Annotated in this window: 62 protein-coding genes (1 of these 62 running past the window's edge); 8 read left to right on the top strand and 54 right to left on the bottom strand. The window is 70.3% G+C overall.

The annotated features are described in order from the left end of the window. From ACWD3E_RS35940 to ACWD3E_RS35920, 5 genes are all read right to left on the bottom strand, one after another. On the bottom strand, nucleotides 1–773 hold the 5' portion of the coding sequence (locus ACWD3E_RS35940) for an IS110 family transposase (protein WP_451391710.1). Its footprint begins 430 nt before the window's first position; 773 of the gene's 1,203 nt are visible here — the first part of the coding sequence; its start codon is at nucleotides 771–773; the stop codon falls past the left edge of the window. A 345-nt stretch (nucleotides 774–1,118) separates the two neighbouring features. Continuing rightward, nucleotides 1,119–1,796 carry a DUF4253 domain-containing protein gene (locus ACWD3E_RS35935; protein ID WP_451391709.1) on the bottom strand — a complete coding sequence of 226 codons (678 nt, stop codon included), beginning with the start codon at nucleotides 1,794–1,796 and terminating at the stop codon, nucleotides 1,119–1,121. Between the two features lie 98 nt (nucleotides 1,797–1,894). Beyond that, on the bottom strand, nucleotides 1,895–2,299 hold the full coding sequence (locus ACWD3E_RS35930; protein WP_451391708.1) for a hypothetical protein: 405 nt from the start codon (nucleotides 2,297–2,299) through the stop codon (nucleotides 1,895–1,897). Nucleotides 2,300–2,340: 41 nt separating this feature from the next. Then, nucleotides 2,341–2,766, bottom strand: coding sequence for a DUF4259 domain-containing protein (locus tag ACWD3E_RS35925; protein ID WP_451391707.1), 426 nt, complete (start codon nucleotides 2,764–2,766; stop codon nucleotides 2,341–2,343). A 171-nt stretch (nucleotides 2,767–2,937) separates the two neighbouring features. After that, complete coding sequence (locus tag ACWD3E_RS35920) at nucleotides 2,938–3,819, bottom strand: barstar family protein (protein WP_451391706.1); 882 nt, start codon at nucleotides 3,817–3,819, stop codon at nucleotides 2,938–2,940. Nucleotides 3,820–4,004: 185 nt separating this feature from the next. On the opposite strand from ACWD3E_RS35920, the gene ACWD3E_RS35915 reads away from it, so the two are divergent. Continuing rightward, nucleotides 4,005–4,253 carry a hypothetical protein gene (locus tag ACWD3E_RS35915; RefSeq protein WP_451391705.1) on the top strand — a complete coding sequence of 83 codons (249 nt, stop codon included), beginning with the start codon at nucleotides 4,005–4,007 and terminating at the stop codon, nucleotides 4,251–4,253. A gap of 30 nt (nucleotides 4,254–4,283) precedes the next feature. Here the strand turns inward: ACWD3E_RS35915 and ACWD3E_RS35910 are convergent, their stop codons facing one another. The 23 genes from ACWD3E_RS35910 to ACWD3E_RS35800 all read right to left on the bottom strand — a co-directional run bounded on the left by ACWD3E_RS35910 (nucleotide 4,284) and on the right by ACWD3E_RS35800 (nucleotide 29,575). Further along, nucleotides 4,284–7,718, bottom strand: a complete 3,435-nt coding sequence (locus tag ACWD3E_RS35910) for a LysM peptidoglycan-binding domain-containing protein (protein WP_451391704.1) — start codon at nucleotides 7,716–7,718, stop codon at nucleotides 4,284–4,286. Nucleotides 7,719–7,725: 7 nt separating this feature from the next. Further along, nucleotides 7,726–8,115: a pilus assembly protein TadG-related protein gene (locus tag ACWD3E_RS35905; RefSeq protein WP_451391703.1), complete on the bottom strand. Its 390-nt coding sequence runs from the start codon at nucleotides 8,113–8,115 to the stop codon at nucleotides 7,726–7,728. A gap of 68 nt (nucleotides 8,116–8,183) precedes the next feature. Next, a complete protein-coding gene (locus tag ACWD3E_RS35900; protein WP_451391702.1) occupies nucleotides 8,184–8,636 on the bottom strand; it encodes a TadE/TadG family type IV pilus assembly protein in 453 nt (150 codons plus the stop codon). After that, nucleotides 8,633–9,052: a TadE/TadG family type IV pilus assembly protein gene (locus tag ACWD3E_RS35895; protein ID WP_451391701.1), complete on the bottom strand. Its 420-nt coding sequence runs from the start codon at nucleotides 9,050–9,052 to the stop codon at nucleotides 8,633–8,635. Before ACWD3E_RS35895 ends, ACWD3E_RS35900 begins: the two co-directional genes overlap by 4 nt. Before the next feature lie 32 nt (nucleotides 9,053–9,084). Further along, nucleotides 9,085–9,273, bottom strand: coding sequence for a hypothetical protein (locus tag ACWD3E_RS35890; protein WP_451391700.1), 189 nt, complete (start codon nucleotides 9,271–9,273; stop codon nucleotides 9,085–9,087). 18 nt (nucleotides 9,274–9,291) lie between these two features. Beyond that, nucleotides 9,292–10,185, bottom strand: coding sequence for a type II secretion system F family protein (locus ACWD3E_RS35885; protein WP_451391699.1), 894 nt, complete (start codon nucleotides 10,183–10,185; stop codon nucleotides 9,292–9,294). After that, nucleotides 10,182–11,174 carry a type II secretion system F family protein gene (locus ACWD3E_RS35880; RefSeq protein ID WP_451391698.1) on the bottom strand — a complete coding sequence of 331 codons (993 nt, stop codon included), beginning with the start codon at nucleotides 11,172–11,174 and terminating at the stop codon, nucleotides 10,182–10,184. The genes ACWD3E_RS35885 and ACWD3E_RS35880 overlap by 4 nt, the downstream gene beginning before the upstream one ends. 43 nt (nucleotides 11,175–11,217) lie before the next feature. After that, nucleotides 11,218–12,822 (bottom strand): CpaF family protein, encoded by a 1,605-nt coding sequence (locus ACWD3E_RS35875; RefSeq protein ID WP_451391697.1) that lies wholly within the window; start codon nucleotides 12,820–12,822, stop codon nucleotides 11,218–11,220. After that, a complete protein-coding gene (locus tag ACWD3E_RS35870) occupies nucleotides 12,815–13,696 on the bottom strand; it encodes a MinD/ParA family ATP-binding protein (protein WP_451391696.1) in 882 nt (293 codons plus the stop codon). The genes ACWD3E_RS35875 and ACWD3E_RS35870 overlap by 8 nt, the downstream gene beginning before the upstream one ends. A gap of 2 nt (nucleotides 13,697–13,698) precedes the next feature. Continuing rightward, on the bottom strand, nucleotides 13,699–14,253 hold the full coding sequence (locus ACWD3E_RS35865; protein ID WP_451391695.1) for an SAF domain-containing protein: 555 nt from the start codon (nucleotides 14,251–14,253) through the stop codon (nucleotides 13,699–13,701). Between the two features lie 176 nt (nucleotides 14,254–14,429). After that, the gene (locus ACWD3E_RS35860; protein ID WP_451391694.1) at nucleotides 14,430–15,011 is read right to left on the bottom strand and encodes an ATP/GTP-binding protein; all 582 of its coding nucleotides are present in this window, start codon (nucleotides 15,009–15,011) and stop codon (nucleotides 14,430–14,432) included. 311 nt (nucleotides 15,012–15,322) lie between these two features. Beyond that, nucleotides 15,323–15,850, bottom strand: coding sequence for a hypothetical protein (locus ACWD3E_RS35855; RefSeq protein WP_451391763.1), 528 nt, complete (start codon nucleotides 15,848–15,850; stop codon nucleotides 15,323–15,325). A gap of 297 nt (nucleotides 15,851–16,147) precedes the next feature. Further along, nucleotides 16,148–16,504, bottom strand: coding sequence for a hypothetical protein (locus ACWD3E_RS35850; protein ID WP_451391693.1), 357 nt, complete (start codon nucleotides 16,502–16,504; stop codon nucleotides 16,148–16,150). A gap of 151 nt (nucleotides 16,505–16,655) precedes the next feature. Beyond that, on the bottom strand, nucleotides 16,656–17,570 hold the full coding sequence (locus ACWD3E_RS35845; protein ID WP_451391692.1) for a replication-relaxation family protein: 915 nt from the start codon (nucleotides 17,568–17,570) through the stop codon (nucleotides 16,656–16,658). Continuing rightward, nucleotides 17,567–20,191 carry an ATP/GTP-binding protein gene (locus ACWD3E_RS35840; RefSeq protein WP_451391691.1) on the bottom strand — a complete coding sequence of 875 codons (2,625 nt, stop codon included), beginning with the start codon at nucleotides 20,189–20,191 and terminating at the stop codon, nucleotides 17,567–17,569. The genes ACWD3E_RS35845 and ACWD3E_RS35840 overlap by 4 nt, the downstream gene beginning before the upstream one ends. Then, a complete protein-coding gene (locus ACWD3E_RS35835) occupies nucleotides 20,167–20,811 on the bottom strand; it encodes a hypothetical protein (protein ID WP_451391690.1) in 645 nt (214 codons plus the stop codon). The genes ACWD3E_RS35840 and ACWD3E_RS35835 overlap by 25 nt, the downstream gene beginning before the upstream one ends. Continuing rightward, entirely contained in the window at nucleotides 20,808–21,926 is a 1,119-nt protein-coding gene (locus ACWD3E_RS35830) for a C40 family peptidase (RefSeq protein WP_451391689.1), read from the bottom strand. Before ACWD3E_RS35830 ends, ACWD3E_RS35835 begins: the two co-directional genes overlap by 4 nt. Nucleotides 21,927–21,961: 35 nt before the next feature. Further along, the gene (locus tag ACWD3E_RS35825) at nucleotides 21,962–24,697 is read right to left on the bottom strand and encodes a hypothetical protein (RefSeq protein WP_451391688.1); all 2,736 of its coding nucleotides are present in this window, start codon (nucleotides 24,695–24,697) and stop codon (nucleotides 21,962–21,964) included. A 1-nt stretch (nucleotide 24,698) separates the two neighbouring features. Further along, nucleotides 24,699–25,046: a hypothetical protein gene (locus tag ACWD3E_RS35820; protein ID WP_451391687.1), complete on the bottom strand. Its 348-nt coding sequence runs from the start codon at nucleotides 25,044–25,046 to the stop codon at nucleotides 24,699–24,701. Further along, nucleotides 25,046–27,736, bottom strand: a complete 2,691-nt coding sequence (locus tag ACWD3E_RS35815) for an ATP-binding protein (RefSeq protein WP_451391686.1) — start codon at nucleotides 27,734–27,736, stop codon at nucleotides 25,046–25,048. The genes ACWD3E_RS35820 and ACWD3E_RS35815 overlap by 1 nt, the downstream gene beginning before the upstream one ends. Further along, nucleotides 27,733–28,299: a hypothetical protein gene (locus ACWD3E_RS35810; protein WP_451391762.1), complete on the bottom strand. Its 567-nt coding sequence runs from the start codon at nucleotides 28,297–28,299 to the stop codon at nucleotides 27,733–27,735. The genes ACWD3E_RS35815 and ACWD3E_RS35810 overlap by 4 nt, the downstream gene beginning before the upstream one ends. 5 nt (nucleotides 28,300–28,304) lie before the next feature. Beyond that, nucleotides 28,305–28,646, bottom strand: coding sequence for a hypothetical protein (locus tag ACWD3E_RS35805; RefSeq protein WP_451391685.1), 342 nt, complete (start codon nucleotides 28,644–28,646; stop codon nucleotides 28,305–28,307). Further along, complete coding sequence (locus ACWD3E_RS35800) at nucleotides 28,643–29,575, bottom strand: conjugal transfer protein (RefSeq protein ID WP_451391684.1); 933 nt, start codon at nucleotides 29,573–29,575, stop codon at nucleotides 28,643–28,645. The genes ACWD3E_RS35805 and ACWD3E_RS35800 overlap by 4 nt, the downstream gene beginning before the upstream one ends. A 707-nt stretch (nucleotides 29,576–30,282) precedes the next feature. Between ACWD3E_RS35800 and ACWD3E_RS35795 the strand changes: the two genes are divergently transcribed. Next, a complete protein-coding gene (locus ACWD3E_RS35795) occupies nucleotides 30,283–31,725 on the top strand; it encodes a hypothetical protein (protein ID WP_451391683.1) in 1,443 nt (480 codons plus the stop codon). Beyond that, nucleotides 31,722–33,176, top strand: coding sequence for a hypothetical protein (locus ACWD3E_RS35790; protein ID WP_451391682.1), 1,455 nt, complete (start codon nucleotides 31,722–31,724; stop codon nucleotides 33,174–33,176). The genes ACWD3E_RS35795 and ACWD3E_RS35790 overlap by 4 nt, the downstream gene beginning before the upstream one ends. 72 nt (nucleotides 33,177–33,248) lie before the next feature. On the opposite strand, the gene ACWD3E_RS35785 is transcribed toward ACWD3E_RS35790, so the two are convergent. Further along, nucleotides 33,249–34,292, bottom strand: coding sequence for a saccharopine dehydrogenase family protein (locus ACWD3E_RS35785; RefSeq protein WP_451391681.1), 1,044 nt, complete (start codon nucleotides 34,290–34,292; stop codon nucleotides 33,249–33,251). A 128-nt stretch (nucleotides 34,293–34,420) separates the two neighbouring features. On the opposite strand from ACWD3E_RS35785, the gene ACWD3E_RS35780 reads away from it, so the two are divergent. The 4 genes from ACWD3E_RS35780 (at nucleotide 34,421) to ACWD3E_RS35765 (ending at nucleotide 36,517) form a co-directional block, all read left to right on the top strand. After that, nucleotides 34,421–35,356 (top strand): helix-turn-helix domain-containing protein, encoded by a 936-nt coding sequence (locus ACWD3E_RS35780; RefSeq protein ID WP_451391680.1) that lies wholly within the window; start codon nucleotides 34,421–34,423, stop codon nucleotides 35,354–35,356. Between the two features lie 186 nt (nucleotides 35,357–35,542). Further along, the gene (locus tag ACWD3E_RS35775; protein WP_451391679.1) at nucleotides 35,543–36,040 is read left to right on the top strand and encodes a hypothetical protein; all 498 of its coding nucleotides are present in this window, start codon (nucleotides 35,543–35,545) and stop codon (nucleotides 36,038–36,040) included. A gap of 72 nt (nucleotides 36,041–36,112) precedes the next feature. Beyond that, nucleotides 36,113–36,310: a hypothetical protein gene (locus ACWD3E_RS35770; protein ID WP_451391767.1), complete on the top strand. Its 198-nt coding sequence runs from the start codon at nucleotides 36,113–36,115 to the stop codon at nucleotides 36,308–36,310. Beyond that, nucleotides 36,311–36,517: a hypothetical protein gene (locus tag ACWD3E_RS35765; protein WP_451391678.1), complete on the top strand. Its 207-nt coding sequence runs from the start codon at nucleotides 36,311–36,313 to the stop codon at nucleotides 36,515–36,517. 180 nt (nucleotides 36,518–36,697) lie between these two features. Here the strand turns inward: ACWD3E_RS35765 and ACWD3E_RS35760 are convergent, their stop codons facing one another. The 3 genes from ACWD3E_RS35760 to ACWD3E_RS35750 all read right to left on the bottom strand — a co-directional run bounded on the left by ACWD3E_RS35760 (nucleotide 36,698) and on the right by ACWD3E_RS35750 (nucleotide 38,451). After that, entirely contained in the window at nucleotides 36,698–37,603 is a 906-nt protein-coding gene (locus ACWD3E_RS35760) for a helix-turn-helix transcriptional regulator (RefSeq protein ID WP_451391677.1), read from the bottom strand. A 109-nt stretch (nucleotides 37,604–37,712) separates the two neighbouring features. After that, nucleotides 37,713–38,066, bottom strand: coding sequence for a hypothetical protein (locus tag ACWD3E_RS35755; protein ID WP_451391676.1), 354 nt, complete (start codon nucleotides 38,064–38,066; stop codon nucleotides 37,713–37,715). A gap of 73 nt (nucleotides 38,067–38,139) precedes the next feature. Beyond that, nucleotides 38,140–38,451 carry a hypothetical protein gene (locus ACWD3E_RS35750; RefSeq protein ID WP_451391675.1) on the bottom strand — a complete coding sequence of 104 codons (312 nt, stop codon included), beginning with the start codon at nucleotides 38,449–38,451 and terminating at the stop codon, nucleotides 38,140–38,142. Between the two features lie 393 nt (nucleotides 38,452–38,844). Here ACWD3E_RS35750 and ACWD3E_RS35745 point away from each other — a divergent pair, with 393 nt between their 5' ends. Beyond that, on the top strand, nucleotides 38,845–39,402 hold the full coding sequence (locus tag ACWD3E_RS35745; protein WP_451391674.1) for a hypothetical protein: 558 nt from the start codon (nucleotides 38,845–38,847) through the stop codon (nucleotides 39,400–39,402). On the opposite strand, the gene ACWD3E_RS35740 is transcribed toward ACWD3E_RS35745, so the two are convergent. The 22 genes from ACWD3E_RS35740 to ACWD3E_RS35635 form a co-directional block, all read right to left on the bottom strand. Further along, nucleotides 39,399–39,671 carry a hypothetical protein gene (locus tag ACWD3E_RS35740; RefSeq protein ID WP_451391673.1) on the bottom strand — a complete coding sequence of 91 codons (273 nt, stop codon included), beginning with the start codon at nucleotides 39,669–39,671 and terminating at the stop codon, nucleotides 39,399–39,401. The two genes, ACWD3E_RS35745 and ACWD3E_RS35740, sit on opposite strands and share 4 nt — an antisense overlap. Before the next feature lie 69 nt (nucleotides 39,672–39,740). Continuing rightward, nucleotides 39,741–40,586: a DNA-processing protein DprA gene (locus tag ACWD3E_RS35735; protein ID WP_451391672.1), complete on the bottom strand. Its 846-nt coding sequence runs from the start codon at nucleotides 40,584–40,586 to the stop codon at nucleotides 39,741–39,743. A gap of 76 nt (nucleotides 40,587–40,662) precedes the next feature. Then, entirely contained in the window at nucleotides 40,663–41,184 is a 522-nt protein-coding gene (locus tag ACWD3E_RS35730) for a single-stranded DNA-binding protein (protein ID WP_451391671.1), read from the bottom strand. Nucleotides 41,185–41,326: 142 nt separating this feature from the next. Beyond that, nucleotides 41,327–42,292, bottom strand: a complete 966-nt coding sequence (locus ACWD3E_RS35725) for a hypothetical protein (protein WP_451391670.1) — start codon at nucleotides 42,290–42,292, stop codon at nucleotides 41,327–41,329. Between the two features lie 59 nt (nucleotides 42,293–42,351). After that, nucleotides 42,352–42,642 (bottom strand): hypothetical protein, encoded by a 291-nt coding sequence (locus ACWD3E_RS35720; protein ID WP_451391669.1) that lies wholly within the window; start codon nucleotides 42,640–42,642, stop codon nucleotides 42,352–42,354. A gap of 64 nt (nucleotides 42,643–42,706) precedes the next feature. After that, nucleotides 42,707–43,327 (bottom strand): cell envelope biogenesis protein OmpA, encoded by a 621-nt coding sequence (locus ACWD3E_RS35715; RefSeq protein WP_451391668.1) that lies wholly within the window; start codon nucleotides 43,325–43,327, stop codon nucleotides 42,707–42,709. A 101-nt stretch (nucleotides 43,328–43,428) separates the two neighbouring features. Continuing rightward, nucleotides 43,429–43,806, bottom strand: a complete 378-nt coding sequence (locus tag ACWD3E_RS35710; protein WP_451391667.1) for a hypothetical protein — start codon at nucleotides 43,804–43,806, stop codon at nucleotides 43,429–43,431. 95 nt (nucleotides 43,807–43,901) lie between these two features. After that, nucleotides 43,902–44,225: a hypothetical protein gene (locus ACWD3E_RS35705; RefSeq protein WP_451391666.1), complete on the bottom strand. Its 324-nt coding sequence runs from the start codon at nucleotides 44,223–44,225 to the stop codon at nucleotides 43,902–43,904. A 94-nt stretch (nucleotides 44,226–44,319) separates the two neighbouring features. After that, entirely contained in the window at nucleotides 44,320–45,855 is a 1,536-nt protein-coding gene (locus ACWD3E_RS35700; RefSeq protein WP_451391665.1) for a ParB/RepB/Spo0J family partition protein, read from the bottom strand. 395 nt (nucleotides 45,856–46,250) lie between these two features. Further along, nucleotides 46,251–46,895 carry a hypothetical protein gene (locus ACWD3E_RS35695; protein WP_451391664.1) on the bottom strand — a complete coding sequence of 215 codons (645 nt, stop codon included), beginning with the start codon at nucleotides 46,893–46,895 and terminating at the stop codon, nucleotides 46,251–46,253. 42 nt (nucleotides 46,896–46,937) lie between these two features. Further along, nucleotides 46,938–47,108: a hypothetical protein gene (locus ACWD3E_RS35690; protein WP_451391663.1), complete on the bottom strand. Its 171-nt coding sequence runs from the start codon at nucleotides 47,106–47,108 to the stop codon at nucleotides 46,938–46,940. A gap of 41 nt (nucleotides 47,109–47,149) precedes the next feature. Continuing rightward, nucleotides 47,150–48,058, bottom strand: a complete 909-nt coding sequence (locus ACWD3E_RS35685; protein ID WP_451391662.1) for a hypothetical protein — start codon at nucleotides 48,056–48,058, stop codon at nucleotides 47,150–47,152. Nucleotides 48,059–48,366: 308 nt separating this feature from the next. Next, nucleotides 48,367–48,546 (bottom strand): hypothetical protein, encoded by a 180-nt coding sequence (locus ACWD3E_RS35680; RefSeq protein WP_451391661.1) that lies wholly within the window; start codon nucleotides 48,544–48,546, stop codon nucleotides 48,367–48,369. Beyond that, entirely contained in the window at nucleotides 48,543–48,836 is a 294-nt protein-coding gene (locus tag ACWD3E_RS35675) for a hypothetical protein (protein WP_451391660.1), read from the bottom strand. Before ACWD3E_RS35675 ends, ACWD3E_RS35680 begins: the two co-directional genes overlap by 4 nt. Nucleotides 48,837–48,926: 90 nt before the next feature. Beyond that, complete coding sequence (locus ACWD3E_RS35670; protein WP_451391659.1) at nucleotides 48,927–49,649, bottom strand: hypothetical protein; 723 nt, start codon at nucleotides 49,647–49,649, stop codon at nucleotides 48,927–48,929. Between the two features lie 15 nt (nucleotides 49,650–49,664). Next, a complete protein-coding gene (locus ACWD3E_RS35665; RefSeq protein WP_451391658.1) occupies nucleotides 49,665–49,835 on the bottom strand; it encodes a hypothetical protein in 171 nt (56 codons plus the stop codon). Beyond that, nucleotides 49,832–50,377, bottom strand: a complete 546-nt coding sequence (locus tag ACWD3E_RS35660; RefSeq protein WP_451391657.1) for a hypothetical protein — start codon at nucleotides 50,375–50,377, stop codon at nucleotides 49,832–49,834. Before ACWD3E_RS35660 ends, ACWD3E_RS35665 begins: the two co-directional genes overlap by 4 nt. A gap of 85 nt (nucleotides 50,378–50,462) precedes the next feature. Beyond that, a complete protein-coding gene (locus ACWD3E_RS35655) occupies nucleotides 50,463–50,759 on the bottom strand; it encodes a hypothetical protein (RefSeq protein WP_451391656.1) in 297 nt (98 codons plus the stop codon). 160 nt (nucleotides 50,760–50,919) lie between these two features. Then, nucleotides 50,920–51,612: a hypothetical protein gene (locus ACWD3E_RS35650; RefSeq protein WP_451391655.1), complete on the bottom strand. Its 693-nt coding sequence runs from the start codon at nucleotides 51,610–51,612 to the stop codon at nucleotides 50,920–50,922. Between the two features lie 284 nt (nucleotides 51,613–51,896). Then, nucleotides 51,897–52,901, bottom strand: coding sequence for a DUF932 domain-containing protein (locus ACWD3E_RS35645; protein ID WP_451391654.1), 1,005 nt, complete (start codon nucleotides 52,899–52,901; stop codon nucleotides 51,897–51,899). A gap of 864 nt (nucleotides 52,902–53,765) precedes the next feature. After that, on the bottom strand, nucleotides 53,766–54,272 hold the full coding sequence (locus ACWD3E_RS35640) for a hypothetical protein (protein WP_451391653.1): 507 nt from the start codon (nucleotides 54,270–54,272) through the stop codon (nucleotides 53,766–53,768). 179 nt (nucleotides 54,273–54,451) lie between these two features. Then, nucleotides 54,452–55,106 (bottom strand): IS256 family transposase (locus ACWD3E_RS35635; protein WP_451391652.1); only part of this gene is annotated, 655 nt, incomplete at its 5' end.

The raw sequence follows: 55,106 nt of genomic DNA, 5'->3' as shown, positions 1-55,106 counted from the left end.
GCTCGTCGCTGTTCGTGGACGGCGGCGAGCGAGCGGGCCAGGGACGGGATCACGATGTCGAGGGTGCCGGTGCCCGGGACCACGACGGTCTGCTCGTCGAGCGCGTCGAAGACGTCGTCGATAAACCGCTGGGCCATGCGCGGGGCCTTGGGGCGGATCACCTCAACCAGCTTGCGGCGACCGGCTTTCCGCAGTGCGGCCGGAGATCCGTAGCGTTCCAGCAGCCAGGTCACCGCGGGGTGGTCCAGGCGCGGCCCGAGGACGCGCTCCAGGCTGGGGTGGAACTGGGTGAGCAGGCCGCGTATCCGGTTGGAGGTGCGCGTGGCCTCGGCCGCCAGGTCCTGGTCGAAGCCGACCAGCACGGTCAGCTCGGCGGTGATCTCGTCGGTCAGCTCCAGCGAGCGCAGGGTGTGCGGCATCGTCCGGGCAGCGTCGGCGATCACCGCGGCGTCCTTCGCGTCGGTCTTCGCCTCGCCCGGATACAGGTCGGCGATCCGCCGCATCGCGAGTCCGGGGAGGTAGGCGACCTTGCAGCCGGCGTCCCGGGCGACCGTCAGGGGCAGAGCTCCGATCGAGGCGGGCTGGTCCACGATCACCAAGACGGTGCCGAACTTCGCGGCCAGCTTGTCGAAGACAGCCCGCAACTTCGGCTCGCTGTTGGGCAGCTGCTTGTTGAAGACCTTCTTGCCGGCCGGGGTCAGCCCATGGCCGTGGTGGGCACTCTTGCCGACGTCCAGGCCGAGGAAGACGCCCACGTCATCGATGTCGTACAACCCATCCTCCCGAACCGGGGTTCGTGCGGTGCTGGCCAGGGCGTTGGCGTCGTATGCGCGCATCCACGTTATGCAGACCTGCCGCCCGCGAGATGCCGGGCATTGCGCCAGGCCAGGCGGTAGTCAGACCTCTCATCAGCGTCTCCAACGGCGCCTCTCGGACCCGGTGACACCACCCCCCAGGTCATCCGTTCGACAGGGGGGAACAGTCATGCCGGGCCCGGAGGCCAGCGGTCCTCTTGCAGGACCGCGAAAAAGATAACGGGGGGTCACGAATGCCTCTGATCAGGCACGCGTGAAGCCCCTGAAGATCGCTTCCCGCCGCACCGTTCCCGGGCGGGGGCCTCAGTCCCACCAGAAGTCCCAGTTGTAGACACCGGTGAGCTGCTCTGCGTACGAGGCCAGTGTGTACGGCCGTCTGCCTTGCCAGATGTTGTCGGGGCAGAAGGCGAAGTGCTCGGCAGCGACCAGGAGGGCGTCCTCTTCAGTTGTGGGTGGGGCTGCGACGCTAAGGTGCAGGGTGGAGAAGCCGACCGCGACGACACGGGCGCCGAACCGGTTCTCCCAGTCGCCGACGACCGCGGAGAACTTCGCCGTGTCGTTGTCGTAGTTGGCGGGACCGGACCAGCCTGCCGTTGTGAGGGCTTCTGCGCCGGATGCGGCGGTGACCAGCCCGAGACGTGACTGGGGGTGATCGGAAAGGAACACCTCGGCGTAGTCGGCGGCCAGTTGGTCGGCGCTCATCACGGCTTCTCGGCTGGGTGCGCGTCCGGGCCAGCTTTGCTCGAAGGGGGCGGTGACGGCGAGGCGCCGATCGGCCGACAGCATGTCGTCGTCTTCATCGCCGGCGGTATACGTCGCCCACCACTTCGCGAGGAGGGCGGCTGGGTCGTGGCTCGCGGTGGCGGACATCTGCTCTGGAAAGACCTCGCCCGATCCCCAGGGGCGGAATTCGGTATCCCCGGGGTCGAGCGCGTCAAGCAGCAGGGGCCACTGGCCGGAGTCGCCGTGTTCGGCGTGCATCCGAGCCCACAGCCCGGCTGTGGCTGGCTCGTCGCTGAGCCATAGGGGTTGGGAATCCCCATCGCCTTCACTGGACGTGATCATCCGGCCGGTAGGTATCACTGAGCGGATCCGATCACACGGTCACGGAACTGTTGGAAGGCGTGCCAGCCTGATGGTTGCCCCGGATTGATCAGGTCCCCTTCGGCGAGGTCGACCACTTTGCACCGCAGAGCCTCCGCAAGGCGGAAGACGGGCGTGAGCACGTCGTCGCCGGAGCCCCGGATGTGAAGCATGATCGAGTCAACCGGGTCTTCTGAGCCGATGTTGAGTTCGATGGACCAAGTGGGGCCGGACAGGTCGCCCCACGTGGGGTCCGAGAGATCAACTTCGGGAACGGCCTGGGTGACAGCCGCGAGCACGTCGCATTGCCGGCCGAGCGGTTCCGGCGAGTAGTCGTCGGGAAGCTCGTGCATCGAGGTGACGTCGTCGGTCAGGCGGAGGAGGAGCACGTCCCAGCTCATGGTGGCCTTTCAGATAGGACTCGAGGAGCGGTCGCGGTGGGTCAGATCAGGCTGAGCTGCTCTCCGGGAGGCTGTGGCAGGAGCACGTTCTGCAGCTGGCGGATGTTCGCATGCCAGGGGGCGCCATCCGACTCGGCCCACAGCTCCATCAGCTCTGATGGCTCGGTCATGACACGGTCGAGGGCGTGACGGGCGAGATCGCGCAGGCCGGTGAGATCAGGAAGGAGCTCTTCCGGCCCGTAAACGGGATCAGCAGGCTCACCTCCGGGACACTGCGCCGCGACGAGGGCGGCCGCGGCCACGGCTACCTCTGATTCGGGCGCTTCGAGGTAGTCCACGGTGTCGATCACACGTGTGAGAGCGCCGCGAACGATGCCCTCACGTTCGCCTGCGGCTGCCTCGTCAAGGTCGCCGGAGAAGTCCGCTGCGGTGTCGTTGTCGAAGGGGCCGACGTCCCAAGTGCCCATAGTCTCTCCCGATCATGGTGCTGACCGAGGAATCCTGACAGAGGCCACTGACAGCGGCCGCGCGGTCCAGACCAGCGTGAAGTACGCCGGGTTCGGGAACGGCTGCCAGACATCGCAGAGCTTGGATGAGATGTGGATGATGGTGCGGTGACGGGCGCTGGTGCCACTCGCTCAGCCGCGGTTGCTGTCCGCCCATTCGTCGCTGTTCCACATGACGGGCATGGCTCCGATGGGTTCGAACCGGATGTCCGGGTTGTTGCTGTGGACCAGGGCGAAGAAGCGGCGGCGAAGCACCGAGGCCCTGCGGGCCTCGTCGGCGATGATGTCCAGCACGGCCTGAGCTGCTTTGGGACACGCGGCGGCGAAGCGGTCATAGTCCGTGAAGGACAGTACAAGTCCTGCGCCTTCGACCGCGTCGTCGTAGCCTCCGTAGCAGGCCACGTCTCCGAGGCAGTCGTTGAGGGCGTCCAGGTTGTTTCCGTAGTACCCGGGGAAATGCAGCGCGGCGGCGATCGCACGGTGCATGTCCTGTTCCGTGGTCCACTTGCCTGCTGCGAGGTGCACGACGCGGAAACCGAGTCCTTCAAGCCGCGCTATGGCCTGTGTGAGGAGTCGTCGGCGCCAGAAGAGGGTGACGAACGTGTTGTTCATGTACTCGATGCCGGGAAGCCGGTTCGTTGCGGAGGTTGGCGCCGGATGGTGCGCCATGTCGCCTCGGTAGGCGTCGAGGAGACGGAAGAACTCTTCGACGGGAGTCGAGCCGTCGGGGGCGCTGCGCTCGATGTCGGCTGCCCAGCCGAGCGCGCTGTTGCCGCCAAGGCGTGTCCCGAGCCACTGGCTGAAGGCTCCGCCGTGCCAGAAGTCGCAGGGCTCTTCGATGCAGTGCGCGCCGAGGGCTACCTGGTAGCCGATCAGCATCGACTGCAGATGGTGCAGCGACCCGCCGGGCAGCCACGCACCGGGCCGGAGGCGGATCTGGTCCAGGAAGTCGTACACATCCGTACAGTCCTGCCAGTGCTTGGCAGTCATGTCTGGGCTGTCTCCGGTCGGCATGGCCTGACTCTACGGCGCGAACGGGTGTTGTCGTCCCCCGGAGGGGTGTGGGTTCCTTGCGCTCGCATGCAGTCAGTTGGGGGCACCTGCGGTCACCTTCTGCGATCTTGCCGGGGCGGGTCATACGTTTGGCTGGGGTTCCGCGGCGAGGGACGCGTGAACGGGCTCGCGCAGAACATCAGCGCATGGGCCCTGCGAGCGCTTGGCGAGGCATCGTCCTGTACCCGATGCACGGGCCGGTCATCGTCACCGGGCGTGCTCAGGACGGGGGAGTGGCCGTCCTGGACGACGGCCTGGCCCAGCACGCGCACGCGGTTGCGCAGACCGTACGGGAAACACTGGGACAGTGGCGTACACGGCCGCCCGCGTTCGACGAGGCGGCCCTGAGCAAGCTGCTCGCCTATGCGGCTGCGGACGTTGCCCCCAGCCAGTAGTGCGTACCGCGCGGCCCTGTGCACCCACGGCTACAGGGCCTTGCGGGTCGCCGTGCCCGAGCTGTTGAGGAGTTCGTTGATGAGTTGAGTGGTCTCGATCTCCAGCGAGCAGTCCAGTGCCCGGTTGACCTGTTGCACGCGGGTGATCGCGGTATGCAGCCCGGAGCGGTTTCCGCGCGCAGCCTCAAGACGCATCCAGTCCCGGTACAGCAGCTCGGCCGAGTCGTCTACATCGAGGCCGGTTGCGACGGCCTGGCGGGCGGCGTTGAGGTCGTGGTGGGGGCCTGCGGGGGTGCGGTAGGTGGCCACGGTGTGTGCGACATCGATGATCCGCGTGATCATTTCCTGTTGGTAGGGCTGGGCCCAGGGCAGGGGCCGGCCACCGAACGGCTTGCCACGCACGAGGGTCAGTGCCTTGCCCAGGTCGGTGAGGCCGGACGGGCCCAGCGGCAGTGCGCGTTCGACGAGCTGGAGGAAACGGGTCCAGTCGCAGCGCACGCCGGGCGCGAGACGGTACGGGTCCTCGCCCGCCTTGCGGCGCGGCACGTAGAGGATGCCGGCCGAGTCGCTGCCCAGGGAGCTGCGCAGGCCCTGCATGCGCGCGTTGAGGGTGCTCGTCGACCACGGGCTGACGGGATCCATGTCGGCACACAGGACATCCGCGCTCCGTCCGGGCCGGAAGTACAGCAAGGCGGCCAGCTGCGCCATCCTCGGGCCGTGGCCGGTGCTGTCCACGCCCGTCACCTCAACTGGCCCCAGGACCCGGATCTCTGGGGCGTGCAGGTCCTGCGCCTCACACTCTTGCGCCTGCGGCGCTGTGGGCTCCTCGACGGCGGCCTCCACGCCCTGTGCTGCGTCGGCGGAGTCCGCATCAGATGGGGGCGCCGGGGCCGAAGGCACCGCCGCTTCGGTGCCCGGGCCGGCTTCGTCGTCGAGTCCCACCGACGACGAGGCGGGGGAGAGGAGACGGAGCCCAGACGGATCGGTGCTGGCGGCGAGCAGGGCCGGGAAGACCTCGCCGCTCACCTCCGTTCCCGCCGTCGGCGACGGGATCGAGGCGGCGGCGGTTGCGGGCGCGGACTCCTGCGGCGATGCCTGTTCGCGCTGCTGCACGCCATCGAGCTCATCCGGGACGTCTTTCCAGGGCCCCTCGGCCGGGTGGGACGGCTGCCCCGACACCTTCAACGCGGTGGTGATCTGAAGGTAGGCGGCATGCTCCAGGCGCTGCACCGTGATGTCGGTGCCGGCGTAGTCGAGGTTCTGCGGCTCGCTGAGGGAGGCGTTGAGGATCTCCGCCTCGGGGAAGCGAGCGGCCGCTGTACTTGCCGGGGCGATCAGCGTGACCGGCACCGGCCCCGCCCGGTCGATGACGTCGGCGAACTGCCAGGCCGTGTCCTCGTCCAGCAAGGATGCGCACAGCAGCAGATACGGCTGATGCTGGATTTCGGGCATCTGGTGCGCTTCCAGCAGGCGTTCGCTCAGATCGCGCAGCGCGTGCGCGGCCTGGCGCATGTGGGCGATCCGCGCCGTGGGCAGCAGCTGCGGCAGGTCCTCGCCGAACCCCACGGTGACGACCTCGACTTCGCCCGCCCACGGACTCATCCCGAGTTCCAGTGCGAGCGAGGTGCACACCTCGGTGATATGGACCGGGTTGCCGTCGAGCAGCAGCGCGGGCAGTTGCGCGAGGTTGAGCAGGAGGAGGCCGCCCGCCTCGGTGCTGCCGATCGTGACCAGCCCCGGATACGGCGCCGGCACCTCGCGGGCTTCCTCCTCGCCCAGCAGGACGGCATCAGCGGGCAGGATCCACCATCCGCCCTGCCCGGCGGCGAAGGGCGCCACAGGGTCCTGGGCGAGATCCTCGGGCAGCACCTCCACCGCGCGGGCACCGATCCGGGCAGCCCGCAGCTGCGGCAGGAGCGTGTCCTCCTCCTGGGCTGTCTGGTGGGCCAGTGTCCGCAGCGCCACGTCCAGACGGGCAGCGCCGCCAGGTTCGGCGGCTGCCGCCAACTGGGCTTCGGCCGTGGACGTCTCCGACGCGATGGCGATCTTCTCGCCGGGGTTGCGGCGGCGGCGCTGCAGCGTACGGCGCAGGGCGAGAGCTCCTGTGATGGCGGCTGCCAGCAGTGCGCCGGCGCCGAGAACGGTGCGCAGGTTCAGCGGACCGTCGGACGGTGCCGAGAGGGGCGTCTGGGACGCCGTGGCGGCGGGGGAGGAGGCAGCGGGAAGGGACGGGGCAGCAGGCGCCGACGCGGAGTTTTTGGAGGAGGTGTGGCTTGGCTGTGGTGTAGCGGACGGTCGGCCGTGCCCCTGCCTGGGTTGCGCGCTGGGCGCCACCGACGCGGGCGCGCTCGCCTGACTCGGTGCGGGTGCCGGCTTCGTCCCCTTGCTGTGCCCATCGTCCTGCTGATCGTGGGGAGTTGCGGTGGCCAAGGGCGTGTGCGGAGGGCTGCCGGAGTCGTCGGCATGCCCATCGCTGGCACGCCCGGAGTTCTGCGTCTGATCGTGCCGGTTGGACGGGGCGCCGGGCACGGTGATCTGCTGCCCTGGGTAGATCACATTCGGGTTGGTGATCGCGGGAAGACCGTCCGGTTGGGGCTTGCCCCGGCTGGCCTCGAACAGCTGTGGCCAGGCGTTGCCGTCACCGAGTTCCTTCTGGGCGATCTTCGACAGGTAGTCGCCGGCCCGCGCGGTGACCTCGTGTTCGCTCGTCTCGGAGGCGGCTGGCGCACGGTCACCCAGCTGTGTGCGCACGCCTGCTGACGCGGAGGTCTCGGAGGTGTTGTCTGCTGCGTTGTCGCCGGTGGTGGGGGTGGAAGGCCGGGCGTCGAGGGGCAGCTTGATGACCGCCGCCTGCGGCAGGTACTGGTCACCGGCGGTCAGTTCGGGGATGTCGGGATTGAGGGCAGCGATGTCCTTCCATCGCTGCCCGTTGCCGAGGTAGGTCTCGGCGAGGTCCCACGGGGTCTCGCTGACCGACGTGACGGTGTGGGTGGGGAGGCTGGCGTTGGCGGTGGGCGTGCTGCTGGGTGTGGCTGTGGCGCTCGCGGTGGCGCCGCTCACGGTCTGGGTGACGGCGATGGCGGGTGTGGTGGCGGCTGATGCGGCGGTCGGGGCCAGCAGGACGATGCCGCCGACCAGGAAGCTGGCCAGGGACTGCATGCTGCCCAGGCCGCGGATGCTGGGTGCGGAGCGGCGGCGGGCGACGGCGAAGATTTCGAGGGCGACGCTGAAGGCGAACGCGGCCCAGGCGGCCCACCCGATCAGGGTGAGCACGACCAGCCACACGGTGCCGTCGTCCTGCTGCAGCAGCAGGTCGAGGCCGCCGGACAGCTCGGTGGGCTGGTGGCCGAGGGTCAGCAGAGCGAGGGGGACACCGCCGACCAGGGCGATCAGGAGAATCAGGCCGATCAGGGCACGCAGCAGTGCGCCGGTGGCGCGTAGTGGCTTCGGGGTGCGGGGGGCCATGGGCGGCTCAGCCTCCAGTGGCTTTAGTTTGCAGGTGGGCGGTCGCCGTGCCGCTCACGTGGATCGTGCCCACGCCGAGCAGGGATGCGAAGTGGGTGGCGTAGGCGTCATGGACGGTCACCGTCAGGGTCTGCCCGCCGTCGCTGATCTGTACGTCGCCTTGCACGTGCGCGGCGGCGAGGTAGTCCAGGGCGGCTGAGCGCGCGGCTACGGGGTCGATGGTGATGGCGGTGCCCTGGATCGCTTGGGCGGCATCGACCTGCTCGCCGGCGGCGCGGGCGGCCTCCTGGGCAAGGGAGGTGGCCCGGTTGGACGCGTTGAGGGCGCCGCCGCCGTCGACGAGCAGCCCCATGACCATGAGGATGGCGAGTGCTGACAGTGCCAGGAACAGGGACATGGATCCGCGATCGCCTCGCGCGGCGGCTTCGGCGCGGCAGCGGGCCAGCAGCTTCCGTACGGCGTGGATCACTGCCGCCCCCGGTAGGTATCGATCGGGCTGGTCCAGGACGCTGTAAGGGTCTTGGATCCGGGCAGGCCGGGCAGTCCGATGTCCGACAGGCGCGCGGTGCACGAGATCGTCGCGGTCACGGTGGCCGCCTGGCCGACGTCGAGGGAGTAGCCGGAGGTGTCGACGGAGACGTCGGTGGTCTGGCAGGTGACGCCGTCGCCGCTGAGGCTGTCCTCGGCGGCCGCCCGGGCCTGGGCCTGGGCGCTGGCGGCGTCACGCTCGAGGGAGGCAGCTCGGGCCGCTGCGTGGGCAGCCGCGTCGACAGCCCCATCGGCGTCGATGACACGGCCGAAGGCAATCATCAGGCCGAGCAGAGCGATGATGGCCGGGGCGATCACCACGACTTCCAGCGAGGCGCTGCCCCGGTCGCGGCCGGTTCGACGACGCGCGGACGTACGGAGGCGGATCACGGGCTCGTCCAGCGTTCGATCGGGCCGCGGGCGTCCTGGCTGACGGTGAGTTCCAGTCCGGGAACGAGGGTGGCCACGTGCCCGGTGACCGTGATGTGGATCTCCTCGGCGGTGCTGCCCGCAGAGGAGACAGACGCGCCGCGCACGCTGTTGCCGAATTTGGCGAGGAAGCCTTGCGCCTGGGCGACGCCGTCGCCCGGGCTGGAGCCGAACTGGCGCCCGGTGTCGACGCCTTGCCGCGCCGCGGACTGGGCGACTTTGCGGGCGTGGTAGTACAAGCCGACCTGGATGATGGTGAAGACCAGCATCAGCACCACCACAGCCAGGACGGCAACCTCCACGCTGCCGTTCCCGCGATCTGCGCGCAGCCGGGCGGCCCGTGCCCGCCAGTGGCCGCTGCACCTGTGCGCTTTCACTGTCTTTCCCCTCCTTGGTCGTGGATCCGTCCTCACCCTCCGTTGATGATGCCGATCTTCTCCAGGACCTTTGTTCTGATGGCGGCGACCACGAGTCCGGCCACCACGATCAGGACCGCTGCCATGACGGCGAGTTCGGTGGTGGACTGGCCGGCGTCGCCGGCGTTCTTCATCTGCTCCCATCGGGCCCGCAGCAGGGTCGTGAGGTAGGTGAGGTCCATCGTGTTCTTCCTTTTGTGTCAGCTGCCGAGAATGGTGATCGTCAGGGGAATCATCACGAAGGTGATCATGAGGATGACCCCGAAGGTGACCGGCAGGATCATGGCGGTGGAGGCCTCGTTGGCCTTGGCCTTCTGATCGGTGCGCAGTGCGATGCGCAGTTGCCGGGCCTGTGCCTGCAAGGTGGTGTAGACGGGCGCGCCGTCTCCGGCCAGGGCGAGGGTGTCGGCGGGCCGGGTGAGTTCAGGGATGTCGAGCTCCTCGCCGAGCTGCCGGAGGGCGTCCCACGGCGTGACACCGGCGAGGTCGGCTTGGTGGAAGACCTGCCGCATCCGCTCGAAGATGAAGTTCTCGCCGACCCGGGCAGTCTCGGTCAGGGCCTGGGCGGCACCGGAGTTGGCGACTCGGGCCAGTGCTACGCGCTCGAGGTAGGAGGCGGCCGCGTGCCGGACGATGAGGCGGGTCTCGGCGGCCTCCTTGGCGACCTCGTGGCCCGGCCACAGCCAGAACAGGGCGGCCAGACCGAGGGAGAGGCCCGCCGGGACGACGTAGGGAAACGGTGCACCGGCGAGGGCGAGCATGGCTTGCAGCAGCTGCGGAATGATCAGGCCGTAGAGGGCGAACAGGACCCGTTTGCCGAGGTGTTCGGCCGGGCTGATGCGCAGCAGGTTCAGGTCACGCATCGGCAGGGCGATGCGGTCACCGAAGTCGGCCAGGAGCCGGTTGCCGACTCGTTCGGGCAGCGATCCGGTGCGGGCGGGGGCACCGGTGGCCAGGACGGTGGGCGTCTTGCTCGCGTCCAGCCGGTCCAGGGCGCTGGTCAGATCAGGTTTCGCGGGCCAGGCGGCGCGGATGCCGAGTCCGAGCAGGACGCCGGCGGCTGCCGCGGGCGCGATGACATTGAGGGCAATCACCGTACGTCCCCCTTCTGGGCAAGGGCGGCGGCTGCCGGAGACCAGGACTGCGGACGTGCGTCACCGGCGCCGAACGCGAAGCCGGCGGCGATGTCCCCTGCGCGGCGCTTGTCGATCTCGATCAGGCGCGGGTCGGGGGCGGTGCGGGCGATGCGGCGCAGCAGCATCAGCGTCCAGGCGAAGCCGGCGCCCAGGAAGGCGAGGACGACCTGTCCTGCTGGCGTCTGGTACCAGCCCGACCAGCCCTCATTCAGCATGCAGCCGAGGACGACGATGAGGACGACGATGGAGACCAGGCGGGCGGACTTGCGGACCTTGGCCCGGTCGGCCTCGACGTCGCGGGCGTCAGCGGCCTGCTCGTGGATGGTGAGGGCCAGTTTCTCGAGGGCGTTGGCGAGGCCCCGGCCCTTGTAGACGGCGTGCGACTGGAAGAGCAGCACCACGTGGTCGAAGACCCCGTCGGCCATCTCGTAGGCGAACAGGTCGTAGGCGTCGTGTGCCTCCATGCCGGCGCGCAGCCGCTCGGACAGGGCGCGGACGTTCGCCGCGATTGGCGCGGGGGCGTTCTTCGCCGAGGCACGGATCGTGGCCGGCAGGCCGATACCGGCGGTGTGCACACCGGCGAGGTGGTTGAGCCACTGGGCGAGAGCCTCGAGGCGTTCGATGCGCGCTTGCGCGGAGGTGCCGGGGTTGAGGACGAACGGGAGGCCGAGAACGGCGGCTCCGGCGAGCAGGCCGTGGACGGGCCAGCCCGTGTATGCCCACACCGCGAGGGTGACGACACCGGCGAGGGTGAGCAGGTAGCGCCAGCGGGCCTGCCACTTCTCCGGCAGTTCGGCCCGCGCGCGCTGGATACGGGCGGCGACCTGACGGCGCGGTTTGAGGGGATCAGGCGTGTGGCCGCGTATCTCACGCGCCACGGCGACGAGGGCGAGGGCGGCAAGCACCGCGAACAGGGCTGCGAACAGGGCGAGTTCGGAAATGGTCACTGTGCCTCCCCAGCGCGTGCCCGAAGGGTGGGGACGGATGGCGTCACGACGAGGGCCCCTTTCGCTGCAGGGGCCCGCCCCACGCGCCGAGCGGATTGTCGGTCAGCCAGGTGCGGTGGAAGGAGGGGCTGCCCTCAAGATCGTCGAAGCGGGACATGTCCTCCAGCTCGCCGATGAAGGAAGGCATGTTCTTGAACACCGCGCGCGGCTCCGACGGCGGGCACGGGCCAAAGACTTCGGTGACGGTCGGCCGGCCGCCTTCGCCGACCACGTCGTGGACCTCAAGGACGTGGCTGACATAACGATGCTTGTGGCCGCCGTACTTGAGGTCGCTGCGGTCGTAGGCGATGTAGACGACGACGTCGATCGAGGCGGCGATGAGGTGGTGGGCCGCCTCGGTGGCCATCCCGGCCTCGGTGCACAGCTGCACCAGACGGCTGATGATGGCGTGCGGGCGGCGCACGTGCATGGTGCACATCGAGCCTGAGCCACCGGCCGACATCGCCTGCAGCATGGGCAGGATCTCGGTGGAGCGGACCTCGCCGACGACGACGCGGGTGGCGTTGTAGCGCAAGGCGATAGGGAACATGTCGGAGATGGTGATCTCGCCGGCCATCCTGTCGCCGAGGACCTCGCCGTTGGACTGCCGCGCCTCGAACGCAAAGGTCACCGGGCCGGGTCTCCCGGCGGCCGAGGCTTCGTCGAGGAACAGCTCGCGGTCCGACTCCAGGGTGACGATCCGTTCGTCAGCAGGGATTTCCCGGCCCATCGCCCGCAGCAGGGACGTCTTGCCGGAGCCCATGTCCCCGACCACGAGCACGTTCATCCGGGCCTGGATACAGGCCCGCAGGAAGTAATCCAGAATCGGGTTGAGGGTCCTCCACGCCTGCAGCTCGCCCATGCCCGTATCCCGCAGCCGGTGCTTACGGATGACGACCGAGGGACGGCTGGTGAGCAAAGACGCCGTCACGCGAGAGCCGTCGGGCAGCCGGAAGCCCACCATCGGCGTGGACTGGGTCAGCGCGCGCTCGCCATGCCCGGACAAGCGGGACATGCGATTGACCCAGGCGATGAGCTCCTCGTGCGAGTCCGCGACCCGGTCGATGACGCGGCGCGGCCGGTCGAAGTATTCGACATAGGCGCGCACCCCGTCGACCATGACGTCCTCGACACCGTCCTCGTCGAGCAGGGTCTGCAAACGTCCGCCGCGGTACATGGCGTTGAACACCGCCGTGGCAACGGCCTGTTCCTGGGCCTCGGTGAGCGGCACTTCAGCCTGGGTGGCGTACTTGGCTCCCCAGTCCGCGACGGCGGCGGTGGCCAGGGAGCGGGCCAGGGCACGCCGGTCCGCCTCCTCCATGAGCCGCTGCGGATCGCGTGCGCTCAGTTCCTTGGAGACATCGGCCTGCAGGGACTCGATGACCTCCCATGGCACCGGCAGCTCGCCGGGCAGATCGGCCAGCCGCGGCACCGCGGCGGGACTGGTCCGCGCAGCTGGAACCGTCGTGGACACCGGCGCCGCCGGCGCAGGAGGTGCCTGGGGGGAGCGGCGCTGGGCGAGGTGACCGGTGAGCAGGCCGGCGATGTCGTCGCGCCCCATGGCCGACTGGTGCCCATCGACGCCGGGCCGCTGATGCACGTCAGCCACCGCTCACCCCCGCCTGCGGATGTTGCTGAGACAGCCGCTGCAGGATCCCCGCCACCTGGTCACTGGCCGCAGGGCGCGGGTAGTGCTGATGGATCCGGCGGCGCGCCGCCGCGGCCCCGATGTGCTCGGTCGCGGTGCGGGCGTGCAGCAGCAGAGGGCTGCGCCCGTAGCCGCGCGGCGGGCGGCCGCCGGCGGTGAGGTAGTGGGCGGGGCCCGGGTCGTACGGCAGCGCGGCGAGCACCGGCGCCCCGAGGGCTTCGGCGACCCGATGGGCGCGGTAGTCGCCATCCTCGATCAGGAGCAAGGCCAGCGCATCGGCACCGGAGCCCTGCTCCTGCAACTCGGCGCGCAGCACCGGCAGAACGTGCCGGGCCAGGGTCAGGGACTGCTCGGTGCCGCGCACCACGAGGAGGACCAGGTCGGCCCGGTACAGCAAGGGGGCCGGAGTGAGAGTGGGATGCAGACGGCCCGCCTCCAGGGTGAGACGGCCACCGTCGACGAAGACGTCGTAGCCCGCCTGTTCGGCCATGATGTGCAGCACGTCGGCCAGAGCATCCCAGGTGCGGGCCAGGGCGGCGGCCTGGGCCGGGTCGGTCAGGCCGGGCAGCAGCTTGCGGTGTCCGCCCGGATCCAGCGGCCACAGGTGCGAGGCGAAGGCGTGGGCGAGGGCCTCAAGCCCGGTACGTTCGGCACGGGCCAGGTGGTAGAGGCCGAAGCCCGCGCCGGCTTGCCCGGCCAGCAGGCCGGCCCGGATGGTGCCGCCGGCCGGGTCGCATTCGGCGAGCAGCGAGGGCCGCTTGGAGGCAAGGGTGAGGGCCAGCGCGCTGGCGGTGACGCCGCACGACTTCACGGAGACAAGAGCGGTGACGGGCATGGCTACTTGCTCCGGGGTTCCCGTACGAGGGCGATGCGGCCCTGGGAGGCGAGGCTGGCCAGCGCAGGGCCGTCGCTCGCGCCGACGGCGAGGTTGACGACGACCGCGCCAGAGGCGTCCGGGCGGGACACGGACACCACCACGGTGCTGATCGACGAGGCGCTGGGGTCGTCCTTCGCCGTCGCCGTGCTGCCCTGGGCGGGAGTGGTGACCGCGAGGACCTTGTCACCGGGCGCCAGGGTGCCGGCTGGCGCCTGGCCACGCTTGACCAGGACACCGACCTGCTCCTTGTTGTCCCCCAAGCCAGTGCCGGCAGCCAGCTGCGAGGAGAGCAACAGTCCGCCCTGACGCAGGTCGACGGCCGTCCGCTTCCCCACCACCGATGCCTTGTCGGACGCCGGCATCGGGGCCAGAGCCGCGTCGGCGGAGACCTCGGCGACGGTGACATCCGCTGCCGTCAGAACCTGGCCGGCCGGGACATCGCGGGCGACGGCGAGCACCTTTGTACGCGAACTGGCGGAGTTGACGGCCCATGCCGCGCCCAGGGCACAGATCACCGCGAGCACGATGCACAAGGCCGCCACAGACCAGCGGCGTTCCCGTTTGACGGGTGCCGTGGTGGTGATCGGTAGCTCAGCGCTGCTGGGTCCATTCGGGCGCGGCACGGTCGGCGCTGCAGATTCCATGACGGGCGGTGACCTTTCGGGTTTTCTCTCGTACGCCGTACGTAAGTTCAGTTCAGGACCTGCACTTCACGGACGTCGACCGTGAAGACGGACTGGCGGGTTTGGGTGAATTCCCCGTTTTCGGCGGGACCACCAGCGGTGATCTTCCAGTCCACGGTCCAGGTGGCCGTTGCGGTGCCGTGGAATTTGCCGCCCGTCTCATTGGTGGAGGCCTGGTCGTAGACGTGGCCGCAGTCGGGGGAAGGAGCCTTGCCCATGGATGCGTTGTATTTCGTGCCCGGTCCGTTGCACACCACGGCCGAGGAGCCGTCGCCCATGTCCCAGCTGATTGATGAAACCTCTGCAGTGGCGGTGACGGTCACCCCGGTCAGTGATGCTGAGGCCGAGTTCGGGCCGTAGGTCGTAGGACCCTGGTTGACCCACATCCACATCGGCATGCCAACGACGTAACGTCCTGCGGCGCGCGGGCTGGCGATGTTGGGACCCGTCAGCAACATCTTGTCGACGGCCTCTCGCGCCAGTTGCTCCGGGTCGACGTTGGCTTTGGGCGCACCGGCTGCCCAGAAGACCTGCGGCACGATCTGGGCACCGGCAGCGCCACCGACCGCGTCGCTAATGCACACCCGCATGTAGATCGCTCCGTCACCGGGCTTGTGCCCTTGCCACACGGGAGCGCCAGCGGGTGGCTGCGGATCCAGGCGCTGCGCAACGCACTGAGGCGGTGCCGGTTTACTACTTCCCCTGTTGGACCCCTTCGCAGGGGAGCTGGGTTGCTGCCGAGAGTCGCCCGGCGAGCCTGGCCGCTGTCGGCACACGGTGACGTACTTACTTTCCGCATGGCAGCGCCCACCGATGACAGGGCCGTCATTGGCCGACGCAGGCGCAGCCGTTACGGCCCAGACCGCGACGCTGCCTAAGAAGACCGCCGGAAGAGATCGCCTCAGCATGTGCGGTCTCCCTCAGGTGTCACTTCCGTGATCATCCACCGCTTCCCCCACTTCTCCGCCGTGGACGTCGTGATGTACCGCAGAGGCTGATTCGAGGGGAACGGCTGCACCTTCCCAGACTTCCTGTTGACCGTCTTCCAGGTTGAGATGTCCAGACAGTCCTGCACGACTGCCTTAGGGATGGCGCCTGTGAGAGTCAACTGGGTGACCTGTGCCCGGTGCTTGGGAGCCCCAGTGGTCGCATTGCCACCCTTCTTCATGACCAGCACGTCGCCCATGGCCTCGCCGAGGGCCTTCTCCGTGGCGTACTTCTTCAGGTCCGTGCCCTGGACGTCCCCCTGCGCATACGCCTTGACCTGCTCTGTCCAGAAGGCGTCGTAGGTCTTGAGGACTGCCGCCTTCTCTACTGCTTCTGGGTCTGCCGAGGCGCTCGATGTCGACGGCGACGATGCGGGGGCCGAGGTGTGCGCGGAGGCCTTGTTGTCGCCATCGGAGGAACTGCATGCGGCCAGGGCAAGCACGCTCAACGAGAGGGACGCTGCTACGAGATTTCGGATGCGAAGAGCAGAATGAGGAATCCGGTGTGTGCGGCGGTTCACATTGCCTCCCCGTTCGGCGCGCCTGGTGCGGGCAACGGGCGCCCGCCCGGCATACGCCCGTGGAACCTGGTCGAGCTGCACTGATGTGCATGGCGTAGTCGTCAGGTTACGCATATGCCAGTCAACTTCCCAGCTGCATTTGCAAGTTCACCCGTTCAACTCGGGATGCATTTGGTCACTTCCGGAACTGGATGTCGATTTGTAGTTCTGTGCCTACGCTCATCGCGCCCGCACACCGCAAGGCGTATTCGCCGAGCCGAACGGACCGTGCGAGTCCGCCGTGGGTGAGAACGAGATCTCCACGCGCCGGTTCTTCCGGCGGCCGGCTTCGGTGGCGTTATCGGCCACGGGGTGCCTCGGCCTTGCGGGTGGCCACACGGTGATCACGTCGCCGTCGAGCGTCACGTACCTGTCGGGGAACCGGCGGCGTACGAGGTACAGGTCCTTCGGGGCGAAGTCGCCGGTTCCCTCGATCACGCAGGCGCTGCCGATGTGGGAGACGGCTCGCGTCCCGAGGGGCCAGACACTCTCGCCGCTGTCTTCGTGGATGTGAATGGCTTCCGTTGCTTGTGTCATCAGGAATCCCCTAAGTGCAGGACGGGAAGGGCGGTTCTAGCCCGCCGCCCTACTGTGCGGCAGTAAACTATTGGTTCGCGTCAGCAAACCTCAAGGGGTTTTGGAGGCAGTTGCGAGGCTGCGACAAACGAGCGGCCACAGGGCCGCGGTGTCACAGCTCCGTCCACGGCTTCGAAGCGCCGCCGGCCAGCGGCACCCAGACGTCACCGGTGGGCCCCCGATCCTCGAGGTCGTCCAGGACTGCCGCGCCCATCGGCGTCTGCCGGGCCAGCGTGCCCACGAGGGGGTGCTCCGCGACCATGGCCTGCAGATCGTTGATCCGGTTGCCCAGGACGTACCGGGAGGCCCCGGTCAGCACGAACAACACCCGGGGAAACACGGGATACCAGCGCAGCCACGCCGCCCCGGGAGCGGCGGGCTGCCGCGAGCGGGGCCGGCCGACGGGCTGCGGCTCGTACGACCACAGCCGTGCGTACTCGATCAGCTTGGAGGCGAGCCGCTCGCTGCCCATGGTCGCCCGGTCGACCTCGACGAACGCCCGCAGCTTCGTCCGCTCCTCGTCACCGATGAGGGTGTAGTGCATCACCGCGTCCGTGATGATGCGCTCGCCGTCGCTGAGCGGGTGCGAGACCTCCGGTGTCCAGTCCAGGTGGCCGTGCTCGTCGCCGCGCCTGCGGGCGTCGGTGACGAACGCGAGGTGGGTGCGGACCACGGTCAGGGTGTGCGGGGTCTTCAGCGAGGCAGCCGTGGCCGAGTTGATCGGGTACGCAGGACGTCCGCGCAGGGCGGGGAAGTCCTGCGTCAGCCGGGCACCCTCGCTCGTCAGGTACCAGGCTCGGGACCGGTTGGACTGCGGCAGCACGGTGTAGTCCACCAGGCCGTCGCGGCGCAGCTTGTTGAGCGGTGCGGAGACGGTCTGCCGCGCTGCGCCGGGCCGCAGCAGTTCGTGGAGCTGATTCGTGGTCGCCATCCGGTGCTGGCCGAGCACGGCCAGGAGCTGATGCGGCAGCGGCTCAATGGGGCTCGGCGTACGGCCGGACGGCATGGTCTCGAAGGCGGTGGTCACTTGTATCCCTTCTTCTGCAGATGGACGGCCGACTTGGCGGCGGAGGAGTGCTGCGCGAGGAAGTCGCTTACGCGGGTGAGCTGGTTTTCGGCACGGTCGGTGAGCTGGCCAAGCGGGGCGGCGCCTGCCGTGGCTCGGGCGGCGCGCTCCAGTGCCCCGGCCTGGCCCGGGCGGGCGTAGTCGGCGAACACCTCGTCCAGGTGAGGGCCGGTGATCCGAACGGGACCGACCCGGCGGCCCTCAACGGTCAGCGACATGTAGTGCTCGAACCGGTCCAGCGCGGCGACGACGTCCGGGCCGGGCCTATCGCCCCACTCCGCGGTGATCGGGGCGATGGCGGACTGCGAGCCCGCGGTCGACGCCAGGGTGGAGGCGTTCTGCACCAGCGACAGCCGCACCGGGATGGGAAGGCGGGCCAGCAGCTGGGTCATGCCGTGGACGTGTACGCGGTATTTGCGGAAGTCCTCGAACATCGCGGCGATCGTCTCCGGGGCCGCGCCCGTGAGAGTGATCAGCTCGTCGAAGTACGGGCGGAACGGCACCCGCCGGTCTTCCGCGGTGTCCCTCCTCGAGCGCACGGCCCGCAGCAGGTCCCGGGCCAGCAGCGCGGTGATCAGCCGGTCGGTGGGCCCGTTCCCGCCCGGGCACACCCACACGATCATCCGTGAGTCCATCGCGGCCCGGATGTTGTAGACGCCGGCCGGCTGCCCGAGGAACGCGCGGGTGACGGGGTTGGAAGCGAGGCGGGCGATCGGGTTGAGGACGACGGCGAACGCGTCGATAGGCAGCGTCGGGAACACCGTCCGCCACCACGAGCGGGTCTCCTCGTCCAGGCGTGGCTCGACTGCCGTCAGCGCCGTCGTACGGAAAACCGGGTCGGTCAGCAGGGACCGCAAGTGAAAGATCGTGGCCTGGTCCTCCGGCCGCCCGGCCTGGCAGGCGGCCTCGTTGACGGCCACCAGCACCGCAAGGGCGGCGGTGAAGATGGTCAGCGCGCGGGGGGCGGTGGCGTCGTTCCACCCGAGCACGGACGCGTAGGCGTCGGCGGTCGCCTCGACGACCTCGTGTGCGACTTGGCCCTGGTGCATGCCGATCGGGTTCCAGCAACTGAGCTGCGGAGCAGGCCCGCTGGCGTTGAGGTCGATCAGCGCGATCCGCGGCATCAGGTGGTCGTGGGCGAGGAACGGAAGGGCACGCGGCCACGAGTCGCGGTGCGGGTCGACGAACATCAGCCCGCCGCCGGCGTGGGCCCAGCCGATCGCCTGGGCGAGGGCGCGCTCCGTCTTACCGCCGCCCGCCTTGCCCACCCCGACCTCGAACAGCGTCTCCTTGGCGTAGGTGGCGACCAGGCGTCGGCGGCCGTCCGGCCCGCGGTAGATCCCCTGCAGCAACAGCTCGGGATCCCCATGCTCGAACGTCGGCAGGTCTCCAGCGAGCAGAGGAAGTCGGCAGTGCGCCGTGGGCGGCTTGAGCAGGCCGGTCAGCTCTTCCAGCCGGACCCAGTTCGGACGGGGTGGCTGGCAGTGCCCCAGAGTCCAGCGGCGTTCGAAGCCGCGCCGACTGGGCCAGCGGTCCGCCCCGAACCGCCAGGGGCCCACCCTCCAGCCCCGCATCGCCCAGCGCGAGCCGCCGCCGAACACATCCAGGGCAGCCTGAAGTTGAGCGAGCCGGGCCTGGGCGCGGCCCTCGGTGTTCGACGCGCACATCACCAGCAGTTGCACCCGCACCAGGTGGTCGTCCTCGGCGAGCTTGCCCAGCGCCTCCTCCGGGTCCACCCGGCGCGGGGCGGGCGGCATGACCAGTCGGCGCCCGCCTCCGCCCTGCTTGCCGGCGACCAGTTGCTGCAGCTGCCAGGTGAGCGAGTCCTCGATGCCGGTGGCGTCCTGCCGCACCCACCGGTCGGCCCGCTGGGCCTCCCGCCGCTCCGCGCGACGCGCGTTGCTCATCAGATGCAAACGGCGTGCCCGCAGCGCCCACTTGGGGGCGCGCTGGATGTCGAGCCGGATCTCGGCGAGGTCCCCCAGCTCGGCACGGAGGTCCGAGACGGCGTCGATCAGCGGCTGCAACGGGTCCGGGCTCAGCGGAACATCACGCAGGGGTGCGGTCGGCTTGCCGCGCAGGATGAACTCCGCCCGCACCACGTGGTCACGGGGCTTGTCGACGAGGGGACGGGCCCGGTTCACGGTGACGGCCGGACCGAACGGCGTGATCGACAGCAGGCGTTCGCCGCCGGCCGGGCCTTCGATGCGATAGCGCAAAGGGCTGGAGCCGTCGGCGCGCAGCCGGATCTGCACCGCCTTCGACCGGCGCGGCGCCCACCACGGCATGCTCGTCGAGGCCCGGGCGAGTTGAACACCCCGGCGGAAGATCTCCTCCAGACCAGGGTCGAAGTGCCGCGACGGTACGAGCTCCAGCGCCATCCGTTCGGCCGAGGCCTTCCGCGCCAGATGGCGCACCACCGCCTCGCCCGCGGCCCAGAGCGCGAGGGCGGCCAAGGCCACGACCCACCAGTAAGTGATCACCCAGCCGGCGGTGTGAACGATGCCGGAGACGAGGCCGAGCACCTGGCCGGATGCCGATACCGAGGCCTGTCCGGTCAGGCACGGGTCTGCGGAGTCCACGTGGACGCCCCCTTCTTTGTGGTGGTGCGGGTGAAGTGCCAGTCGGTGATGCGGCCGTCGGTGAAGGTGCCGCCGCGGTCGGTGCCGGCCCACACCAGGTGCACCACCGCCTTGTCCGGACTGCCGTCGCGGCGGGCGATCGCGGCCTGGATCCGGAAACGGGCGGCGGCGAACGCCGGCGCGAAGCCCTGCCCGGAGGCGGGGAAGACCGCAGGCCATCTTGCGCGGCCGATCCCGGTGGCATCGGCGCGCAGGACGTCGCGTCCCGCCGCCAGCAGTTCGCGTGCGTCGCGGGAGGGAAGGTCTGGGGGCCACGAGGCCTCCAACGCCTTTTGGATGGCCGCATCGCCGGCCGTGCCGTCGCCGTGCGGCGGCAGCGCGGACTCAAGGACCGCCGGTGTCGACGCGGCGGGCGCCGAGGCAGGCGTGCCGGCGGTCGGCTGGTCAGTGGTCGGCGCAGGGGCCGCAGGTGACGGATCCGTGGTTGCGTGAGCAGTCGGGGATGCCGCCGGGACCGGTGGCTCCTGGCCGTGCGGCATGCCGAGGAGGGCGACGCCGGCGACGGCGAGGATGACGGTGCTCAGCACCAGCAGACGCGGTGAGCGCAAGGTGGTGGTCACAGCAGCCGTGCTCCCCCCGCATAGCCGGACATTGCGTTGACTGAGTCCAGCCGGACGACGGTGCCCGGGCGGGCGGCGTTGATCATCTGGCCGCCGCCGACGTAGATCCCGACGTGGTAGATCGTGGAGTCGCGGCCGGGGGCGAAGGCGTAGAAGACGAGGTCACCCGGCTTGAGGGCCATCGTGCTGAGACCGGCGGGGATCCGCTGGCCTGCCCGGGCCTGTGCGGCCGCGGTGCGCGGCAGTTGGATCCCTACCCTGGCGTATGCGTACTGGGTCAGGCCCGAGCAGTCGAAGCCCTTGATGTTCGCGCCGCTCTTGCCACTGGGGGAACAGCAGATCCCGTACGACTTGCCCTGGGCGTTGCCGCCACCCCAGGAGTAGCTCACACCGCGCTGCGACAGCGCCGCCTCGATGACGGTGCGGACCTTCCCGGACACGTTTTTCAGGTCCGGGTCGTTGGCTGCTGCCGTGTACTGGTCGATCCACCCAAGGACGTTCGCCACGTACTCGTTTGAATGGTTGTACTGCAGGATCGCTGCCACGAGCTGCGACCGCTTCGTCAGATCACGACCCTTGCCGCACAAATAGACGGCGGCGCCGAGGGCTGCATCGTCGGCGTTGTGCGGGTCGGCCGTCTGGTCTGCGTTCGCGTCCTTGCCGACACTCTGCCAGGTGGAGGGGAGGAACTGGAACGGCCCGACGGCGCGCTCCCCGCCCGCGGTGCCGTCCCAGCGGCCGTGGTCGCTGTCAGGGACGACGGTGGTGTTCCCGCCCGCTCCGGAGCCGTTGAGGAGCACCCCGTAGATCTTCGGACGGATGTCGCCGTTGTCGGCGATGTTGTGGCCGATGGCGTGGTTGGACTCGACCTTGGCGATACCGGCCAGGATCGGCCAGCGCATGCCCTGGCACCTGGGCACATACTCACCGACCTGCTGGACGGCCTTCTTGTAGGCGGTCAGCATCCGCGGCGGGATGTCTGCGGCCGTGCCGCCCTGGGCGATCCCGCCGTCGTCCCCTCCAGGCGTCTTCATCTTCATCGCGACGTACGCGCTGATCGCGTTCCCCACCGGCGCGGCACAGCACACGGCGGCAAACATCAGCAGAGCCACCACGCATCCCCACCTCCGGACGCGGCGTCCCGGCGGCGTCATTCATCCTCTCCGTCCTCGATCCGCCACCGGGCCCGCATGTCGCGCAGCGCTTCGGCCTGCCGCATCGACTCCTGTATCCGGGCCTGGTTGCTGGAGCCTGTGGAACCGTCCGCGTCACCGTTACCGGGGACCGGACGATCCGGCCTGCCGAGATCGGGCCGAGGCAGTGGTACAGGGCCGTCCCGGCGAGGGAGCGGTGCCGGGGACGGAGTTGGCCGTACGGCGGCAGGGGCCGGACGGCCCGAAGAACGACCGGAGGGCACGGGTCGCGGAGGGGTGGCCGAGCGACGGGCAGCGGCCGGAGTGGCTGGGGTCGGCAGGCGGCGGCTGACGCTGGGGCCGCTTCCGCCGCTGTCGCTGTTCTCCCGCAGGTCACGGGAGACCTGACGCCCGGTCTCGGCCCAGGCCCGACGGTCCTCACGGACCGTGTTGCCCCACACCCGGACCTGCTGGCGGGCGTCCTGGGCGTACGCTGAGCCGCCCGCCCGGGCGCGGCGGATGTTGGCCGGCAGACCGACCGTCGCCCCGTAGGCGGTCCGGCCGCCCCGGTGGAGGATCCGGTACCCGCGGAAGCGGACCAGCCGGTTGTGGGCTCGCGTGGACAGCAGGGTGCGGTCGGTGTTCTGGTCGTGCAGAGTCTCGCCGGAGTTGCGGTCGACGACTTGCCCGTCCTCGTTTCGGTACCGGTCCGGGGGACCTGCGGGCCGACGCGGCCCGCTGCCGCCTGAACCGCCGCCGCCATCGACCGGCCCGCCCGTGTCCGGGTCGCCGCCGGCGGTCGGTTTGCGCCACTTGGCCAACTGCTCCTTGTCCGGCCGGCGCCCGATCAGCAGCCAGTGCGCGCCCTTCGCGCCGAGGCGTGCGCCCAGCCCGCCGACGGCCGCGGCCGCGGTGAGCGGGGCCAGGCCGCGTCCGGCTTCGGCGGTGGCGTCAGCGAGGATTCCGCCGGTGTCCACTGGCATGCCCGCACCGTCGAAGAACGAGGTGAGCGCGCCCATCAGCCGCTGTCGGGTGCCGAGCATCCCGAACCTGCCGCCACCGCCGCCGGTGAAGGCACGCAGCCCTGCGCCGTAGCCGCCCATGGCTGCGGGGGAGTTCATGGCGAGTGCGGCGCCGAGCTCGGAGGTGTCGCCGGGCATGTGGGTGCCGCCGACCTTGGCGTATCGCATCCGCATCGCCATGCGCCGGCCGAAGGAGGTGATGCCGGTCAGCAGCCGGCGGTGCCCGGCCGCGCCGGCGATGGCGAGGACGTCGAGAAGCAGGATCCGCTCCACCATCAGGTCGGGCCCGTTGGTGATGGTGGCGTCGACGGCGATCCCGAAGAACGGAATGAAGGCGCAGATCCCGACCACGGACAGGACCGCGATGCCCCACAAGGACAGCCATTTCCACACGGACTGGCGCGCGGGCCCGGGCAGCATTCCCGAGACGAAGGTGATTCCGCCGACGGCCGCCGCTGCGACGCAGACACCCTGGGTGCCGAGCAGGACGATCGCGCTGCTCAGCATCATCCCGCAGATGAACAGGGCGGCGATCAGCAGCAGCGCGGAGCCGCCGACGCGCCACCAGGTGGGTTTCTCGGCGTAGGCGGCACATGCCTTGCCGACCGGCCCGGCCTTCTTGAGGTCGGCGAGGAAGAAGGCGAACTCCTGGTCATCTTCACTGGGCACCAGCAGAGCGTCCGTGTCCGTGGCGCCCTCCGGCACTTTGCGAACGCGGTGGTAACCGGTGTCCTGTTCGCAATACTCTTTGGCTGCCCCGTGGATCAGGCGACAGGGATCCCCGTACTTCGGGTGCTGCTCGCAGTAGGACCGTGCCGACTGCTCGAGCTGGGCGCATCCGGTTGCCTCGCCCGTGAAGGGCTTGTAGCCGCCGGTGATCCACCGCAGGTGGACCTCGTAGGCTTCGCGGTCGGAGGGCTTGGCCGGGTCGAGGATGCGGCCGTACTGCAGCAGCATGTACGGCTTGACGATCAGGGCGTTGGTGATCGAGTCCTGGATCGGGCGAGCTACCTCTTTGGCCGAGACCGGGCCTTCGTGCAGTCGTTGAAGGCACTTGATCTCCGCGTTGCCCGCCTGGTTCTCACACGGCCCTGCGCTGGCGATCTTTCCGCCCCAGTCGTAGGAGTTGACCGATTCCTGCGCGACTTCGGCGGCCACTTGCTGGCTCTGCCCCAGGGGGCCGTCCTGGGCCAGCAGGTAGTCGGGGCGGACGAACATGGAGGCGGCGAACGCTGCGATCAGCAGGGTCAGGAAGATCTCGCCCAGGCCGCGGCCGACCCGGCCCCGCACGATCATGAAGCCGGCGAAGACGAACGCCCAGGCCAGCAGCAGTCCCTTCAGCCCCAGGGTGTTCACGACGAGGTTGTCGTAGACGTCGGCAACCTTCTGCGCCGGGTCGGCGAGGATTTTCAGCAGGGGGAATCGGAAGGCGAACTCGATCGCCCACCCGGCCAGGCCGACCAGGATCCTGACCAGCGTGAACAGCCCGGACAGCGCGAAGGCCAGTGACTGTCCTTTGAAGTCGAGGAGGGAGCCGGCCTGCGCGTTCAGCTCGTAGCTGTTGATCGGCGCGCCTTCGGAGGAGATGATGTTCAGCGGGGCGAGCAGGTCTCCGGTCTCGCTGTTACTGCTGGCCGCATATACGACCTGGCTGTTCACCATGAGGAACACGCCGGTGAGCAGCACGATGAAGCCGGCCGAACGCAGGGTCGCGCGGTCTGGACGCAACACGTCAGCGCCGCCTTTGCCCAGCGGCGTTCCGCAGCCGCCACACCGCGAGGGCAGCCACCCCTGCACCGGCGGGCAGCAGACGCCACGCAACACCGGCCACGCCGTGCTGCCCGGAGGAGGAGCCCCGAGGGCCGCGTTCGCAGTACGCCTTGGCCGCGCCTACGATCAGGGCGCAGGGATCCCGGTGCGTGCCGTCGGCGGCGAAGGCCCGTCCGGTGTGCGGCCACCATGCCTCTGGCACGCCCACCCCCAGGGCGAGCACGACTGCGGCAACCACGACGGTGATCACGGTGAGGACGCTCGCGGCGGCGGCAACACGCCGCGAGCGGTCCCAGGAAGAAGTAGTCATCAGACGTGTTCCTTCGGACGGGTCTGATCGGCTTCACCGGCGAGCGGCTCCGGCTCGGAAGGCGAGGCAGCGCTTGTGCGGCGTCCTGGCGTGGTGGTGATGGATGTCGTGATGCGCGGGATGCGGGGGATGGAGACCTTGATGCGGCCGGTGTTCTGGCGCGGGCAGGTCAGCAGGAACTCGCCCTCCCGGCCCTTCTGGCCGACGGGGGACAGGCCGGTGGTCACCAGCCGCAGCAGCTCCGGGTCGTTCGAATCGAGCCCGACGAACTGCAGGCCGCGACGGGCGCGTTCACGGTCGGCGGTGCGGGCGAGTGCGCGGTAGGCCATCAGGCCCCGGTCGGGGCCGAGTTCCTCGGCGTCATGCGAGCCGGCGATGAGACCGGCGCCGTGCTTGCGGCCGTCGTGGAGGATCTCGTGCACGAGGGCCGTGCCTTCGGCGGACGAGGTGAGCCAGTACAGCTCGTCCAGGACAACCGCGGTGAACCGCTCGGGGTCCTCGAACGCGGTCTGCCGGGCGATCGCCGCGATCAGGTAGAGCACCGCGCGGCCGATCAGTGCTTCCAGCGGCTGCTGATGCAGGACCTCCGGCTTGTCGAACGCGGCCTTCGGCGGCAGCTTCAACCCGGTCGTCGTGATCACGATCATGTCGCAGGCACTGGACGCGTCCAGCCGCACCGGCGGCAGCGTCGGGTCGAAGACCATCCGGGCCAGCGAGTTGGTGGCGACGACCCGGATGAGACCGGCGAGGGTCGCCGCCGCGTCCTGACGCTTGCCTACCTCGCTTGTGGCCATCTCCTCGAGGACCTCAAGGACACGGTGCATGGACGGGGCGTCGCTGAGGGCGGCTTGCTCGACGGCGTGGTGGAGGACCTCGCCGTTGGTGCTCATCGGGCCGATTCCGAGCTGCAGGGTGAGGTAGGACAGGGCGTAGTGGCGTCCTTCTGGGCCGTCGAACATGCGCAGCGGGTCGATGGACACTTCGGCCTGGGCGGCGTCGATGATCTGGACGCGGCCTTTGGCGGCGGTGCGGGCGAAGGTGGCCCACTCGCGTACGGGGGTGCGGTCGATGCAGATCGCGCAGCCGCCGCGCGCCCACACAGCTTCCGCGATCAGCTTCTGCATCACGCTCTTGCCCGCGCCGAGATCCCCGACGATGCCCATCGAGGCGGATGCATCGACCTTGGGCGCATCCGCCACGTTGATCATGACGGGGCGGGTGGTACCGCAATCCAGGTCGATGCCGAGGAACATCCCGTTGGGGTCGCCGACCTCCGCAGCGGTGAAGGCCCCGCCCAGCGCCCAGTCTTCGGAGACCTGGTGCTGGGTGAACTCCCGCACGACACCCGGCCGTACCGTGCCGGGCAGCCCCAGGGTGAACAGGGCCTCCTGCAGGCCGGCCGGGCGCACGGCGCGGTAGTCGGCTCCGCCGAGCAACGCGGCCAGGGCGCGGGCCCGGGCGTCGCACACGGCGGCGGTCGGACCCCACACCGTCAGCACCGTGACCGACTGCACCTCGACCTCGACCGACGTGCGGGACAGACGGGCGTCGAGCTCGCCCAGGTCGCGGGCGGCCTCGGTCAAGGACGCGGGCATGCCGGTCGGTCGGGCGTCGTACTGGTCGGCCTGGTCGATCAGCTCGTTCTTCTTACGCCGCACCTGATCGCGGGCCTTCTCTGCGGGAACGAGCGTCAGGTCGACGGTGTAGTCGACGGGAAAGTCCAGCATCTCCAACTGGGCGAACAGATCGGCGGCGTTCTGGCTGACCGCGGGCGGGCACTCAGCCAGCGCCAACTGCGCCTGGTAGCCCACCCCGTTGTCGGACTCGACCTGCAGCCAGCGCCGCCCGAGCGGCGAGCCGGTGTTCAGCCGCCACCAGGCCTTGCGGCCCGACCGGGTGATCCGGCCGGAGCTCTTGAGCTCGTCGACGTCGTCGAGGTCGGGGTCGATTCCGCCTTCCTGCAGGCGGACCTGGCCGAGGTCGGCGTAGCTGGGGGAGCGCAGCACACCGTCCCGGAGCTGTCCGCCGTACAGATCGCTGGTCTCGGCCTCGGCCAGCAGCGGCTCCGCGAGGCCACGGTGGAGGGCGTGCTGGATCATCCACACGATCTCCGCCGGACGGGCCGGGCGGAAGGCGATGCCACCGGCGAGCGCGGCCTCCACCCGCGAGGCCTGCTCGCGGTAGGCGCTCACCTCGCGCCGGGCCACCGGCGCCGGGCGCATGCCCAGCATCGGGGACAGCTCGGCCCACGCCGCGCCGAGCGACGCCGACACCTGCAGGCCGCCTGTTTCGGTCTGAAGGGGCACGGCCAGCCACAGGGTGCGGCGGTGCATCTCCTGGTCGTCCAGCAGATCCAGCGTGGCCTCGACGTTCTCCACCCATGGGTGCCGGCCTTCACCGGGTGCCTGCTCTGTCGGCTCGATGCCCTCGATCATGCGCAGGGCGATCTCGCCCGGGTCGACCTGGGCGCACATGCCGTACAGGCGCGGGGCTCCGGACAGCGAGCGCACCAAGTGGGTGATCTTTGCCAGCTGTTCGTCACGGACGGCGGCGGGCACGTAGGTGCCCTGGACGGTCTCTTCACGGCGTCCCTGCGCGTCCGGGCCCGGGTGAAGGCGGTAGACGGCCCACACGCTGCCCTGCGTCGACCACACCAGGTGCCCGGCGATGTGCCGGATCGGAACCCTCACCGCGCACCCCCTTGCTGGGCGAGCGCGAGCAGCTGCTGCACACCCGACACCGGCCCCGCTGCCACGGCGGGAGCACCTGGCTGTGTGCGGCGGGGTGCGGACGAGCGGTCTGTGGCCGGGTGCGGCGCCCGGGCTGGACGCCGCTGAACCGCAGGGGAGGGTGCGGTCTGCGCTGCGGGGCCGGGCGCGGGCGCGCCCTCGATGGTGAAGCCGCCGAGCAGCGGGCGGGGCGCGCGGTCGCGGGCGGCCCGCCCGCCGATCCGCCCACCTCGCGGCTGCCAGCTGAGCAACACCCAGCCCAAAGCGGCCGGCATCGGGGCACGGCCCCGGATCTTCGGCCGGCGCACCGCCCATACGGCCAGCAGCCACGCGACGATAGGGACCGGCCCCATCCACGACCACCAGCTGATGGTCTTGATCAGGAGGAAGCCGCCGCCAACGGCGACCGCGATCTGCGCGGGCGTGTAGGGGCCGAGCGGGATCTTCCAGTCGGCGACCTTGCCCAGCACCCAGGGGTGGCGGCGGGCGGCGGTGTAGAAGCGGCCCACCCGTCCCGCGGCCATCGCGCTCACAGCCAGCCCCCGACGCCCGGCGTGTGGTCACGAGAAACCGGGAGTTCGGACTGGAGGATGCCGGGGACGGCGGGTGCGCCCTTGGCCGGGTTCTTCACCTCGTCCTCGAACATGTTCGCGAGGCTGTCGCGGGAGTTGTACAGACCCAACGCGATGATCATCAGCAGCAAGGCGCCGATCCCGGCCTTGAGGCTGAACTTCTGGATCATGATGACGACGACGAGGCAGACCAGACCGGCCTGCAGGCCCTTGGTGGCCCACTCCTTGAACATGTTGATCCACGAGTCACCGAGATCGTTGAGCTGCCCGGCGAGCATCACAGAGTGCATCGTGTTCACCGGGCACCCCCGTCCTGGGCGGTCCCGGACTCCACAGCGGCGACTTCCCACCGGCCCGAGCGGGCCTTGAGCGTGAGCTCGTACGCCAGCGGCCACCGACCGTCGGCGTCCCGGGCTTCCACCTCGGCGAGGACACGCACCTTCGTGCCGTCCGCCGGCACCTGTTCGGAGGCCGCGGCCTCCTCGATGGCCAACACCTGCTCAACGGCGACCGCCGTGTACGGGGCGGGGGAGATGGCCGACAGCCTCACGCCGGGCGCGAGGTATCGGTCAACCTCCCCGGCACCCGTCAGATAGGCCGCGAGGAACTGGCCGACGGCCAAGGACAGATCCCCCTCCGGGACGGTCACGGCGTACGACGACTTCGGCACTGCGGCCCGGGCCGGGCCGGCCACCACGCCGGGCGCACCGGTCACCGTGAACGAGGCGCCGTCGCGGCTGGCAGTCACCGGCACCGTGTAGTAGCGCACCGAGCCGTCGGCGTACTGCGCAGCCACCGTCACCGCCCACGCGCCGGCGCCGCGCTGCGCACTGCGCACCGCCGTGACGGACCAAGGCGCCGACCGGGCATCGGAAGCCGGGGCGGGAAGGTCGACGTCCGGCGCCATCGACTGCGCAAGCCGCGCCTGCGCACTCGTCGCGTCGTTGGCGCTGCTGCGCAGCCACGCGCCGACGAACACCTGCGCATAGCCGCCCGGGTCGGCGCCGGCTGCCGTGGTGCGCACGGCGGTGGGCTTGGCCCCGGGGGCCGCCGCGACCGTGGTCGGGGTGGAGGTGATGGCGACGGCGAGGGCGATGGGGCCGGCCGCGATGACGGTCCAGACGGCCACGCGTGAGAGGCGTACGCGCCGTCGCATCGCCTCCAGCCGGGCGCCGGCCGCCATCGGAGCAGCGGCCTCGCTCTGTGAGGCCTGCTTGCCAGGGGACATGGTCAAACTCCCAGGTCAGAACGGATGTTGTTGACCTTGAGAAAACCCGGCGACCCCGACCCGACCACCGACCACGAACCCCCGACCATGGTCACGATGGGGACACGAAGTCCATGGTCGGGGTCATGGTCGGCCCGACCACAGGCCCGACCATGGGGCCAGCCGCGAGCTGGCGACAGGCCGTTGCATCCGGCGCACGTTTCCCGGACCGGCGACCGCTGTGCGATCACGTGCCGCTCGGCCAACCAGACCCAGATACCGATGCGCAGACGGAAGCCGACCGGGGTCCGCCAGGCGCCTGCGCAGTGGGCCACCCGAACTTGCGCAGGAGAAGATCAGGAACGCGCGGGCGGACTGCGCAGCCGCCCCGCACAGCTCGACTGCGCAGGATCCTTGACCGGTTGCGCAGCCCGATTGCGCAAAGCCCGTGCGGGGCTGCGCAGTCGGCTGCGCAACGGCTGAGCGCCTGGGCTGAAGGTGCGTGGTCGGCCCGACCATGAGCCCGACCACGGCAGCTAGACGACTGCGTTGCCGGATCGTGATCGATGGTCGGGGCTCGTGGCCGTCAGCCTGGTCGGGGTCGGCGGGTGAGCTGACGACATGGAACACACGCACGCCCGCGTACCCAGGCCCGCCGGCCGCCTCACCTCGGCGGGCCCGGTGCGCTGCTCTGGCCACCGCACACGGCCTGCTTCGGAGGTACGGCGGTGAGCCGCTTCGGGTCAGGTGTCCGCCGGGGCGTGATGGCAGCAGACCAGTTCACACAGATCGCCAACGGGCTGTTCCGGGACTCCCGGCTCTCCTACAAGGCGAAGGGGATCTTCGGGTACGTCAGTACGCACAGGAACGGCTGGCAGGTGACGGTCACCGACCTCGTTCGCCTGGGCCCGGACGGACGAGAAGCGGTACGTACCGGCCTGCAGGAGCTCGAGGCGCACGGCTACCTGATCCGTGAACGTCTGCGCCGCCCGGACGGCACCCTCGGGAAGATCGTCTACTGCATTACGGACCGCCCGGCCACCTTGGACATCGCGCAGATCGAAGCCGGCTTGGTGGTCACGGCCCCCGAGGCCGAGCACACCGACGGCCTCCTGGCGGGGATCCGCCGGGGTGTGATGGCGGCCGATCAGTTCACCCAGATCGCCAACGGGCTCTTCCGCGACACGCAGTTGTCCTTCAAGGCCAAGGGCCTGTTCGGACTGCTCTCCACGCATCGGGACGGCTGGCGGATGACCGTCACCGACATCGCCCGCCGAGGCCGCGACGGTGACGCAGCCGTCAAGAGCGGGCTTAAGGAGCTGGAGAAGCACGGCTTCCTGGTGCGGGAACGCGAGCGCGGCCCAGACGGCACCCTCGGCGCGGCAGCGTATTTCATCACCGACCTGCCCGCTCTGCAAAGCAGCAGGTCACAACCAGAGTCGGGTTTTCCACCAGTGGATGACCCTACGTTGGCTGATCGGTCCACTAAGAACACCAACAGAAAGAACCCCAACAAGCAGAACACCAGACCCCTCCGTCCGTGCCGCGGCGAAGCGACGCGAACACCGGGACGGACGGACCAACCGGACACGCCGACGTCCCCGCCGCCCGCGCCCGCGGCGGATGAGATGCATCCGGGGATCCGGCTGCTGCTCGACCTCGGGGCGGCCCGCCCCGAGCTGCTGCTGACCGGGCAGGCGCTGACCGACCAAGGCCGCGTCGTCACCGTGATGCTGGAGTCCGGCTGGAACGCTCAGCAACTGCGGCACGTCATCGCCGCCCGGCCCCTGCCGAACCCGGTACGGAAGACGGTTGGCGCGATCATCGCCGCCCGCCTGCGCGCCGCCCAGGCCTACCCGCCGCCCGCCAGCGCGGCCAACGACCATGACCAGCCCGTGTGGGATGACCCGCCGCTGCAGCCTATGACCGGATCAGCCGCCGCGCGCACGGTGAGCGAGGCCCTGACCTACCGGGCCCTCGTCGAATGCGCCGGCTGCGGCGCTCCCGGAACCGCCCCCGGCGAGGACCTCTGCCCGGCCTGTCTCGGCTGGCCGCTCTGCCGCACCTGCCCGGGCCCCACACCCCGCCGCGCCCACCCCGACGGCGACGGCCGCTGCACCACGTGCGACTCGGCTCTGACAGACCACCACCTGGAAGGAAGCACCTCGTGACGGACACCCTCCACACACCACCGCCGACCGCGGCAGCGCACCACGAGCGCCCCTTCACCCGTGACCCGGGGCGGTGGGAGAAGAAACGCTCCCGCGCCCTGCGGACCGCCCACGTCCCAGGCCACACCTGCTCGGCCGCCTGCGAGCCCGCACTCGTCCACGAACGCACCCTCTGGGGATGGCTCACCTGGACCGTCCCCGGCGATGGCAGCCCGCCCGAGATCCCCCACCAGATCGGGGTGCTCCCCCCGGCCGCGACGCGCTTGCAGCGCCTGGCCCTGTGCTGGCTCACCCGGCGCCCCGCCCAGCGCATCGCCGTGAACACCGTTCCCGGATCGCTGCGGTTCGCCGCTTGCGCCATCGCCCTCGTCAGCCTGCTCTCCGGCCTGTTCGCCCTCCGCCACGGAGTCCCCCTCGACGTCGCCCTGCCGGCGATGCTCCTTGCCCCGCTGCTCGCCGAGCACCTCCCGGACCTGCTGGATGCCCGGGCCCGCGAACACGTCCGCATGGCCGAAGGCGACGTTGCCTGCCGCTACCTCCAGCGCCTCGCCGTCCTGCAGACCTTCCTCGTTCAGGCCGCCGCCGGAAGCGATCGCTACGAGCTGCACCGTTCGGCCGAGGTCGGCCAGGGCTTGCTGTGGGACGCCGCAGGCCTGCTCCAGACCCGGGACACCCGCTCGGCCTCAGCCGACCTCATCGCCCGCGAACGGCTGATGCTCCAACTCACCCACCAGGTCGCCCAGATCCTCAATCGCACCGCAGAGGACATGACAGCCGGCGCGAACCAGGCCTCCGACCCTGGTCGTCCCCTGGGCCCGTACCCGCCTGGCCCCCGGTCGACGACCGATCCGGCAGCTCGTCATGCACCGAACCCACCGCTGCAGAAGGGAACCCTCCCCATGACCCAGCCCGAACCCGGCCCGGCTGTCCCCACCTTGGACGTCTACCTCCTGTTCGCGCACGAGCCCTACTACCCGGTCGGCGCCCAGGAGATCAACACCACCGTCGTGGCCGCAGCCTCTCTGCTGCACCCCCGCGTACGGCAGCCTGACGGCGCCCGCATCCACGACCGCCTTGTCCACGGCCGCCGACCGGGCGAGATAGTGCCGCTTTCCACGCTCACCCACGAACTCGACGGAGGCGCTCGCTGGCCGGAGGTCGGAGACTGGGAGGCAGCCACCGAAGACCTGCTGCAGCTCATCCGCGACCATGACTGCGACGCCCTCAGCCTGGGCCTGCCGGACATCGCCCGCGCCCTGGTGTGCGCCGGCCCGCACAGCGAGATCCGCGCCATCGACCCCACGTCCGGCGCACATCTGGCGTACGGGCCCGTGGACCGGATCGAGGTCCTCGTCGAGATCGGCAGGCACCTGGCCTGGGCTGAAGCAGGATCTCCCCTGTGGCCCGGCAACGGCCTGCTGTCGCCCATCAACTCCGCGGACGCCAGCTGATGTTCGGCTACGAGGCGTACGAAGTCTGAGCTGAGCTGAGGGCGCGGCCGACAGCCGGGCGGATGGCTGATGTCAGGCAGTCTGCTTCTGCGGGTTCAGGTCGAGTTCGATGTGCGGGGCGAGCGCGTGCAGGAAGTCCGGGGCGTCGAAGATCTCGCCGGCGGAGGCGACGCCGATGGTCTTGGTGCGGCCGGTCAGGACGCGCTCGAGGGCCTCGGCGACAAGGGGCGCGGTGACGGCGTAAATGTCCTGGCCGCTGGCCGTGGCCCGGCGTTCGGCTCCGCCCGAGCGCACAACGACGTCGACGAGGAAGGTCTGGTCCGAGCGCCCGCTCTTGTCGGCGGCGGTCGGGGCTGGTGTGTGGGGGGCGGCGACGTCGCGGACCGCCTCGGCGGTCATGTAGGTGGTCACGTCGGGGATGGACAGGTGCTGGGGGACGGTGACGACGTCCGCCATCGTGAACTCCCCGATCACCGGCCGGGGTCCCATCGGATCCGGGAAGGACCACTTCAGGGTGGGCGCGTCGTCGGTGCGGTGCTCCCACTGTCCGCCGCTGTAGCGAAGGCGGTTGGCGCCGCGCCGCTCGCGGGAGACCGCGCCCGAGAGCCGGGTGCCGGCGGTGGGGTGCCAGCTGCTGAGCGCGTAGGCGATGTGTGCCTCGTCGGCTTCGGTCCAGTCGCCCATCGCCGCGGTGGCCAGCAGGTCGCCGAGACCGCCGAAGAAGGCCATGGCCGGGACGATCACCGCTTCCGCGTCCCGGGCCCGCTCGCGGTAGTGGGCGAAGGTGTCGAGGTTTGCCTCGAGCTCGGCGGCCACGTCCAGGTACGGGATCCCCGCGCGCAGCGCGGCCTCGATCACGGGGCCGGTGGTCGAGGCGAAGGGGCCGGCGCAGTTGATGACCGCCGCCGTTCCCGCCAGGGCCCGGTCCAGCGAGGCCGGGTCTTCGACCGACGCCACCCGGGCCTCCAGCCCGTGCTCGTCGGCCAGCTCCTCCAAAGCCTGCGCGTTGCGCCCGGATGGCACCGGGACGAACCCACGCGCGGCCAGCTCCGCCACCACGAACCGCCCGGTGTGACCGTACGCGCCGAACACCGCCACCAGCTGACCTGACCCCATGAGACTGCTCCCGTGCACTCGAACGCCCGCTGCGATGTCGATCCGCTGCGGCCTGACACCCACATCCTGTCCTCGTGGCAGCACCCCGCACGAGCGTCGGAAACGACATGCCACGTACAGTTTCGGACATGCCCACTGTCGCGCTGGCCGTCACCGACGGCATGCTCCACTACGAACTGTCCGTGGCCGTCGAGGTCTTCGGGGCCGACCTGACCCACATCGTGGACCCCTGGTACGACTTCTCCCTCTGCGGGAGCGGTCCGGTGCGCGTCGACCGCTTCCGCCTGGAACCCGACCACGGACTCGACCACCTCGCGCACGCGGACACGGTGATCGTCCCCGGCTGGGCCGACACGGATCGCGAACCGCCCGCCGAGCTGGTCGGGGCGGTGCGCGCCGCTCACGCGGCCGGCGCCCGCGTGGCCTCACTGTGCACGGGCGCCTTCGTCCTGGGCGCGGCAGGACTGCTCGACGGCAGGCGCGCCACCACACACTGGGCCCACACGCGGGAACTGGCCCGGCTCCACCCAGCGGCCACCGTCGATCCAGACGTCCTTTACGTCGACAACGGCGACGTCCTCACCTCCGCGGGCAAGGCCGCCGCCATGGACCTATGCCTGCACCTGGTCCGCCTCGACCACGGCTCGGCCATCGCCAACAAGATCGCCCGCCGTCTGGTCATCCCGCCGCACCGCGACGGCGGCCAGGCCCAGTTCATCGCAACCCCCGTCCCCACCCCGGGCAACCACCCCCTGGACGAGCTCTTCCCCTGGGCGCTGGAGCGACTGGACCAACCGCTCACCGTAGAGGATCTGGCCCGCCAGGCCCGCATGAGCTCACGCCACCTCGGCCGCCACTTCAAGCACCTCACCGGCACCACACCACTGCAGTGGCTCCACACCCAGCGCATCCGCCACGCCCAGGAACTGCTGGAGACCACCAACGCCACCGTGGACACCATCGCCGTGGCCACCGGCATGGGCACCGCCACCACCCTGCGCCGCCACTTCCACCGCAGCGTCGGCGTCCCACCCGACACCTATCGCCGCACCTTCCGCCCCTAGGAGTAGTCCCAAGGCCCCACCAGGCAATCGAACAACGCCACGCACAGTGCTGTCCGACGTGCTGAACAACCGCTGCCCAAACTCGGGTTCTGGTCCAACTTCTGTGGAGCAGTCACGCTCTGTAATGTCTCAGGGCTGGATGGCCCTTCGTGATCCGTTGACAGACCGGTTTGGGATCATGCCCGCATGGACTTCGACCTCGCCCCACCAAACGGCGTTGGACCGTTGCGGATCGGTATGACTCGGCAATCGGCCAACGCGGCGTTGGACTCGTTCCGCGATCTCTCCGCGGTCTCGGAGTCCGACCGGCCGGGTCAGCACATCTTCCGTCCCAGTGGACTGATGATCAGCATCCACTGCATGCGAGACATGCTCGAAGGCATTGAGCTTGGGAGGCCGTCGACTCAGACAGACCGAGTCATCTTCCGGGGCCTGGACGTGTTCGCGATACCGGCCGGCGAGCTGGTGCAACGCCTGGGCGAGTACACCTCGATTGAGGCAGACCCCGACGACCCGGCGTCTTTCGTCGCCTCTGACCTGCTCCTGAGCTTCTGGCGCCCGTTCGCGGCCGACGACGAGCCAGAGGAAGAGCAGGGCTACTACTTCAGTTCGGTCCTGCTGGCACGGCCTGGCTACTACGACACCCCTGCTCAGGCCGCGGAGCGACTCCAGCAGAGCTCGTGACTGTCCCGTCAGGATGCCAGCAGGACTCGTTTCCGCAGAAGGCCGAAGCCAGCCCGGCCGTACATCTGACGCTTGATCATTTTGATCCGGTTGACGTGGCCTTCGACGGCACCGGAGCTCCACGGCAGTGTGAGGCCGGCGACGGGCTTCCTGATCGGCGTGATGTGGTTCCTGACGGCAGGCGTCGCGACTCTGGCGGGGCCGATCCACGTGATTCGCCTGCGCCGGGCGCAGGGCCTGCCGAACCATCCTGTGTTCACGGTGGGCTGAGTGCTCGGCCTCCTGGCCGCCTCCGTTGCCCCCTGGCTGCTCGCGCCGGCACTCGACCCGGATGGCAGCATGGGCAACCTGCGGGAGGCGTGGGTGATCGGTTTACCGATCGGTCTCGTCCTGGGGCCGGTTGCCGGCGTCCTCTGGGCACGAGCGTCTCTCAACACGCTCAGGACGTACTTCCCCGAGCGGCTGAGGCAGAAGTAGCAGCAGATCCGTAGCGATGGCCGGTTCCGCGAAGCCGTGTGGCTTCGCGGGGGAGAGGTGGCTGGCCTCTCCATACCGGCCATCGTGCGGCGTCTGGCCCGCCGGGAGTTCGTCGATCCCTAAAACCAGAGGCCGCGGTCTTACGGTATCCCGCCTGCGACGCGGTTCGGTGCGCTGCAGTCAGGAGGTCGAGGAGCGGCGGGCTGCCAGGTCCTCGAGGCGGGAGCGTTTCCAGCGCTGCTGACGGGGGCGGCCGCCGCTGCCGCGTCGGTACTCGTATCCGTCGGGCTGCTCGAGGTCGGGCAGGAGCCCGTGCCCGAGTGCGCTGATGAAGTTGTCGGCGTTGCTGTATCCCAGGATGCGGGCTGCTTCGGCGGCGCCGACCAGGTCCTCGTTCTCGTCCTGGTCGGCCGGCGGCAGCACACCACGCTTGCGGGCGACAGCGACGACAGTCGCCCGCCGCCACTTCTTGCGGCCCGGGCCGCGGCTGCCTTCTTCCTTCTCCAGGGCCTCTGGCTCGGGCAGTTCGGGGATGCGCCCCTGGTAGAGGGCACTGGAGAAGGAAGCCGGGCTGCCGTAGCCGAGCAGCGCAGCGACCTCGGCCGTACCGAGCAACTCCTCGGGGTCCCCGTCCGCCGACACCTCCGGCCGCGCTGCCGCCGGAGCGGAGCTGCGCCGGCCCTTGCCGGGGCGGCTGGCGACCCAGGCCACGATCGTGCCGCGGCGCCACATCGAGCCGTCGACGTCCTTGTCGGGCTCCGGGAAGTACCCGGGTCGGTCGCGGAAGTAGGCGTCGATGGTCGACGTGCGGGTGTACCCCAGAAGCTGGGCCACTTCCCGCTTGGTCAGCAGCTCGTCCTGGTCGGCCTCGAGTACCGAGGTCGGCAGCGTGCGCTTCTTCGGGGCACGCTGCGCAAAGAACGCGGCGACCTCGTCGTAGCGCCAGAACCGCTTGCGGCCCTCGGTGCGCGCGACCGCGGGGAAGCCGCTGTCCGGGGTGTTGCTCCACTCGCTGACCCGGGGCTTGCTCGTGCCGAACTCGGACACGATCTGCGCGGTGTCCACGAGCCGGTCGGCGGAAGACATCAGGTCCCCTTGGAATAGTCAGCACGGCGGTGCCGGCACTCGGACGAGTGCGACATGTTCGATAATGCCAAAGGGGGCGGTTTGCTGTCCAGCCTGACGCCAAATCCGCTTACAGCACTTCCTCGCCCAGCAGGCACACACCGAAGTGCGCCGCACGCTCCTCCAGCTCCGTGTAGGCCATGGCGGCCGGCGCCGCGTCCCAGGTCACGAACGCGAGAGCGGAGAGCGCCTCGTCGCGCGTCATCCCCTCCTCCCACGCCGCGCCCGCAGCGGCGCACCGCTCGGAGAGTTCGGCGTCGGACAGGCTCGAGGTCTCCCGGTCAACACCGGCCCGGACGTCGGCGACGCCCTCGCACCAGGCCCGGTGGCCCGCAGACAGCAAGTCGCGCAGCGTGTCCGGGTCGCTCACGCTCTGGGCCTGGGCAGCGAGATCGAACAGCAGGGCTGTGGGATTCATCTCCATGGTCATCTCCTCATCCACTGTAGGGGGCGCCTGCCGCGCCGCGGGCTTCGGCTGGCGGGGCAGACGCTGGTCATCAGCTGTGAACGGTGCAGCCGTCGCACAGGGCGCGGCCGCCGTGGCGAGCCAGTTCGGGTTCCTTGCGGGGCTCCTTCTGCAGCGCCGCCCGTACCTGCTTCGTGAGGGCGGTGAACTCCGGACCGTCGTCCCGGCAGACGACGCCCGGGTCGGGCGCCCCGCACTGCTCGGCATGCCGGATCAAGTCGGCGATGCGCCAGTCCGCGCGGAAGCTGTCGCCCCGCGCCCGATCAACCTCGGCGTACAGGTCGGCCAGACGCGGTCGCCGGCCGATGGAAAGCAGCACGTCGCGCTGGAGGCGAAGACGCACAGCGAGCAGGAGATGGAGGTACCGGACCAGTCGCCAGCACCGGGCACGGAGTCGTACGTTCAGGAGTACGGAACCGGCGCGTCGACGTGCCACTCCTTGACGGCGGCGGTTGACCAGTCCTTGACGGGCAGCCACTCGTCCACCACCCGCGCCCCGTTGACCTGCACCGTACGGAAGGCCGGGTGCTGGCGGCGAGCAATACTCCGCGGGGACGAATGCGTCCCCCGATCGCCACGCAGTGTAAGGACGGCATGTCCTCTCGCAACCGTCATAGTGGTGACATGGCGAAGTAAATCTTGTGGTCCTGCTCTCGAGACGGACAGGAAAGCGCTGCGAGATCTCCAAGCGTATGGAGCGCGGCACGGGCGAGAGTGAGTGGTTGACCTTATGGACGTGACGGCGATTATCGTCTCAGCGGTTGCGGTTCCAGTCGGCACAGCGATGGTCGGCGGTATCAGCCTGATGATCAAGGACTCCTGGAAAGCCAAGAGTGCCGATCAGCAACTGCAGTACGCCGCAGCACAGGTGCAATTCATCAACAACTGGGTGCAGACCCGGAGGCTCTCTGAGCAGGTGACCGACGCCCCGACCCCCCTGGACTGGCTTGACACATGCCTCAGAACGACTGAGCGACAGATGGTTGCCGCTCACCGCAAGGAGAAGAATGTAAATCTGTGCAGATTGCTGATGCTCGACCCACTGAAGTCGCGTGTTGCGCAGTTCGCCCGTGTTCTCTTCTGGCTCTCAATCGCCTTCTTCAACCTCGCAGGAATTAGAGGAATCGCGGACATCGTCAGCGGCGCCAAGGGGCCGGAGGCGCTCACAGTCAGCGAAATGGTGTCGAACGTCGTTACTTTTGGAACGCTTGCCATCGCGTTTCGTGAATGGTCCAAGCATGCGGAAAAGAAGTTCAGTAAAAGGAGTGAAGCGAGTGAGGCGGAAGGATATTAACCACCAGGAGTCGAAAAAAGCACAGCCCACGCCAGAGTGCGGAGTGCTGGCGGCGAGCCAATACTCCACAATGGCGAATGAGTCCCCCGAACGCCACGCAGCGTCACGGCGGCGGTGCGCTCCAGGTCGATGCCGTGCGCGTCGGGCGCGGTGAGCATCTGCGCGAGGTAGGCGGTCGAGTCGGCGCCCAGTCCCCAGTTGATGACGGTGTCCAGGTCGTCGGTGGTGCTCAGGCCGGGCAGCGACAGCGTGTACGCGATGCGGGGCATGGCCTCCGTCACTCCTTCCGGGGTCCGTGCCTGGCCGAACGGCCGGGCACGGAAGGGCGGTTGGGCTGGTCAGCGCAGGGCGGCGAGCGCGTGTGCGGGGTCGGGGACGAGGACGGCGCGCTGCTCGGCGAGCAGGCGGACGTTGCCGTCGGCGCGCACGTCGCCGGTGGGGGGCGGGACGAGCACGGGCCGGTTCAGGTCGGCGGCGACCTCGGCGGTGTGCATCGCCGCCTCGGCGTGGTCCATGGCCTCGACGAGAACCACCGCCCGCACGAGCGCGGCGAGCAGGGCGGCGCTGGCCCGGAGCGTTGCTCCGCTGGCCGGGGTGCCGGGCGGGAACAGGCTGACCACCGCGCCGCCGCTGGCGGGTATGGAGCTCAGCAGCTGGGCGTGGTCGTGCGGGTGGGCGCGGTCCAGGCCGCGGGGCAGAACGGCGAGCGTCGGGCGCCCGGCCTTAGCGGCGGCCCGGTGGGCTGCTGAGTCGACGCCGTACGCGAGCGTGGCGGTGACCGTGTGCCCGGCCTCGGCGACGGCGGTGGCGAAGGCCTTCGCACGGGTGAGGGCCTCGGCGGTGGCGGCCCGGTTGCCGGTCACGGCCACGGCCGGGGCGGTCAGCCGGGGCAGCTGCTGGTGTCCGCGCACCCACAGACCGAGTGGGCAGTCGGGGCCGAGGTCGGCCAGGGCGGCGGGCCACACGTCTTCCGAGGGGATGACGAACTGGCACGTCAGCTGGGCGTTGGCGAGTTCCTCGCGCGGCTTGTACTGGGCCAGGCGGCCGCTGGCGTCGTGGTCGACGCCGTACTGCCAGACCTCCTCGGCAGGGTGGTGGGCGAGATGGGCGGCGACCTGATGGGGGGCGAAGTGGGCGGCCAGCGCGGCGCGGGCGGCGCGCTCGGACAGGGCGGTGCTGGGCACGGCGTACCTCCGTGAACGGCGGCGGCCGGCGGGCATGCCGGTGCCGCGATGGGCGTTGCGGGATCGAGTGGTGGGGTCAGCGGCCGGTGCGGCTGGGCGCGGTGACCGCGTCCCAGGAGCGGCGCGGCGGCGACTGCCACCAGTGGTCAGCGGGTGCGGCGGCGGGAACTGCGGCCGGACGGGGTTCAGCGCGGGGTGCGGGCTCGGGGGCTGCAGCCGCGCGCGGTGCCGGGGCGGGCGCGCGTCCGGCGAGGACGGCGGGCAGGGTGTCGTCGATGTAGGCGACGTGGTGGGCGAGGTCGACGCCGACCTGGGCGGAGTCGAGGTGGAGCAGGCCCGCGCGCAGGGCCAGGTGCCCGGTGGCGATCACGTGCACGGCGTCGGTGAGGCACTCGGCGGCGTGCCGGGCGAGCGGTCCGGTGACGGTGCAGATGACCGGGACCGGCTCGCCGTCGCGCCACTGCCCTCGGGTGCGGTCGTACTCGCGCGAGGCCTGCATCACGGTGAACCGGGCGGCGGGTGTGCCGCGTTCGGTGTGGCGCAGCTGCACGGTCCCGTACATGCGGCCGCGGATGACAGCGGTGGTTTCTCCGCTCATGGAGGTACTCCTTGATGCGACGAACGGTCTGGCGGTGCCCGGGAGTCACCCAAGCAAGTTCCATAATACCTTTAACCGGGACGGGTGTCATCCATTTTTTCTCCACCGGGGAGGCACCCGCCCCGTAGCGGCCGGCTTCGGCCTACGATTCGCGCTCCGCCTCAACCCCTGCGGCAGGCTGGGGGGTTCGGCAGGGCCCGGGCCCCTCGCAGCAGGTTGCCGCAGCCGGGTTGTCCAACTGGCAGGCTGGGCAGCGCCACAGGACGCCGGCGGCCAGAGCCGCGGCGAGGACGGGCTCCTTCTGTATCCGTACGGCGTCGGCCGCACTCAGCAGCGCGTCCAGCAGCGGCGGCCTGGGGGCGCCTTCCGCGTTGCTGTCGTCGAGCACGATCGTGTCCTCTACCTTGACCCGCAGCGGCACCGTGTCATCGGGCCTCACGAGGTGGTCCGGGGCGCTGTCGAGGTGGACGGACACCCGGACGGCGCCGACCCGGGGGTCGAGGTAGGCGAAGACCAGGACGCCGTCGACCTCCAGACAGGGCAGACCGTCGTGGATTCCTGCGTGGAAGACAGCGGCGCGGTTGGCGCGCTCGCAGTCGACGGCGTCGGGGAACTGGAAGGCGAGCGGCACGATCCGTGGGCGGCCCCGCCCGCTGATGGCGTCGGCGTACAGCGAGTAGCCCTCGTCCGGGCGGTTGTCGCGGTCGGGCCCGTAATAGAGGTCCACGGCCGTGGAGTCGTCGGTGGGCGGTTCGTCGGGGATGTCGCCGTCGCCCAGGAGGTTGTCCCAGCTTCCGCGCACGTGCCGGGCGAGCTCGGCCAGCGCGGAGTCCTCGTCGGTGAACAGTCCGATGCCGTCTACGTGCCGGTCCCACCGGCGCAGGACCCAGGCTTGTCCCGGCGGGCGCGGCGGAATGTGCGCGACGGCCGGGTCAGGGGCGGTGAAGTCGAACTGCTCCAGCCAGCCGCTGAGGATGTCGGCGACGTCCGCGCCGGGCCACTCGTCCGTGCGCTCCTCCAGATCGGTCAGCTGCTGGTGCAGCGCGATGACGGCCTTGCCCACGGGGGTGTTCCGGTCGACGGGGGTCTTCGGCTCGGGGGTGGTCACGGTTGGTTCCTCTCGGTTCGGTGGGTGGCGGGGCGGTGTGGGGCACGCCTGCCTCGGGCTCAGAATTCGCCGAGAATGCGCAGGCTGACGTGCCAGCGGTGGGGGCCGGCCTGGTGTTCGGCGGTGGCGGTCGCCTGGCGGAGGTCGTCTTCGTAGCTGTGGTTGATCCACGCCAGGACGCGCAATTCCGCCTCGGCCGGGCTGGAGGCGTCGATCGCGAACAGGGTCGTGGCGGAGGGCCAGCCTTCGTCCGGCCGCTCGAAGACCGTGTCGCTGACGCGCTGGGCGTGCCAGGCGGTCTCCGGGTCGTCGGGAACGGGTGGCAGGGTCACGGGGTACGCGGTGGGCATGCAACTCCTCTTCGGGGTCACGGAGATGGGGGCGGCGTACCGGGCTGGGCCCGGCACGTGGGGGCTAGGGCTGCTCCAGTCCCAGGGCTGCGCGCAGCAGGTCGAGCAGGGCGGCGTGGTCGGCGGGCAGGACGGCCTCACGCAGGACGCGCGTGCGCAGGATGGGCACGTCAAGGCTGATCCCGACCGGGACGTCGGGTGCGTCCTGGCGGAACACCAGCTGGTAGTGCCGGGCAGCGATCATCCATGCCTCGTACCGGTCGGCGGGCCGTCCGCTGCGGGCGGTGTGCCCCGCGTCCGGCGTCAGCTCGGGGCACGGGCACGACCGGTCGGCGCAGGGGCGGGACGCGGGATGGGAGGCGAGCACCGGGCGGGAGCGGTAGTGGCTGGCGGTGCCGTTGAGCATCGGGCAGTTCGCCGCGGTGTAGGGCTGGCACTCCGGGTGGAGCCCGGGTTCGGGGGAGTAGCCCTGCTGCTGGTCGGCGGGGCGGACGATGACGAAGAACCGCTCTTCAAGGGGCTGGGAGCAAATCTGGCATAGGCGCTGGAGGAAGGCGCGCCGGGCACGGTCGGCGTCGAGGCTGCCGAATACGGCGTGCCCGTTGTGGATCAGGGAGACCCACGGCACGACCAGTCCGCCGGCCAGCGGCCGGGCCAGGCAGCGCACGGGGATCGCGCGGCTCATGGAAGTCACGTTCCTTTCGCGAGAGTTGTGGGCAAGGACGGGATGGCGGGGCCCGGGCCGGGGGCAGCACTCGGCGCGCCGCCCCCGAATCTCCGAGGCGGTCAGGAGTCGGCCGGGGTGTCGGTGAGCTCGATGCACGAGGCCGGGACCTTCGGGATGCGGTAGCGCCTTTCGCCCTCGGGGACGGCGAAGCGGGTGTTGCGCGGGTCCCGGCGCAGCTGCGCGGTGGAGTCCTCGTCCAACACGAAGTCGAAGCGGCTACCCGTCCTGTTGGGCTTGCCGACGGTGCCGGTCAGACGGCGCAGGCAGGCCGGGGTGATAGTGGTGTTGATCCGTCCGAGGCGGCCCGGGAAGATGTCCGGGCGCTTGGCGGCGTCGAGTTCGACCAGGCGGGCGGCGGCTGCCTCCTGGACGGCGACCAGGGCGCCGACCTCGGACAGCCCGCCGACGAATGCGCGAATCTCGGCAAGGGTGGGCATGGGTGTGTCCCCTCTCCTGTTCGGTGGGGTGGTCCGGGCGTCTCGTGCGCCCGGTGGAGGAATCCGGCCGCCGGATGGCGGCCGGATGGGGCCGGTCAGCCGAGCGGGTAGAGCACCAGCGCGGCGACGGCGTTTAGGGGGATCTGCGGGTAGAGCCTGCGCAGTTCGGCGTCCCGGGCGAGTTCGCTTTCCAGTGGGTACACCTCGCCTCGCAGCTCGTCGGCTTCGGGCGCGTAGCGAGCGCGCGCGTACGTGCTGAACGGCGAGAAGCCGTTGCCCTCGGGATCGATGGAGAGCACGACCAGGGTGCTGCCGGGAAGGCGTGCCCAGTCGTTGCCGACCAGGCGGCGCAGCACATCAAGGGTGAGCGGCTGGTCGCGCCGACTCGGCGCGGGCTCGGCAGGACCGGACGTGGACATGAGGGACTCCGTGTGGTCTTGAGTGAGCGTCGGGTGCGGAGGCGGGCACCGAGGGTGCCCGGCCGTCCCGCGTGCGTGGCCTGGTCCGTGCGGCTCAGGCCTCGTCGGTGGCGTCGGCGTCCGCGCCCCGGTGAGCGGCGACCGCCTGCTCCTCGACCTCCGACAACCGGTAGGAGCCCTTGTCGTCCTGACCGAGCTTCTCCAGGAGCAGCAGGTAGGTGGCCTGCTGCGGCGTGAGGTCCTCCCAGAAGCGGACTTGCATCCGGGCGTCGTTCCACCCCTTCGGGTCGCGCATGTCGCGCTCGAACGCGGCGGCGACGTGCGCGAACAGCACGTGCGGCAGCCGAGCCTTGGAGACGGTGACCAGCTCCGACAGGCGCACCCGCTCGAACGGCGTCTCGGGCAGCTTCACGCCGAGCAACTGGGCGAAGCCCTCGGCCTCCTGCCGACCGGCCCACTTGCCGTAGAAGCGGGGCAAGTCCAGCAGCACCGAAGCGGCGAACTTCCAGGCATCTTCCGGCAGGGCCTTGCTGGAGCGGACCAGGCGGGAGACGAACTCCTGCCGGGGACCGGCCGCCGCCTTCCAGGCCCGGTTGCACGCGGTGGTGCGGGCCCGCTCAGCTGCCTTGGCCTCGTCCTCGGCCGTCTTCTCCGGCTTCGGCTTCGGGCGCAGCTTGTGCCCGTGGGCGGACGGGTCGGCGCAGTACCAGACCGGCTGGTGCTCGTCGTCGAGTCGGGCGCTGTGGCCGGGGCAGCCCTTGTGGTTGTCCTCGTCAAGAGGCCTGCCCAGCGGCGTGGTCAGCTCCGACAGTGCCCGGGCGGTCTCCTTCTCCCCGTACGCCAGTTGCGTGGGCAGCAGGGGGATGTCCGCCTTCTCCAGTGCCGCGACGGCCTCCTTGCGGGCGGTGCGGTCGGCCTGCTCGGCCTTGAGCAGGGCGAGTTCCTGGTCCCAGTGGCCGCGCCCGCCGTCCTCGGTGGCCTGGTCCCGGGCCAGGGCGCGCGACAGCCGGTGCTCCGCGTCGGGGACGTCGGCGACCTCGGCGAGCGTGGCCATCTGCTCCAGGTCCATCCCTCCGGCCGACGCGCGGCGCAGGGTGGCGTCGTCGAGCTGCTGGGCGCGGCCGAGCCGCTTGCCGGTGCCGCGCTTGAGCCCCAGGGCGCGCGCGGCGGCCTTCTGCTCGACCTCGTCCATGCCGATCAGGGAGAGCTCGGCGGCCTTGAGGGTGTCCTTGGCCGACATGCCCTCGCGCTGGTGGTTCTCGATCAGGGACAGAAACCGCGTCCATGCGTCCCGGCCGACCAGGTCGGCGCGGACGAACGCCTTGATCTGCCGCCGCTCGTGGCCTTCCGCCTCGGCGGTGGCATTGGCGATCTGCGCGGCCTGGCTGCGCCGCCAGCCTTTGAACGCGCCGTAGGTGCCGTCGGGGCGGGGCCGGACGCTGACGGGGTCCTGGACACCGACGGCCTTGACGGAGTTGATCAGGTCGTCGTCGGGCTCGCGGTCGTGCTCGCGGGCGTTGGAGTCGTCGCGGACGATGGCGTCCGGGTCGAGCAGGACCGCGATCAGGTCCGCCTCGTCGGCGTCGGCGTCGGCCGACTGGGCGGTGGCACTCGTCGTGGCTGTGGCCATCTCTGGCCTCCTTGTGCTGGTTGACGGACTTTCAGCGGTGCCGGGAAGGAGCCACCTTCTCGACATGTTCCATAATACGTATTCTGAGGTATGGGGCAACTGAATTTCTGAGCGCTGCCTCAGCGCCCAATAGCAGGTCAGGACGCCTGACGGCGTCGAGCCGCGTGCACGGAGCAGGCGTACACGGCGCGCCTTCCGCCCTGGAGGCGGGGGGATGGATGTCACCTGCTCGGCGCAGGGCACACCGAAGTCGACGCACCTGCGCTCGTCATCAGATGCGGGGGCCGGCGCGGGCGGCGGAGACTTGGCGGAGCGGGGCATGGCGGAACCTCCTTCAGGTTCGGTGCCGGGGCAGGGGGCGTACGCGCCCTCGGGTGTGGGGGAGTTACTCGGCTTCACTGGCGGTGGCCTGGCGGCGGTGCTGCTGGGCCACCGCGCGGGCGCCCAGCTGCGAGGGAACGGTCACGCTCCAGCCGCAGGAGCATCGCGCCACGGTGGACGCTGGTCAGGTGCTGGGCCTCGGGAGCGCACAGCAGCCGCAGGTCTGCGTCCGCCACGGCCGCCACCCTGAAGTGATCCCACTCGGAGCCCTCCAGCCGACCGGCGAGCTGCGTTCCGGCGGTGCTGCGTAACTCGATCCGGCCGTCCGGCCACACGCGCGCGGACGCGCCGGGCACGCTCCAGCCGACCGAGCCGTCGGACTGCCGGGGGATGCCGTTGCGGTGATCCGGCGTCATCCGTGCGAGCAGCCGGACCGAGACCATGGAGGCGGACGGGCGGCGGTGGTCGGCCGTCTCGGGCGCGGCCTTGGCGATGGCGGCCAGCCAGGCCGGCGCGAGCGGGTACGCCTGCGGGTGCAGCGTCAGCAGCGCGGCGCGGTCCCGGCCGTTGCGGGAGCGCACGGCGGCCCGTACGAAGTCCGAGGAACGGGCGTACCTGCGCACGGAAACCGGGCCGTGCCCGGTGGTGAACCGGGCCTGCTGGCGGTGGGCGAGCGCGGACAGGTCGGCGGTGTCCAGCGGGGTGTCTGCCTGGGGCATGGCGGCGGTCCTTTCAGTGCGGGATCTCCCGGAGCGGTCACGTCAGCGGTGGGGGTACGGGTCGGCGAAGTGCCAGGTAAAGGTGCGTCCCGAGGTCATCCCGTGGCTGGGGCAGCCGGGGGCCAGGACTGAGCCGCCGCAGCGCAGGAGTGTGCAGATGCAGCGGTCGGCGTCCGGGTGGGCGTGTACGTCGGGTTCGGGGTCGGGGAACATCGGAGCCTCCTTCGCCTCGGGCGGGCGGGGAAGGCTGGTGCTCAGTCCTGGACGGGGCCCTTCGCCTGGTTCTCGGCCCGCCACTGCGACAGCTGGCGGACGCACGCTGCGCTGTCGGCGAGGCAGTCATCAGCCGTGTCGGGGGAGGGGTGGCGCACCACGTCGATCGCTTCACCGTCCGGGTCGTACAGGCGAGGCTTCCACCCTCCGCTGCCCCTGCGGCTGCCGTGGTCCTCCGGCGCGTGCCCGGCGGAGCCCTCGTCGTCGACCTGGATCCTCCAGCCTTCGACCAGCGGGACGAGTACGGCGGTGTTGCCGGGGCCGGGTGCGCTGGTGAGGCCGCACCCCTGGAACGCGGCGAGTTCCAGCGCGCGGATCAGGATCTCGCCCGCGCAGGCGGGGATGTCGCGGGCGGCCACCGGTGCGGCGTCGCGTCGTTCGCGCAGGGCGGTGACCAGCTCCAGCGCGGCCGTGGTTTCGACCGACAGCCGTACGTCGGTGAGCCGGGCGTGCAGCTCGGCGAGGACGGCGAGGGCCGTGAAGGCGCCGGGCAGGTGATCGACGATGTTGGTGTGGAGCAGGAAGAGCCGTGCTGCCCAGTGCCTGGCGGGGCTCTCCGGGGTGCTGTCGGGGAACTGCTCGCAGGTCAGGTCGTACGCCCGAGTGATGCCGTCGCGGGTGAGGGTCCGCAGGGTGCGGGCGGCGGCGACGATACGCGCGGGGTCGGCGAGCGGGAAAAGGTCGCGCTGGTCGGTGGCGTGGGCCTCGTAGAGGACTCCGTCCCACAACACGGTCAGCTCTACGGCGCGTTCGGCCCGGTGGGCGAGTCGGGCCAGCCGCCGGGGGTCGCTCTGGGCGCCCAGGGTGAGGGCGGCGCCAGCCTCGCGCTGGAGCGTGTAGGCGTGCTGGGCATGGTTGGTGAGCAGCGCGGCTGCGTTGTGCAGGTCCATGGGGAGCCTCCTCGCTTGCAATTCGACATGTTCCATAATACGTAATCCTGAGGATGGGGCAACTGGATTTCTCAGCGCTGCCCCACCGTGAACGGCGCAGGTCGGAGCGGGAGATGCCGGGTCGCGTGCGTGGAACTGGCGCGCTCAGGCGTCGCGCCAGTCCTGCCCGCTCGCGGCGGTTCCACCCGGCTGTGCCTCGAGCTGCTCGGCAACCGCGCGCGCGAGCAACTCAAGGCCAGGGGGGTTGGACAGTTCCATGATGGTCTCCCTCTGTGCAGGGGGTGGGTGGGTGAGTGGGGGCGGTGCGCCTACGGCGCGGGGGGCTTGGAGTTGCGGTGGGCGTCGTGGCGCTCGGCGTCGGCGCGGGCGTCGTCGGCGGTGTATCCGGTGTCGCACCAGGCGTGGCAGATCTGCCCGGGCGGTGCGAGACAGGTTTCGCATCGCTCTTCGAAGTCCTCGGGGCGGAACGGCCGCGGTGGGCTGCTCATGCCGGGGCGTCCTTGATGCGCTCCGCCACCTGGCGGGCGGACAGAATCGGGGTCGTCGTCATCAGCGCTGAACAGCTGGCCTCCCAGATCTGCCCCGGACTGGACGGGGAGATCTGGAAGTTGGTGGCGGGGCTGATCCGCCGCGTGCGGCCGTGCGGGTCCGTGACGGTGTAGTCCAGGAACTGGGGGTCGTCCTGGCGGCCGTTGTCGCTCCAGGTGAGGCCGGCGGCGGTGAGGGCGCGGCCCAGCTGGGCGCAGCGTTCCGGGGTGGCGTGGGTGAACGTTGCCACGGGTCGTCTCTCCTCGTGATCAGGGGCAGGACAAGGGGCGGGGCCGGGGCGGCCTGGCGGCAGGCCACCCCGGGGCGCGGGCTCGTCGGCCTACGGGCGGGTGAGCTCGCGGTGGTTGCGTTCGCTGGTCTCGCGCGCTTCCCTGCGGGCCTGGTCGGCTGCTGCCTGCGGGCTGGCGGCGTAGACGACGTTGACGCTGCCGAAGGTCTCTTCGGCGTCCTCCTGGTGCTGCTCGTGGACGTCGGCCCGTTCGCCCGGATCGGCGGGGGCCGCCTCCACGTGCCAGATGTCGACGTCGCCCCCGCCCGTCCACTGACCGATCACGAAGTACGCGCGCTCTTCGCTCTCCGGCGCGGCGGTGGGCCGGGTCAACCCCTCGTACTCCGACCGGAAGAGCGTCAGACGGCGGCCCTCCGCGTCGGCTGCGCCCCTGCTGATCTCGGCCCACTTCGGCAGGTACTTGGCGCGGTGGGCCAGGCTCTCGCGGTCCGGTGCCAGCAGCAGCGCGAGCACCGGGTGCGGGCGGTCGGTGAACCAGCGGGCCAGCGTCCACCACGCGGCGAGACTGCGGGCGGCCTCGGCCCGGTGGGCCTCGGCCTCCTCCAGCCAGCGGGCCTGTGCCCGTTCCGCGTGCGAGATCATCGCGTCCAGCCCCTTCAGCAGCTGCGGGGTGTCGCGGTGACGGGCCGCGTGCTGGAGGCTGGGGAAGTCGCTGCGCGCGGCGTAGTCGCCGGCGCACGCGCGCAGGATGGCGGTCAACGTCTGGCTGGCCTGCTCGGGCGCGGGGCGGTCGTCGGTGTCGACCAGGGACATCGGGTCCTGCCACCCTCAGGGCACGTCGGCGGAGTAGGCCAGCACCCTGAGCGTGTTGCCCTGGTAGGCGCGGCCTCGGATGCGCACCAGCGGCTCGGCGGGCCACTCCCGCGCGCTGGCGGATCCGAGGGTGGCCCGGACGGCGTCGAACCGGTCCCACCGGGCGGGGCTGCTGGTCGCGATCACGTGGACGGTTCCGCTGGCGGCACCGGTGAGGCAGTAGCGCACGGCTCCGGCGGGGTCCGCCTCGGACGGGACGGCGCGGAGTAGGCGCGGGCGAGAGGCGTTGAGCTGCTCGCGCAGGGCCGTACGGCGGCCTGCACGACGGCGGTCCCCATGCCGTGCAGCCATCCGCGCTCGATCCGCCACCCGCACACGACCGGGCCCGGGGCCTGCTCGGTCTGCACGACCAGGGTGGCCAGGACGGTGCAACTGCCCTCCAGGGCGGCCGTCACGGCGGCCTCGATGACGGTGAACTCGTCCGGGTCGGCGTCCAGGTGCCATGCGGGGGCGGTCGTCACGTCGACGGTGGCGCTGGCCAGGGCATACCGGCCGTCGACGTCCACCGCGGCGTAGTGCAGGCGGTGACGTCCGGCACCCAGGGCGGTGAAGAGCTGAGCGAATGCCTGGTGCGCGCGGTCGCGGGCGGCGTTGATCGCTTCGTCTCCGGGATAGGGCAGGGTGCGGCGGTCGGCGCGGGCGGGCTGGTCGGGGTGCAGGCTCGTCACGGTGACTCCAGCTGGGCGACGGTTTGGGGGCCGGCTGCGCGCGGCGGGCGGGGGTGTCCCGCGCGCTGTGGCGCGCGGGACTCGGTCAGATGACGGGGCGGCGGCGGCCCTGCTCGTCCAGGCGACGCACGTCGGGCGCAGGCTCCCGGAAGTGGCACCACGTGCGCCCCATGAAGTCCTCGGCGGTGTAGAAGTGCACCGTTCGGGCCCGGTCGCTTCCGCATGCCGTGGCGTACGCGGCGGCGTACCAGTAGCCGTTGATGTTGAACGGAACGGCGTCCGCGGGCCACTCGTGCGGGATCGGGACCAGGTGCGCCCGGCGGACGTGCTGCAGGCGGTGTTCGGCGGTGAGGCCGACCGCCATGAAGTGGTCCCGCTCCATCGGGCGCCGCTCGCCGAACTCGTCGTCCTGCTCCCAGCAGGCGTCGCAGTGGCCGAATCACGTGCACGGCAGGAGGTACAGGGGGCGGTCGTGCATCTCGGTGATGGTGCCGTGGTAGGTGACGCGGCTCCCGATGAACAGCCGGGGCGCGGGCGCGGTCTCAGGCATGGGCGGCCTGCCAGGCTTTCGTGTTCCACTCGCGGGTCAGTTCGTCGGCGTACGCGACGTCGCGCGCGGCCCCGGTGTTCAGTGCGGCCACGACCAGGACGCTGCCCCGGATCTCGTCGGCGCGGCGCTGGGCGGCGGCGGCCTGCTCCTGGCGCTCGGCCTCCTCCTCTGGCACGCGTCGCACGAGGGAGATCCGGTCGTCGCTGGTGAAGATCACGACGTAGCGGCGGAAGTCCTCGATTCGCCACGGGCGGGCCGGGCCTGTCGTGGTGTCGGCCAGCGTGGCGCGGGCCTCGGCCAGCAGCTTCGCCACTTCCTCGGTCGCCTTCACGCCCGTGTACCGCTGCTGCTGGGTGCGGCCGTAGTAGACGCGGGCCTTGTCGCGTACGGGGGCGAACTCCACCGGGGCGTAGATGCTGAGCATCCGGCGCGCCCAGTTGTCGCGCTGGTCCCGCTCGGCCTGGGCGGCGCGCGCGGTGTCGGTCACCTTGCCCTGCGTCCAGCTCAGCGCGGTAGCGGCGCACGACGTGCCGTAGTAAACGACGTCTTCGGCGGTGCCGTCCTCGTTCCCGTCGGCGTCCAGCGGCATCATCGCGACGGTGCGCTTGAGTCCGCGGCGGCCGCAGCAGCCGCACGTGTCGCAGTCGTCGACGATGCCTTTGATCTTCCACTTCGGGATGGGCATGGATGGCCTTCCGTGGGGCGGTGGGTGGGCGGTGGGTGTCGAGTTGATGGGCGTCCGCCGGCGCGGCCTGGGCGCAGGGAGGGACGAACGTGTTCTTGGCGCGCGGGCTGCTCCACAGACGCGATGCGCTGCCGCTACGCGGCAGGGGCCGGCGGGCAGCGCTCCGCGCTCCTGATGCGGGGTTGAGCGCTCCGCGCTCCGGGCGGATGCGGCCACTGCTGGCCGGTGGGGCCGGACGGGCACCCCCATGGGGGAGTTGGGGTGCCCACCCGGCGTTCAGGGGGTCAGACCGTGGTGAGGGCGAATGCCTTCTCCATCAGGTCGTTCGCCGCTCCGCTGATGACCCGCTCGGCGCGGGCGTCCGCCTTCTCGGCATCGGTCTTGCCCCGGGTCGGGGCGACGTGGTTGGCGTACTCGGTCAGCGCGTTGTATCCGGCCCACCGCGTGCCCCGGATACCGGCCTGGGTGTCGGCGTGCTCGAACAGGTTCGAGATCGCCCCCCAGCGCTGGCGCTGGTTGGTCTTGGCGCGGGCGTGAGCGCTGTCCTTGACCGGCCACAGCTCGTCCACCACCGACTTCAGCTCGCTGAGCGTCATCTCGGCTTCGATCATGCGCTGTGCGGCCTGCTCGAACTCCTCGGCGTACCGGAATGTCAGACCGAGTGCGGAACGGGCCTGCGCGATGCGGGCCTTGGCTCCGGCGGTGTGCCGCACCACGAACGAGGAACGAGCCCCGTGGATGGCCGCGCGCATGGTGTTCGCGCATACCACCCGGACCGGCGTCACCACGATGCGGAACGCGCTGCCTCCGTCGTGGCTGTTGAAGGCCGCGATGTACAGATCAACGTCGTCGTTCCCGCCGATCGTGAGACCCTGCGGCATCTTCATGGTCAGGAACACCTGACGGCCGTCCTTGAGCGATCCGGCGGTCTCGAAGTGCGCGCCGGACTCGTCGGCCAGAAGGTTGAGGAACTCGGCGTGCTCCTCGTTCTGAACGGGGTGGTAGTCGCTCCCGACCACTCCGAGCGTCTGCGTGCGGCCGGTCTTCGGGTGCGTCCGCGCGGTCGCGAAGTGCTGCGGCACCTCCAGCGGCGTGGTTCCGTCGGCCGTGATCTCGGTCGCGGTCAGGGGCAGGAGACGCACGTTCCACCCGGACAGAGACGCGATGCGCATGACCTCCTCGGCGGTCATCGCGCCATCGGTGACGGTGCCGAGCTTGTGCCAGGCGCTCGTGTTGGCGGAGGCGAAAGCTGCGGTGCCGTCGGTGAACTTCTCGATCTCGTGAGCCACTTGGGGCTTCCCTTCTGGTGACGAACTTTCGGCGTGTCCGGTAGGGGGCCACCCCTTCCGACATGTTCCATAATACAGCCGTCTTGATCTGTTGCACCACCCCACGCGCAAACTCCTGCGACATCTCCTGCGCTATCCCCTGTCCTCGACCAGCGGCCGACCTTTCCAACACCCCAGGTCAGGTGGCCTCTTACGCGTGGTCGGGGGAGCTGACATCCCCTCTGCTGCCGCTCTCCCTGCCCGAATGAGAAGAAAGGTGGGGGCGGGCAAGGGCGGCGCGGCGGCCTCGGGGATCGGGGCCGGGGTTTCAGGTTGCGCGTCGGCGGGGCCTCCGCGCTCGGGCGGGCGCTGGTGCGCCCGGCATGACGAGAGGCAGGGGTAGGCGCGGCGATGGCCTGAGTAGGGGAACTGGCGGAGAACTGGTCCACTACCATCGTGAACTGATGGCCGTTCAGCACTTGGTGTTCTGGTTTCAGCGACAGACGTTCCACTCAGTGAAATATGGACAGAGGTTGTGTCGATTTGGCGCCGAATACTGATCTCATTGGGATGACGTTTTCAGTGACACCGAGTGTCAGGGACCAGTTTTTCTGCGTAGTGGGCAGGGCTGTGAGCTGGGATTGTGCAGGTGTGTTGGTTGGGGTTGGGTGCTTGATCACCCATTGATGGTGAGCAGGGTTGGCGGTCGGCCGGGTATTTGATCTGCGGTGATGCCATCGGTTGGGGGCGTTGCGCAGGTTGATTGGGTGCTGCGCAGTTTCGGTGGTCGTCGGGGTGTGGACGGCGTCGGTGTGGTTTTTGGTTCTCCGCTGTGGGCTGTGTGGGACTGTTGATCTCTGGCAGCGGGTTGAGTTGGCCCCAGAGTTACTCCGGCTTGGTGGGGGCTTCTTCCAGCGGTAGGTGGTCCCGGTAGTAGGTCGACTCGAGCCACTCCTCGATCACGATGAGCGGACGCGTCAGGTGCGCGTTGCCGACCTGTTGTGAGCGCAGGAGGAGCCCGAGATCGGTCAGTGCGAGTGAGCCGTCGAGGGTGTAGAGCAGGCAGTTGCCGTGTTCAGCGGCGTAGTCAAGGAGCCATTGCTGTGTCTGCTGGGGATCGCGCCCGGTCAGGGGGACATCGGCGAGGGCGACTTGCGGGCCGGTGGCCGCATCCAGCGCGACGCATGCCAGCTTTGCGGCGTCGTAGAACACGCTCACCCCGTCGGGGAAGTCCTCCTGCGCGTATGGCCCGCCCACCCGTTCCCGGGGTCCGGATACCTGGAGTGCGTCGGCGACCTCGGCCGGGCTCATTGCGAACCGCAGTGGTCCCACGCCAACTCCGGGAAGCAGCTCCCAGTGCTCCCGTTCCTCGCCCGTCCTCACGTTCCCCACCCGCAGGTCCTCCTGTTTGTCTCCCTGCCACCGACAGCCGCAGCCGTTTCTCCAGCCGGGCGCTGTGCACTCTACGGGCCACCACGGACATCGCTTCGACGTCTCGTTTTCCGGGCCGATCAGTGTGACGCACCGCTTTGGACGGGGGGGGTCAACGGCTGATCTCGGTTGTTGAGGTGTCAGTTGTTGCTTGGGGTCAGGCGGCCCTCGAAGGTGATCTGGAACGCGTTCAGGGGTGCCTTCCAGCGCATGGTCCACCGCTTGCGACCCTTGCCGGTCGGGTCCAGGCTCATCAGTGCCATGTAGATGCACTTGAGGGCGGCGGCCTCGTTGGGGAAGTGGCCGCGGGCGCGGACGGCCTTGCGGATGCGGGCGTTGACGCTTTCGATCGCGTTCGTGCTGCAGATGACCTTGCGTATCTCGACGTCGAAGGAGAGGAACGGCACAAATTCGGCCCAGGCGTCCGACCACAGCTTCACGATCGCCGGATAATTCCGGCCCCACGCTTCCTGGAACTCCAAGAACCGCTCCGTGGCCGCGTCCTCGTTGGGCACGGTGTAGACGGGCTTGAGTGCCTTGGCGACCTTGTCCCAGTCCTGGCGGGCGGCGTAACGGAACGAGTTCCGCAGCAGGTGAACCACACACGTTTGAACAATCGTGCGAGGCCAGATGGTCTCCACGGCCTCGGGAAGGCCCTTGAGTCCGTCACAGACCAGCATCAGCACGTCGTCCAGGCCGCGGTTCTTCAGCTCGGTGAACACGTGCAGCCAGTACTTGGCGCCCTCGCCGCCGTCGCCGGCCCAGATGCCGAGGATGTCGCGGGTGCCGTCCACG

The sequence above is a fragment of the Streptomyces sp. NPDC002676 genome, from assembly GCF_053592455.1.
This window is presented reverse-complemented; position numbering and strand designations above follow the sequence as displayed.

What these genes read in the sequence shown, in the direction of transcription:
- ACWD3E_RS35775 (WP_451391679.1), top strand. Translation starts at nt 35,543, where the DNA reads ATGGACTTCGACCTCGCCCCACCAAACGGCGTTGGACCGTTGCGGATC.
- ACWD3E_RS35915 (WP_451391705.1), top strand. Translation starts at nt 4,005, where the DNA reads ATGGGCCCTGCGAGCGCTTGGCGAGGCATCGTCCTGTACCCGATGCAC.
- ACWD3E_RS35685 (WP_451391662.1), bottom strand. Translation starts at nt 48,058, where the DNA reads ATGGACCTGCACAACGCAGCCGCGCTGCTCACCAACCATGCCCAGCAC.
- ACWD3E_RS35720 (WP_451391669.1), bottom strand. Translation starts at nt 42,642, where the DNA reads ATGCCCACCGCGTACCCCGTGACCCTGCCACCCGTTCCCGACGACCCG.
- ACWD3E_RS35690 (WP_451391663.1), bottom strand. Translation starts at nt 47,108, where the DNA reads ATGTTCCCCGACCCCGAACCCGACGTACACGCCCACCCGGACGCCGAC.
- ACWD3E_RS35850 (WP_451391693.1), bottom strand. Translation starts at nt 16,504, where the DNA reads ATGACACAAGCAACGGAAGCCATTCACATCCACGAAGACAGCGGCGAG.
- ACWD3E_RS35935 (WP_451391709.1), bottom strand. Translation starts at nt 1,796, where the DNA reads ATGCACGCCGAACACGGCGACTCCGGCCAGTGGCCCCTGCTGCTTGAC.
- ACWD3E_RS35810 (WP_451391762.1), bottom strand. Translation starts at nt 28,299, where the DNA reads ATGGCCGCGGGACGGGTGGGCCGCTTCTACACCGCCGCCCGCCGCCAC.
- ACWD3E_RS35700 (WP_451391665.1), bottom strand. Translation starts at nt 45,855, where the DNA reads ATGGCCACAGCCACGACGAGTGCCACCGCCCAGTCGGCCGACGCCGAC.
- ACWD3E_RS35905 (WP_451391703.1), bottom strand. Translation starts at nt 8,115, where the DNA reads ATGTCCCTGTTCCTGGCACTGTCAGCACTCGCCATCCTCATGGTCATG.
- ACWD3E_RS35680 (WP_451391661.1), bottom strand. Translation starts at nt 48,546, where the DNA reads ATGAGCAGCCCACCGCGGCCGTTCCGCCCCGAGGACTTCGAAGAGCGA.
- ACWD3E_RS35910 (WP_451391704.1), bottom strand. Translation starts at nt 7,718, where the DNA reads ATGGCCCCCCGCACCCCGAAGCCACTACGCGCCACCGGCGCACTGCTG.
- ACWD3E_RS35890 (WP_451391700.1), bottom strand. Translation starts at nt 9,273, where the DNA reads ATGGACCTCACCTACCTCACGACCCTGCTGCGGGCCCGATGGGAGCAG.
- ACWD3E_RS35860 (WP_451391694.1), bottom strand. Translation starts at nt 15,011, where the DNA reads ATGCGGGTGTGCATTAGCGACGCGGTCGGTGGCGCTGCCGGTGCCCAG.
- ACWD3E_RS35670 (WP_451391659.1), bottom strand. Translation starts at nt 49,649, where the DNA reads ATGTCCCTGGTCGACACCGACGACCGCCCCGCGCCCGAGCAGGCCAGC.
- ACWD3E_RS35930 (WP_451391708.1), bottom strand. Translation starts at nt 2,299, where the DNA reads ATGAGCTGGGACGTGCTCCTCCTCCGCCTGACCGACGACGTCACCTCG.
- ACWD3E_RS35740 (WP_451391673.1), bottom strand. Translation starts at nt 39,671, where the DNA reads ATGCCCCGCATCGCGTACACGCTGTCGCTGCCCGGCCTGAGCACCACC.
- ACWD3E_RS35925 (WP_451391707.1), bottom strand. Translation starts at nt 2,766, where the DNA reads ATGGGCACTTGGGACGTCGGCCCCTTCGACAACGACACCGCAGCGGAC.
- ACWD3E_RS35870 (WP_451391696.1), bottom strand. Translation starts at nt 13,696, where the DNA reads ATGCCCGTCACCGCTCTTGTCTCCGTGAAGTCGTGCGGCGTCACCGCC.
- ACWD3E_RS35655 (WP_451391656.1), bottom strand. Translation starts at nt 50,759, where the DNA reads ATGGAGCGGGACCACTTCATGGCGGTCGGCCTCACCGCCGAACACCGC.
- ACWD3E_RS35710 (WP_451391667.1), bottom strand. Translation starts at nt 43,806, where the DNA reads ATGCCCACCCTTGCCGAGATTCGCGCATTCGTCGGCGGGCTGTCCGAG.
- ACWD3E_RS35755 (WP_451391676.1), bottom strand. Translation starts at nt 38,066, where the DNA reads ATGGAGATGAATCCCACAGCCCTGCTGTTCGATCTCGCTGCCCAGGCC.
- ACWD3E_RS35650 (WP_451391655.1), bottom strand. Translation starts at nt 51,612, where the DNA reads ATGCCCATCCCGAAGTGGAAGATCAAAGGCATCGTCGACGACTGCGAC.
- ACWD3E_RS35785 (WP_451391681.1), bottom strand. Translation starts at nt 34,292, where the DNA reads ATGGGGTCAGGTCAGCTGGTGGCGGTGTTCGGCGCGTACGGTCACACC.
- ACWD3E_RS35780 (WP_451391680.1), top strand. Translation starts at nt 34,421, where the DNA reads ATGCCCACTGTCGCGCTGGCCGTCACCGACGGCATGCTCCACTACGAA.
- ACWD3E_RS35920 (WP_451391706.1), bottom strand. Translation starts at nt 3,819, where the DNA reads ATGCCGACCGGAGACAGCCCAGACATGACTGCCAAGCACTGGCAGGAC.
- ACWD3E_RS35705 (WP_451391666.1), bottom strand. Translation starts at nt 44,225, where the DNA reads ATGTCCACGTCCGGTCCTGCCGAGCCCGCGCCGAGTCGGCGCGACCAG.
- ACWD3E_RS35730 (WP_451391671.1), bottom strand. Translation starts at nt 41,184, where the DNA reads ATGAGCGGAGAAACCACCGCTGTCATCCGCGGCCGCATGTACGGGACC.
- ACWD3E_RS35715 (WP_451391668.1), bottom strand. Translation starts at nt 43,327, where the DNA reads ATGAGCCGCGCGATCCCCGTGCGCTGCCTGGCCCGGCCGCTGGCCGGC.
- ACWD3E_RS35800 (WP_451391684.1), bottom strand. Translation starts at nt 29,575, where the DNA reads ATGTCCCCTGGCAAGCAGGCCTCACAGAGCGAGGCCGCTGCTCCGATG.
- ACWD3E_RS35820 (WP_451391687.1), bottom strand. Translation starts at nt 25,046, where the DNA reads ATGACTACTTCTTCCTGGGACCGCTCGCGGCGTGTTGCCGCCGCCGCG.
- ACWD3E_RS35695 (WP_451391664.1), bottom strand. Translation starts at nt 46,895, where the DNA reads ATGCCCCAGGCAGACACCCCGCTGGACACCGCCGACCTGTCCGCGCTC.
- ACWD3E_RS35760 (WP_451391677.1), bottom strand. Translation starts at nt 37,603, where the DNA reads ATGTCTTCCGCCGACCGGCTCGTGGACACCGCGCAGATCGTGTCCGAG.